Source organism: Amycolatopsis sp. NPDC006131, assembly GCF_040614175.1.
Taxonomy (GTDB): domain Bacteria; phylum Actinomycetota; class Actinomycetes; order Mycobacteriales; family Pseudonocardiaceae; genus Amycolatopsis_E; species Amycolatopsis_E tucumanensis.
Map to the genome: position 1 here is coordinate 1 of NZ_JBEXTX010000057.1, position 49,836 is coordinate 49,836.

Below are 49,836 nucleotides of genomic sequence, written 5' to 3' on the forward strand. Positions count from 1 at the left end.
GCACGCCGCGGGGGTGGCCGTCGTCGTACCCGGACGAACCCGGCGCCGGGCGTGGTGCTCACCACGCGGGTGCGGGGCGAGCGAACCCCCTGCCGGCGGCTATCCTGCTGGACGTGGAGATCCTGTTTACGACGCTGCTGGTGCTCGCCGGCATCGCGATCCTCTGGTTCACCGTGTACGTCGTCTACCGGCTGTACGCCGACCAGCGCTGACCGATGACATCCGGCGATGACGCCGTCGCAGCCGCCGCCGAACGGGCCGAGTCGACGCGCGGGCGCAACCTGCCGCAGTTCGACGACCTGCCGATCCCGGTGGACACCGCGAACCTGCGTGAGGGCGCGAACCTGAACGACGCCTGCCTGGCGCTGCTGCCGCTCGTCGGCGTGTGGCGCGGGGAGGGCGAGGTCAACTACCCGACCATCGAGGGTCCGCGGCGGATCGCGCAGCAGCTCACCATCGCGCACGACGGCCGCCCGTTCCTCTACCACGAGGCCCGGTCCTGGCTGCTCGACGACGACGGCAACGTGGTCCGTGCCGCCGCCCGCGAGGTCGGCTGGTGGCGCCCGCAGGCCGACGACACGATCGAACTGCTGCTGGCCCACAACACCGGCATCATCGAGGTCTTCTACGGCAAGCCGCGCACCCAGACGTCCTGGGAGCTGGGCACCGACGCGGTCGTGCGCACCTCCACGGCCAAGGAGGTCACCGGCGCACAGCGGCTCTACGGCCTGGTCAACAACGGCGACCTCGGTTACGTCGAGGAGCGCGCGATGGTCGGCGAGCCCATGCAGCCGCACGTGTCCCTCTACCTGAAGCGCGTGGTCGGCTGACCTCGTGCGCTGGCTGCGCTACGGCCCGGACGCCGCGCTCGTCGAGTGCGAGTCGCTCGCCGAGATGAGCGCCGTCCGCGCCGCCGTGGTCGCCGCGGGCCTGCCCGATCTGGTCGAGGTCGTGCCGGGGGCGCGCACCGTGCTGATCGCCGCCCGGCCGGGCACACGCGCGCTGGAGCAGGCCCGCAGGCTCGTGGAATCGGCCGGCCTGGACGGCGGGGACGGCGGCGAGCCGCGGGAGATCACCATCGACGTCCGCTACGACGGCGAGGACCTCGACCTGGTCGCACGCACCGCGGGCATCACCGCCGCCGAGGTCGTCGAACTGCACACCGGCGTCACCTACACCGTCGCGTTCACCGGGTTCGCCCCCGGCTTCGGCTACCTCACCGGGCTGCCCGAACCGCTCCGCCAGTCGCGTTTGGACACTCCACGCACGCGCGTCCCGGCCGGGTCGGTCGCCATCGCGGGCGAGTTCACCGGCGTCTACCCGCGCTCGTCGCCCGGCGGGTGGCGGCTGCTCGGGCACACCGACGCCGTCCTGTTCGACAGCCGCGCCGAGCGGCCCGCCCTGCTCGCGCCCGGCGACCGCGTGCGGTTCCGGAGGATCGGGTGAGCCGCGCGCTGGAGGTCGTCGCGACCGGTCCGCTCGCGCTCGTGCAGGACCTCGGCCGCCCCGGGCACGCGCACCTCGGCGTGCCGCCGTCCGGCGCCCTCGACGTCCCGGCGCTGCGGCTGGCGAACCGGCTCGTCGGCAACCCGGAGGGCGCGGCCGGGATCGAGGCGCTGCTCGGCGGGCTCACCGTGACGGCCCGCGCGTCCTGCACGGTCGCGGTCACCGGTCCGCCGGTCGCCGTCGCCGTCGACGGCCGCCCGGCGGGCTCGCACGTGCCGGTCCACCTCGCCGCCGGGCAGACCCTGACCATGGGGCGGCCGGACACCGGCCTGCGCTGCTACCTCGCCGTCTCCGGCGGCATCGACGTCGAACCCGAGCTGGGCAGCCGGTCGCGCGATGTGCTGTCCGAGATCGGGCCGCCGCCGCTGGAGCCGGGTGACGTGGTGCCCCTGGGCGCGCCTGCCGGGATCCCGGACGGCGCGGACACCGTCACCGCCCCGCCGAACCCGCCCGCCCTGGTCGTCCCGGTCGTGCTCGGCCCGCGCGACGACTGGTTCGGCGACGCCGCCCACCAGCTGTCCGTGCCGTGGACCGTGACCAGCGAGTCCAACCGCGTCGGCCTGCGCCTGGACGGTCCCGCGCTCCGGCGCACCGGCGCGCGCGAGGGCGAGGAGCTGCCCAGCGAGGGTGTGATCACCGGCGCGATCCAGGTGCCGCCGAACGGCCTGCCGGTGGTGTTCCTCGCCGACCACCCGACCACCGGCGGCTACCCGGTGATCGCCGTCGTCGTGCCGCGGGCGCTGCCCGCGCTCGCGCAGGCCCGGCCGGGCACGACGATCCGCTTCCGCCCCTACGCGTAGAGGGCTTCGTAGGCCTGCGCCAGCTCGGCGTGGATCGCCGAGGAGTCGCGCAGCGGCTGGTGGTCCAGGGTGTGCACGCGGGTCAGCTTCCGCACCGACGACGCGAGGAACACCCCGTCGGCGGAGTGCAGGTCGGGCGTCCGGATCATCTCGATCTTGGTCGACCAGCCCGCCCGCTCGGCGGCGCGGAACACCGCCGCCTGCGTGGTGCCGGGCAGGATGCCGATGCCGGCCGGCGGGGTGTAGAGCGTGCCGCCGCGCGCCACGATCACGTTCGACGTCGGGCCCTCCAGCACGGAGTTCAAGTCGCTGGCGGTGAAGATCACGTCGTCCGCGCCGCGGCGGGCGGCCTCCCGCACGGCGGCCATGTTGACCGCGTAGGACAGCGACTTCGCGCCCAGCAGCAGCCACGGCGCGCGCTCGGCCAGCCCCGGGTCGATGCCGCGTTCCAGGGTCACCACGGCGACCCCCTCGTCGCGGGCGCGCAACACCTTCGGGTCGATTTCGATCCCGAGCGCGAAGGCCGTCGGCTCCCCCTCGGGGTCGGTGCCGCGGGTGTAGACGAGCTTCAGCGCGAACTCCCGGCCGCCGGCCCAGTTGTCGATCACCGCCTGCGCGGCCCGCTGCCACGCCGCGTCGTCCGGCTCCGGCAGGTCCAGCATGGACGCCGACCGCGCCATCCGGTCCAGGTGCGGGCGCAGCTCGCGTGCCTTCCCGTCGGCTACCAGGACCGTTTCGAAGACGCCGTCGCCGCGCATCAGGCCGAGGTCTTCGACCCGGATGTGCGGTTCGTCCGGATCGGCCAGGTTCCCGTTCAGGAAAGCGAGTACGCGCATGCGGTCACCGTACTCACCTAACATCGGGGTATGCCGCTCGTTTCTCCGCTCCTCGCCGCGCCGGGCGCCATCGCGCCGCCGGACGACCACCCCGAGCAGGGCGTGCCCTGGCACTGGGGCGACCCGTTCGCCGAGCAGCGCACCGCCGCGCGCAGCGTCGCCGTCGTCGACCGATCGCACCGCGAGGTGCTGGAGGTGACCGGCCCGGAGCGGTTGTCCTGGCTGCACCTGGTGATCTCGCAGCACGTCACCGAGCTGGCCGAGGGCACCGGCACCGAGGCGCTGGTGCTGGACAGCCAGGGGCACGTCGACACCCACATGGTCCTCGCGCACGTCGGGGAGGCCGTGTACCTGGACACCGACCCGGGGCCGGAGGCGACCAGCGCGCTGCCCAAGGGCGGCAAGCAGACCCTGCGCGAGTACCTCGAAGCGATGAAGTTCTGGTCCCAGGTGGAGATCAAGGACGTCAGCGACGAGCTGGCGATCCTCACCGTGCTCGGCCCGGAGGCGGGCCGGGTGCTGTCCGCTTTGGACATTGAGCTGGGCGCCGAGCCGTACTCCGTCGTGCCGGTCGGCCGCGGCTTCGCCCGGCGGATGCCCTGGCCCGGACGGTCCAGCGTGGACCTGGCCGTGCCGCGCGACGAGCTGGCCGACTGGTGGCGCCGCATCACCGACGCGGGCGCGCGCCCGGCGGGCACGTGGGCGTTCGACGCGTTGCGGGTCGAGTCGCTGCAGCCGCGGCTGGGTGTGGACACCGACGCGAAGACGATCCCGCACGAGGTGAACTGGATCGGCAGCGCCGCGCACGTCGCCAAGGGCTGCTACCGCGGGCAGGAGACCGTGGCGAAGGTGTTCAACGTCGGCCGCCCGCCGCGCCGGATGGTGCTGCTGCACCTGGACGGCTCGCCGGAGATCTACCCGGAGACCGGGGACCCGGTGAAACTCGGCGAGCGGGTCGTCGGGCGGGTCGGCAGCGTCGCGCAGCACCACGAGCTGGGGCCGATCGCGCTGGCCCTGGTCAAGCGGTCCGCGCCGGTGGACGCCGAGCTGCTCGCCGGGGACGAGGACCGGGTCGTGCAGGCCGCGGTCGACCCCGATTCGGTGCCAGCCGAGGGCGTCGCGCCGGGCCGGGAGGCCGCCGCTCGCCTGCGCGGGTGATAACGCACCCGCCCTGGCGCCGGGGCCCGGCATGGAGCACTATGTCCCGGTGATCGAAGTCCGGCCGGGCGGACGCCGTCGCATCGACCGTGTCCTGGACCCCGCCTACGTGCGGGGTCTCGCCGACCTGTCGCTCGGGCAGCTGCGTGAGCGCCGGGACGAGGCTGCCCAGGAGGAGACCGATCTCTCCTACCTGCGGCGGCTGCTGCACGCGCGGATCGACATCGTGCGGGCCGAGCAGGAGCGGCGGCGCTCCGGCGGCGAGAGCATCGTGGACCAGCTCGCCACGATCCTGTCCGACAACGCGCTGCGCCCGGCGCGCGGCTCGGGGCGGTACCAGCAGCTGGAGCCCTCCCGCGCCGGCGAGTACCGGCGCCAGGCCGAGGCGCTGGTGGGCAACGCCGACCTGACCGACGTGGGCGCGCTCTCGGACGAGAAGCTGGCCGCGACCCTCGACGACTACCGGGGCGAGGAGGCGTCGGTGTCGCAGCGCCGTCGCGAGGTGCAGGCCGTGGTGGACCAGCTGAACGCCGAGATCGCCGCCCGCTACGCGAAGGGCTCGGCCAACGTGGACGACCTGCTGGCCGCCGAGCGGGCGGACGACGCCTGACGATCGCCCTGGTTCACCGGGGCGTCCAGCGGCCGTGGCCCGCAGCGACCACGACGGCGCCGGCAAGGTGGTCGCCGAGATCACCGAGGCCGGTGGCCGCACCGCCGCCTTCGCCGCCGACGTGACTGACCCCCGGGGTCGACCGGCGGCAGATCACCGTGCACACCGTGGGCGACGTCGTCTACCGGGCCGGGGTGCCGCTGGGGCGGCTCAGCGAGCCCGCCGACGTCGCCGCCTGGCTTCCGACGACGTCCGGTTCGTCACCGCGGTGCGGTCGTCCTAGTTGAAGTGCTCCCGGGCCGCCAGCTCGCTCCAGTAGTCACGCAGGTCGGTGAACAGCTCGGCGATCTGCTCGACGTCGCCGGAGCGCAGGGCGTCCATGATGCTGTGCACCTCCTCCGCGCTGGTGTCCGACTCCAGCACCGGGTCGGCGATCAGCTGCACCAGCCCGCCGTAGTCCAGCTCGACCGCCGACGCCGGGTCGAAGTTCGTCAGCCACCGGGCGGTCTCCGCCAGGATCCGCGCCGGGCCGGAGTCGCCGAGGGTCTCCTCCACCAGCTCCCGCGCCTCGGCCACCCGCTGGGTCGCGTCGCCCATCGCCACGCGCCAGGAGACCTCGCGCTCCGGGTCGTCCGGGCCCGAGCCCAGGTTCAGCCTGCGGTGCTTGGGGTCGACCAGCGCGAACCACGGCAGCGGCACGGTCCACGTGGTGGACAGGACGTGCACGGCGGCCTGCGGCAGATCACCGAGCGCCGAGCTGGCCCTGGCCTTCAGCTTCTCCTCGCTCACCCCGGTCGAGTCGATCACCGCGGCGTGCAGCGACGGGTGCGCGTCGCCGAGGAAGCTCACCAGCGCCGCGGCCGAGCGGGCCCGCACCTCCAGGGGGCACACGAGCGGGCCGGGCCCGACCTTCGCGCCGGTGTCGGTGGGCACCTCGGCCGGGTCGAGCACCAGCACGTCGGAGCTCGGCAGCGCCCGCCCGCCGGGCAACTCGCCCGGCAGCAAACGGACGGGACGCGTGGTCTGTGACTTCAGCCACATGAGCTGTTCCCGCTCGGCGGCGGCCGCGCGGCTCAGCTGGGCCTGTTCGACGGCTTTGCGCAGCCCCGCGGGGGGAGGGTCGCCGAACGCGGACAAGGGCTCGTACACCCGGAGGTAGGCCACGAACGGTCGGAGCACCGTTGAATCGTGGCACGTCGCCGCCCGGTCGCGACCACCGACCGGCGCAATCCCCGACACTGTCGTGACAAGCACACGAAGCCACGTCGCATTGGACCCCTCGGACAGGGTACGGTGTCACCAGGAACCAATTGTCGAGACGATGCGGGGCCGCCGATTCCCCCGGCCGCCCCGTTCCCTGTGCGAGGGGGTCGAGCCATGGGGCGCGGCCGGGCCAAGGCCAAGCAGACGAAGGTGGCGCGAGAGCTCAAGTACAGCACTCCCGACACAGATTTCGCTGCGCTTCAGCGCGAGCTGTCAGGACAGTCCTCCAATTCTCATCCTCGTGAAGAGGACGAGAAGTACGAGGACCCGTACGACCCGTACGCCGACGAGTACGACGACTACCGTCGTTGACGTCTGACCAGCACACGAGGGTGGGTCCGGTCGTGACCGGAACCCGCCCTCGTGTGCTGTGTCATGCGTCGTCGGGCGCCGGAACTGGAGAGGTGCGATGGCGGACATCCAGCGAGTAGGCGTGGTCGGAGCCGGTTTGATGGGCTCCGGGATCGCCGAGGTGCACGCGCGTGCGGGTGCGGACGTGACGATCACCGAGGTGAACCAGCCGGCGCTCGACGCCGGTCGCGCGCGCATCGAGAAATCGCTGCAGCGCGCGGTAAAGGCGGGCAAGCTGAGCGCCGAGGACGCCGACGCGGCGCTCGGGCGGCTCACCTTCACCACCGACATCGCCTCCTTCGCCGACCGCGACCTCGTGATCGAGGCCGTGATCGAGCAGGAGCAGGCGAAGGTCGAGGTGTTCCGCTCGCTCGACAAGATCGTCGAGCGGCCGGACGCGGTGTTCGCCTCCAACACCTCATCCATCCCGATCATGAAGCTGGGCATGGCGACGAGCCGTCCGCAGCAGGTGATCGGCATCCACTTCTTCAACCCGGTCCCGGTGCTGCCGCTGGTCGAGCTGGTGCCGTCGCTGCTGACCGGTGAGGACACCGTGAAGCGCGCGGACGAGCACGTCACCGGCTCGCTCGGCAAGACCGTGATCCGGTCGCAGGACCGCGCCGGGTTCATCGTGAACGCGCTGCTCGTGCCGTACCTGCTGTCGGCGATCCGGATGATCGAGTCGGGCTTCGCCTCGGCCGAGGACATCGACCGCGGCATGGAGCTGGGCACCGCGCACCCGATGGGTCCGCTGCGCCTGTCCGACCTGATCGGACTGGACACGATCAAGGCGATCGCGGAGTCGATGTACGAGGAGTTCAAGGAGCCCCTCTACTCGCCGCCGCCGCTGCTGCTGCGCATGGTCGACGCCGGGCTGCTGGGCAAGAAGAGCGGCCGCGGCTTCTACTCCTACTCCTGATCGTGGACGAACCGCTGCGCGTCGGGCTGGTCGGCGCGGGTCCATGGGCCCGCACCGTGCACGCGCCCGGCCTGGCCGACCACCCGTCGACGCGGTTGAGCGCGGTGTTCACGCGCCGCGAGGAGGCGGCCCGGGAGCTGGCGCAGCCGTACGACGCCGAGGTGTGCACCAGCCTGGACGACCTGCTCGGCCAGGTCGACGCCGTCGCCTTCGCGGTGCCGCCGTCGACGCAGGCCGAGCTGGCGGTCGAGGTGGCCAAGGCGGGCAAGCACGTCATCCTGGAGAAGCCGATCGCCGCGGACGTCGCGGGCGCCGAGCGGCTGGCCGACGCCGTGGACGGCGCGGGCGTGGCGAGCCTGGTGATGCTGACCCTGCGCTACGCCACCGCGACGCGGGACTGGCTGGCCGGTCTCGCCGCGGCGGGCGGTTGGAGCGGCGGTGGCGTGCGGTGGTTGTCCGGCGGTCTGCTCGGCGGCGCGTACGCGGCTTCGCCGTGGCGGCAGGCGGACGGCGGCACGCTGGCCGACGTCGGGCCGCACGCCTTCGACCTGCTCGACGCCGCGCTCGGCATGATCGAGCGCGTGCGCTCGGCGCATCGCGGGCCCAGCGACCTGTGGCACGTGGTGTTCGAGCACGCGGGTGGCGCGCTGAGTTCGGCGACGTTGTCGTTGCGGTTGCCGATGCGGCCGACGGTCGTCGAGTTCGCGGTCTACGGCGAGCACGGCTACCGCACGCTGGGCCGCAAGGAGGGCGGCGCCGCCCAGTCCTACACCGCGATGCTGGACGACTTCGCGGCGATGGTCGACACCGGCACCACCTCCCACCCGTGCGACGTGCACCGCGGCCTGCACATCCAGCGGCTGCTGGAAAGCGCCCTGTCACTCGCGCGCTGACACACGATCCCGGACCTGCCGGTTTCCCGTCACGATCATCGCCGGTCCGTCCGCCCTGTTCGCGTGGCGGTTCCTGGCCCGCAGGCGGAGCCGGACCAGGCCGATGTGGGTCGCCGCGGCGCGCTGCGGCTGGATGCGGGATCGCGAGGTGCTCGGGATCCCCGCGCCGTGTCAGTCCACGCCCGGCAAGCGCCCGGTGGGGGTCTGAGGCTCCCCGGCCATCGCGGCGACGCGTTCGGCGAGCCGGGCCGCGGCCTCGCGCAGCTGCGGCGGTTCGAGGATCTCCGCCTCGTAGCCCAGCCGGGCCACGTGCACGGCCAGCCAGTCCAGCTGGTCACCGCCCGCGACGAGCAGGCACCACCCGTCCCGGTCCTCCTCGACGCGCCCGACCTGCGGCGGCACCAGGTCCCGCACCTCCTCGGCGCTGGCCCGCAGCCGCACCTTGGCGAGGTAGCGGTACGGCGCGGCGCTGACCGACCGCTGCACGTACGCCACCGGGTCGGGGTGCTCCCGCGGCCGGAAGCGCCAGGTCGTCGCCGTCACCTCGCGCATCCGGTCCAGCCGGAAGGTGCGCCAGTCGTCGCGGTCGAGGTCCCAGGCCATCAGGTACCAGCGGCGGTTGGTGGCGACCATGCGCACCGGCTCGACCGTGCGCTCCAGGTCCTCGCTGCCCCGGCTGGAGTACCGGAACCGGACCCGCACCGCGTCCCGGCACGCGCGGGCGAGCGTGACCAGCAGTTCCGCGTCGATCTCGATGCCGGCCACCAGCGTTTCGGTGGCGCCGTGCACCGCCCGCACCTCGGCACGCAGCCGGGGCGGCATGACCTGGTCGAGCTTCGCGAGCGCCCGCAGCGCCGCGTCACCTGCCCCGGCGACCGTGCCGCCGGAGGCCAGCCGGAGCGACACGGCGGTCGCGATGGCCTCTTCGTCGTCGAGGAGCAGTGGCGGCAGCCGGGTGCCCGCGCCGAGCTGGTAACCGCCGCCGACACCCGCTGTGGCGTGCACCGGGTAGCCGACCGCGCGCAGCCGCTCCACGTCACGGCGCACCGAGCGATCGGTGACGCCCAGCTCGGCCGCGAGTTCGGCGGCGGTCCAGGACGGCCGCCGCTGCAGCAGCGCCAGCAGCCGCAACACCCGCTCGACGGTGGCTTCCACGCTCATGCCGGAATGGTTCCACAGATCGCGGAAGGAACCTGTCCGCTATTGGTTGCATGCTGTCGCCATGAACCTCAACCGACTGCTCCGCGACCAGATCGACTGGCACTGGACCCACCAGCTGCGTGACCGCCTCGCCGGCCTCACCGACGACGAGTACTTCTGGGAGCCCGCGCCGGACAGCTGGAACGTGCGCCCGCGTGGCACCGGCACCGCGCCGGTGCAGGCCGGGTCCGGGTCGGTGACCATCGACTTCGCGTTCCCGGAACCCGACCCGGCCCCGATCACGACGATCGCCTGGCGCCTCGGGCACGTGATCGTCGGCGTGCTCGCGATGCGCAACGCCGCCCACTTCGGCCGCACCCCCACCGACTACGAGTCGTTCGAGTACGCGCCGACCGCGGCCGAGGCGCTCGCCCAGCTCGACGCCGAGTACGCGATGTGGATGAAGGGTGTGGAGTCGCTCGGCGAAGAGGGCCTCGCGCGCCCGTGCGGCGAGGCCGAGGGGCCGTACGCCGAGTGGCCGATGGCCGCGCTGGTCCTGCACATCAACCGCGAGCTGATCCACCACCTGTCCGAAGTGTCGCTGCTGCGCGACCTGTACCTGCACACCCGGATCCGCCAGGAGGCGAACTGACATGGCCCGCGAAATCCAGGTCACCTTCGACTGCGCCGACCCGGCCGCGGTCTCCGCGTTCTGGGCCGAGGCGCTCGGCTACGAGCTGCAGGCCCCGCCCGCCGGTTTCGACTCGTGGGAACAGGCGCTGGAGGCGATGGGCGTGCCACCGGAGCGGCGCAACGACGCGTCCGCTGTGGTTGACCCGGACGGCAAGGGCCCGCGGCTGTTCTTCCAGAAGGTGCCGGAGGGCAAGACGGTGAAGAACCGGGTGCACCTCGACGTGCGCGCGGCCCCCGGCCTCCAGGGCGACGAGCGGATGGCAGCGCTGGAAGCGGAAGCCGAACGACTGACCACCCACGGCGCGAAGCGGATCCACCGCCACGAGCCGGCGCCGCCGATGGCGTTCGGGCACATCGTCATGGCCGACATCGAGGGCAACGAGTTCTGCCTGGACTGAGTGCTGGACGAGTTCGCCCGGGCAGCGGGTCTCGCGGTCGCCGGGCGCCGGCCGTGACGCGGGACGGGCGAGCCGGACCCTAATACTCGAAGCGGCCGCCGCGGCCGCGCTTGACGTCGCCCCGGCGCTTCTTCTCCGCCAGCCGTCGCTCCTTGGCACCACGCGACGGCTTGGTGGGGCGGCGCGGCGGCGGGGGTGGCGCGGCCGCCGCGCGCAGGACCGCCACCAGCCGCTCACGCGCGGCTTCGCGGTTGGCCAGCTGCGCGCGGTGCTCGCTGGCCGCGATCGTCAGCACCCCGTCGACCAGGCGCGACCGCAACCGCTCCAGCAGCCGCGGCCGCAGATCGTCCGGGATGGACGGCGACCGGGCCACGTCAAACGACAGCTCGACCCGCGAGTCCGTGGTGTTCACGCCCTGACCGCCCGGCCCGGACGAGCGGGAGAACCGTTCGCGCAGCTCGGCGGCCGGGATCACCAGCCGCCGGGAAACCTGCAGGTCAGAACCGGGGGTGGTCACCGGTCAGCACCGCGCGCGGGGCCTCGGTGTCCTCGGTCGTGCGGATCTCGCCCAGCACCCACGCCGGCACGTGCCGCGCGGTCAGCACGGCCAGCGCCCGGTCGACGTCCTCGGACCCGACCACCGCGACCATGCCGACGCCCATGTTGAACGTCTTCTCCATCTCGGCCCGCTCGACCTTGCCGCGCTGCTGGATCAACGCGAACACCGGCGCCGGCGTCCAGGTGCTGCGCTCCAGCTCGGCGCGCAGCCCGGCCGGGATGACCCGCGCCAGGTTGGCCTCCAGCCCGCCGCCGGTGATGTGCGCGAACGTGCGCACGTCGGCCTCGGCGGCCAGCGCCAGGCAGTCCTTCGCGTAGATCCGGGTGGGCTCGAGCATCTCCTCGCCGAGGGTGCGGCCGAACTCCTCAACGTGCCCCTCCAGCGGCATCCGCGCGATCTCCAGCAGCACGTGCCTGGCCAGCGAGTAACCGTTGGAGTGCAGCCCGGACGCGCCCATGCCGATGACCACGTCACCGGGGCGCACCCGCTCCGGCCCGAGCACCTCGGACGCCTCGACCACGCCGACCCCAGTGGCCGAGATGTCGTAGTCGTGCTCGCCCATCAGGCCGGGGTGCTCGGCGGTCTCGCCGCCCAGCAGCGCGCAGCCCGCCTGGACGCAGCCCTCGGCGATGCCCGCGACCAGCGCGGCGATCTTCTCCGGCACGACCCGGCCGACGGCGATGTAGTCCTGCAGGAACAGCGGCTCGGCGCCGGTGACGACCAGGTCGTCCACGACCATCGCGACGAGGTCGATGCCGACCGTGTCGTGCTTGTCGAGCGCCTGCGCGACCGCGATCTTCGTGCCGACGCCGTCGGTGGACGACGCGAGCACCGGCTCCTTCCACCGGTCCAGCTTGAGGGAGAACAACCCGGCGAACCCGCCGACCCCGCCAAGCACCTCGGGCCTGCTCGCGCGCTCCGCGTGCGGTTTCAGCAGCTCGACCGCCTGGTCACCGGCTTCGATGTCGACGCCGGCTGCGGCATAGGTTGCGCTCGTGGACTCGCTCACGGCAAGCGGACTCCTGAACTCGACTGGACTCACGGACGCCGGACGGCATCCTCAGCACCGTACCCGGCCTGGGTGACGGTCCTGGCATCCGCCGGGTCGAGCCCTTCCAGCACGTACTTGCCGATCAGCGCGTCGTCGGGCAGCGGGATCGGGTACTGGCCGTCGAAGCAGGCCGTGCACAGCCGGGTCTTCGGCTGCTCGGACGCGGCGACCAGGCTGTCCAGCGAGACGTAGCCCAGCGAGTCCGCCCCGATGAGGCGGCGGATGCCCTCCAGGTCGGCGCCGTTGGCCACCAGCTCGGCCCGGGAGGCGAAGTCGATGCCGTAGAAGCACGGCCAGCGCACCGGCGGCGACGCGATCCGGACGTGCACCTCGAGCGCGCCGGCCTCGCGCAGCATCCGCACCAGGGCGCGCTGGGTGTTGCCGCGGACGATCGAGTCGTCCACCACGACCAGCCGCTTGCCGCGGATCACATCGCGCAGCGGGTTGAGCTTGAGGCGGATGCCCAGCTGGCGGATGGTCTGCGAGGGCTGGATGAACGTGCGGCCGACGTAGCCGTTCTTGACCAGGCCCTGGCCGTACGGGATGCCGCTGGCCTGCGCGTACCCGATCGCCGCGGGCGTGCCGGACTCCGGCACCGGGATGACCAGGTCGGCCTCGACCGGGTTCTCCGCGGCCAGCCGCTTCCCGATGTCCACGCGGGTGGCGTGCACGCTGCGGCCGGCGATGGAGGTGTCCGGGCGGGCCAGGTAGACGTACTCGAACACGCAGCCCTTGGGCTCCGGGCTCGCGAAGCGCGAGGACCGCAGGCCCTCGGCGTCGATGGCGATCAGCTCGCCCGGCTCGACCTCGCGGACGAACGACGCGCCGACGATGTCCAGCGCCGCGGTCTCGCTCGCGACGACCCAGCCGCGCTCCAGCCTGCCGAGCACCAGCGGGCGCACGCCGTGCGGGTCGCGGGCGGCGTACAGCGTCGACTCGTCGGCGAAGACCAGGCAGAACGCGCCGCGCAGGGTGGGCAGCAGGTCCAGCGCGGCGGCCTCGGTGCCCTTGTCCGCGGCGGCGTCCGCGAGCAGGCCGACGACCAGGTCGGAGTCGCTGGAGGAGCCGGTCAGCTCGCGGTGCGGCTTGAGGCCCGCGGCGCGGGTGCGGTCCCGCAGCTCGGCGGTGTTGACCAGGTTGCCGTTGTGGGCGAAGGAGATGCCGCTGCCGGTCGCCGTGTGGCGGAACATCGGCTGGGCGTTCTCCCAGGTCGAGGACCCGGTGGTGGAGTAGCGGCAGTGGCCGACCGCGATGTGCCCCTGCAGCGAGGAGAGCACCTGCTCGTCGAACACCTGGCTGACCAGTCCGAGGTCCTTGAAGACCACGATCTGCTTGCCGTCCGAGACCGAGATGCCGGCGGCTTCTTGCCCACGGTGCTGGAGCGCGTACAGGCCGTAATAGGCCATCTTCGCGACTTCTTCACCGGGGGCCCAGACGCCGAAGACACCGCACTCTTCTCGCGGTTCGCGCTCGGGCTGGTCGTCGATGTGGTGGGAAACCACGAAAGTGCTCCCTGGAGACGAGGGCAGGCCTACTCAAGTGTAGGTCGTGGACGATCGAAGTGACGCCCAGTGGTCAGTGGCGCTGGCCACTGACCACCGGGCGCCGACTCCCCCTCACGGGAGCGGTTCGCGGGTCAGCTCGCGGCGAGCCAGGTGGAGCGGCCGGTGCCGGTGGGCACCCAGCAGCCGCCGCGACGGGCCGAATCGTCCGGCGGCGCCGCGGCGTCGTCCGGCAGGGCGAGCAGTTCGTCCAGCACCGGAGCGGCCTCGCCCGTGGTGCGCCACAGCACCGTCCGCGGGGCGAGTACGTCGTCCTCGTCGCCGGGGATGCGGGTGGCGACCACGTCGTCCTCGGCGTTGAGGCGGACGACGTCGATCACCGCGTCGTGAGCGCGGACGCCGACCACCGCGATCACGGCGCCCTTCGCGTCGCGCGGGTGCACGAACTGGTATCCGCGGGCGATCAGGTCCTGCAGCAGGTCGTCGACGGACTTGGCCGTGTCAGTTGAGGACATCGTCGAACTCGCCGTCCTTCGCCCCCGCGACGAACGCGGCCCATTCGTCGCGGGTGTAGATGAGCGCGGGGCCTTCGGGGTAGCGGGAGTTTCTGACGGCGTACCGGTCCGTGGACAGCTGGGCGAACTCGACGCAGTTGCCGTTGGCTCCGCTGCGTGCGCTCTTGCGCCAGGACGCGCCGGTGAGGGCGCCGGCGGGCATGCCGTTCACGAACTGCTCAGCCATACTTCCCCAACCTTCCGGGTCAGTGCATCTGCGCGGTGCAAATGCACGTGCACTGGCCTTGTGGCGATCACGCTACCACTGGTTACTGCACGGGTAAATGCACGTGCACGGCCGAGAGTAATCCCAGATCGGAGGGTGAGGAATGGTGCGGGGCGTGTAATTCGATCGGGTGACAAAAACTGGCCTGGATGGCCTCGTTGCGACTACTCGTCGTCACCCATTTCGCCTAAAGCTCTTCCCGCTTCTTCAACAGCATCTGCCGCGTCCGATCGGGTGTTTCCGCGTCGACGGCGAGCCGGTCGAAGGCGCGGCCGTAGACCTCCAGGTCCTCCGGCTTCTCCAGGTACTGCGCGCCGTTGAGGTGCTCGACGTAGGCGATGTTCGGCAGGTCCGGCTCGGCGAACTGCAGCAGCGAGAAGGCGCTTTCCGCGGCGAACCCGCTCATGTCGAACGGGATGACCTGGATGGTCACGTTGGGCAGCTCGATGAGCTCCAGCAGGTGGCTGATCTGCTGCTTCAGGACGCCGGCGCCGCCGAACGGGCGCTCCAGCACGGCCTCGTCGAGCACCGCCCACAGCCGCGGCGGCTTCGGCCCGGTGAGCAGCTTCTGGCGGCGCATCCGCAGGCCCACCTTGCGCTCGACGCCCTCGTCCCGGCTGTCCGGGTCGCCGTGGCTGATCACCGCACGCGCGTAGCGCTCCGTCTGCAGCAGGCCGGGCACGAACATCAGCTCGTACGTGCGGATCCGGGAGGCCGCCTCCTCCAGGCCGATGTAGTTGTCGAACCAGCCGGGCACGAGGTCGTTGTAGGGGTGCCACCAGCCGGGCTGGTTGGACTCCTTGACCATCTTGACGGCCCACTCCCGCTCGGTGGGGTCGTGGACGCCGTACATGGTCAGCAGGTCGGTGACGTCGCGTTCCTTGAAGCCGACGCGGCCCAGCTCCATCCGGCTGATCTTCGACTCGGACGCGCGGATCTCCCACGCCGCCTTGGCGCGTGTGATGCCGGCTTTTTCGCGCAGGCGGCGGAGCTGGGTGCCGAGGATCATCCGCCGAGCCGTCGGGCCGGTGGCCTGTTCGGAGCCGGGGAGGTCGATGGGAGCCATCAAAGACCCTTCCTCGCAGAAATCACCAGTCATCCAACTTACAGCGCGGTGGGCCGCAGTCAAGCGCGGTGTGGATTTACCGGGCGCGGCACGCCCCTTACCCTACGTGGGTCCGACAATTCCATTCACATTCGATACGCCCGGGAGACCGCGATGTCCGGTGCCACCGCTCCCTATCCGAGTGCAGTTCCCGTAGGTGTGGACCCGACCAGGGCGAGCATCGCGCGCGTGTACGACGCCGCGCTCAACGGCAAGGACAACTACGAGATCGACCGGCAGGTGCTGGCGCAGGTCCGCACCGTCGCCCCGCAGGTCAACGACCTGGCCTGGGCCAACCGGGACTTCCTGATCCGCTCCTGCCGGTTCCTGGCCATGCAGGCGGGCATCGACCAGTTCCTCGACCTCGGCTCCGGGCTGCCGACGGCCGAGAACACCCACCAGGTCGTGCAGCGGGTGCACCCGGAGGCGAAGGTCCTCTACGTCGACAACGACCCGGTGGTGCTCGCGCACGGCCGCGCGCTGCTCGAAGAGAACGACCGCACCCACTTCGTCGCCGCGGACATCTTCCAGCCGGAGCAGATCCTGGAGCACCCGGAGATCCGCGAGTTCCTCGACTTCTCCCGGCCGATCGCGCTGCTGCAGATCGGCACCTGGCACCACTACCTCGGCGACGACGGCGGCGAGAAGATGGCCACCTACATCGACGCGCTGGCCCCCGGTTCGTACGTCTCCATCGCCCACTTCTACAACCCGGGCACGCCGGAGCACGCCGAGCTGGCCGCGAAGATGGAGGAGAAGTTCGTCCACAGCCCGATGGGCAGCGGCCGGTTCCGGACCAGGGAGGAGATCCAGGCCCTGTTCCCCGGTCTGGAGATGGTCGAGCCGGGCCTCGTCCTGTGCGACGACTGGTGGCCGGACGGCCCGCGGTTGCAGCCCCTGAACCTCGTCCGCCAGTGCATCGCGGGCGGTGTCGGCCGCAAGCCTTAGAGGCGCACGAGCGGCAGCCAGTGCGAGAGGTCGGCCCGGGTCCCGGACGCGGTGACCCGGCCCTCCCGCACCGCGTCCGTCCATTCGAGACGGCCCGTGGCCAGTTCCAGCCACGTCCGCGGGTCCGTCTCGACCACGTTCGGCGGCGTGCCGCGGGTGTGCCGCAGCCCCTCGACGCACTGCACCGCCGCGAAGGGCGGCACCCGCACCTCGACGCTCTTGCCGGGGGCGTCCTGGGCGAGCGTGCGCAGGCTCAGCCGGACGGCCGCGGCGAGCTCCGGGCGCGCCGGCCGGTCGGCTTCTCCGCTCAACCAAGCCGAAACGACCTGCAGCGCGGCTCTCAACTCAGCGGGGTCAACCGGACGCGGTGCGGGCATGGTCAAACAGTAGAGTGCACAGCAGCAGACGTGAGCAAGGTGACGCGGAAACACGGGGTTCGCACATGGCGCAGCGGGACGAGGCGGATCGCCTTCTACCCAATCCTCAGCCCGAGCACAAGACGGGCAAGCCCAAGATCACCGAGGAGATGCGCGCCAACGCCAGGGCGAATCCGAACAGCTGGCTCTACGTGATCGATGAGGCGTTCGACCCCAACGGGCCGGTGCCGTCGTGGGCCGTCGTCGGCGCGTACCCGGTCAACGGCAGCGGCAACATCGTGGAGGACTTCCACCCCAACGACCGCTACCGGCCGTCGCCCAAGGCGCTCGGGTTCCCGGAGCCGCGCAACGACCTGGAGCGGCTGCTGCAGCTGGTCCGGACCAACCACCGGCCGGCGAGTGACCTGCCGCCGGTGATCCTCGACTCGACGCTGTTCGTCTACGCGCTCGCGCCCATGCAGCGCACCGTCATCGGGTTCCACAACACCGACGGGCGCGTCCTGGTGCCGGCCTACACGTCGAAGTCGCTGGTGCCGCCGGAGTGGCCGCACGCGCGGGCGGTTCTCGGCCGCGACATGGTGCCGCTGCTCGCGGGTCACGCGGTGGCGATCAACCCGCACGACGTGGTGACCGCGGTGGTGCCGGCCGAGCACCTGGTGGCCGCGCTCGAGCAGGAGCAAAAAGACTAAACATTCCGCACGGTTAAGCCAGTCGCATCACGCTTTCGAGCTAAGCCGACTCGCAAAAAGGGCTCCATCGAGGCATGGTGACGACCATCGGAGGATGGGAGTCGCCGTGCAATTCTGGAGTTCGAAACTGCGCCTGGGCACGCTGCTCGTGTCCGTGGCGCTGGGGACGACCGCCGTCTGCGGAGCGGGGTCGTCCGCCGCGTCCACACCGGACTACTCGAAGGCGGAAAGCACTTTCGCCGGTTCGCAGATCGCCGCCGTCGAGGGCAAGGGCGATCCGCCCCGGTACAACGCGGATTCCGGCGCGCTGGGGCACGACGTCAGCGGGCACCAGGGTGACGTGAACTGGCCGAGCGCCTGGGGCGCAGGCGGCCGGTTCGTCTACGTCAAGGCCACCGAGGGCACCGGGTTCATCAACAAGCGTTTCACCCAGCAGTACAACGGTTCCTACAACATCGGGATGATCCGCGGCGCCTACCACTTCGCGCGCCCGGACGTCTCCGGCGGCCGCGAGCAGGCCGAGTACTTCCTCGCCCACGGTGGCGGCTGGACCCCGGACGGGCGGACGCTGCCCGGGGCGCTCGACGTGGAGTACAACCCGTACGGCGAGGCCTGCTACGGCCTCGACCCGAAGCGCATGGGCGAGTGGATCCGGGACTTCTCGGACGCCTACCACGCCCGCACCGGCCGCTTCCCGGTCATCTACACCTCGACGAACTGGTGGAACAAGTGCACCGGGAACAACGCGGGGTTCGGGCAGAACAATCCGTTGTGGATAGCCCGCTACCAGCCGACCGTCGGCCCGCTGCCCGCCGGGTGGTCGCGCCAGTTCATCTGGCAGTTCGCCGACTCGGGGGTGCTGCCGGGCGACCAGAACCTGTTCAACGGGCCGCTGGACCAGGTCAAGGGTTTCGCCACGAACAACTGACGTCGTAATCCGGTCGAGTTACTACGAAAGTCGGTCCGTCGCCGACGACATGCGGGAATCACCCACCTGTCATCCGAAATTCACGGGATTTGGTGACAAAGCGGCAAGTCGTCATCAAGAATCACGGCCTGGACGGTCTCCCTGCAACCAAGACCGTCCTCCGCGAGGGCAATGGAAAGGACTCGGGTATGTCTGCTCCACGCAAGAGATGGTGGCGGTTCGCCACGTCCGCCGCCGCCGCGTCGGTCGCCGTGCTCGTGCTCGGCGCCCTGGCCCCGGCCGGCGCGGCTCCGGCCACCGTCGACGGGATGCCGGTCGACGACTACGTCGCTCGTTACGATCACCCGATGGGTTCGCAGATCGCGCGCGTCGAGGGCGATCACTCGACCGCGGAGACGCAGGCCGCCGCCGCCGGCGACACCGCGGCGGCGGCGACGGTGGAGGGCATCGACGTCAGCGGCCACCAGGGCAACGTCGACTGGGCGAACTACTGGGGCCAGGGCAAGCGGTTCGCCTACGTCAAGGCGACCGAGGGCACGTACTACACCAACCCGTACTTCGCGCAGCAGTACAACGGCTCCTACAACATCGGCATGATCCGCGGCGCCTACCACTTCGCCACCCCGGACACGGCGTCCGGCGCCGCGCAGGCCAACTACTTCGTCGACCACGGCGGGGGCTGGTCGGCGGACGGCAAGACGCTGCCGGGCGCGCTGGACATGGAGTACAACCCGTACGGCTCGACCTGTTACGGGTTGTCGAAGAGCGCGATGACCGCGTGGATCAAGGACTTCAGTGACACCTACCACGCCCGCACCGGGCGGTACCCGGTGATCTACACCAGCACGAACTGGTGGAGCCAGTGCGTCGACGGGGCGTTCGCGGCGACGAACCCGCTGTGGATCGCGCGCTACGCCTCGACGGTGGGAACCCTGCCGCACAACTGGAGTTTCCACACGTTCTGGCAGTACTCGTCGAGCCCGATCGACCAGAACACCTTCAACGGCGCGTACGACCGGCTGCAGGTGCTCGCCACCTCGAAGGGCTGACCGCGAGGGGGCTCCCGCCCGTCCGTGGTGGGAGTCTCCTTCGCTTTTGTCGGAGTCGCCAGGCACAATGCCCGTGATCAGTGCGATGTCCGGGCGTGGGGGAACCAGGTTCGGCGCCGATACGTCCGAGCAGGGCGTAGCGATCCAGGAAGGGCGACGTCGATGACCTACCCACCGCAGCCGGGACAGCCGGATTACGGTCAGCAACCAGATCCGTACGGCCAGCAGCAGGGCGGCTACCCGCAGTCCGGGGGCTTTCCGCAGCAGGGTGGGCAGTACGGCGGCCAGCAGTACCCGGGCCAGCAGCCCTACGGCCAGCCCGAGTACGGCCAGCAGCCCGGTTACGGGCAGCAGCCGGGCTACGGCCAGCAGTACCCGGGCTACGACCCGAACTACCCGCAGACCGCGCAGTTCGGCTACGGCGGCCCGCCGCCCGGTGGTGGGGGCAGCAAGAAAGGCCTGTGGATCGGCCTGTCGGTCGGTCTCGTCGTCGTGCTGGCGGCGCTGGGCATCACCGGGTTCTGGGTGCCGGGCTTCTTCCTCGGCGACAAGGAGGAGGGTCCCCAGACGGTCGCCCAGCAGGTGATCGACGGGATCAAGAACCACGACAAGAACGCGCTCAACGCGTTGAAGTGCGCGGACGCGAGCCGGTCGGTCACCACCGCGATCGAGGACGTCAACGACGTCGACAGCATCACGATGGGCAAGGTCACCGAGAACGGCGACACCGCGACGGTCGAGTTCAGCGCGACCGCGGGCGGCAAGAACGGCACCGGCACCGGTGCGCTGGCCAAGGTCAACGGCAAGTGGTGCTGGAAGGACCTGGAGACCAGGGTGTCCGGCAGCGGCGGCTCGACCCGCACGTCCACCTCGCGCTCGTCGAGCAGCCGGACCCCGACGTCGTCCAGCAGCTCGTCGTCGACCGGGGGCACCGGCGGCAGCAACGGCAAGGCGATGGTCGAGGACTTCCTGGCCAAGATGGCCGCCGGTGACGTCAACGGCGTGACCTCGCTGGTCTGCTCGGACGCCACGCAGGACAACAAGGACGACGCGCGGGAGGCGGCCGAGAAGCGCGCCAACGTGACGCCGACCTACGACAGCGCCACGGACACCATGGTGTCCGGCGACCTGACCGGCACGCAGCAGGGCGAGCAGGTCACCGGCCTGTTCTTCGCAGAGAACTTCGACGGCGAGGGCTTCTGCGTCTCGGTGTTCGGGGTGTTCTAGCCGGATCGGCGGCCGAGGCCGGGGCGCCTCGGCCGCATGATCAGCGCCGCGACGTAGTACGTGCAGGGCGTCGCGGCGTGGTTGGCGTAGGAGAGGGTGACGTCTGCCGGGAGGTAGAGGCTGTCACCCTCTTCCAGTTCCAGGGTGTCCTCGTCGATCGTCAGCGTGAGGACGCCGGACTGCACGTAGATGAACTCGTGCGAGCCCGCCGCGTAGGGCGGGTAGGTGCCGGCCTCGCAGCCGGCGGGCAGCGTCGAGCGGATCCACTCGAAGTTCACCCCCGGCACGACGGGGGTGAGGATGGTCCGCTGCCACCCGCCCGGCTCGTCGACCACGTCCTGGTCCGCGGCCCGGCGCACGATCATCCGCGGCGGCTCGGTGAGCAGGTCCGACAGCGGCAGCCCGAGCCCCTGCGCGATCCGGTCCAGCACCACGACGGTCGGCGCCTTCGAGCCCCGCTCGACCGCGGACAACATGCTGACGCTGACCCCCGATCGGTCGGCGAGCCCCTGCAGGGTCATGCCGCGGCCAGTGCGGGTGGTCTGGATGCGCCTGCCCAGCGCGCCGAGATCCATGTACCCTATAGTAGTGCTTGATTCTCCTATAGTGAAAGCGGCGGGGGTGGCCGACCTACCGGCGATCGCCGCGATCTACGAGGGTTACGTGCGCACCAGCACCGCGACGTTCGAGCTGGAGCCGCCGGACCTGGCCGAGTGGACCCGCCGCTTCACCGCGATCGCCGACGCGGGCCTGCCGTTCCTGGTGGCCGAAGTGGACGGTCGTGTCGCCGGCTACGCGTACTGCTCGCCGTGGAAGACGCGTCCGGCCTACCGTCGCACGGCGGAGAACTCGATCTACCTCGCCCCGTGGTCGACGGGCCGCGGCGTGGGCGGCGCACTGCTGGACGCGCTCCTGTCCCGCTGCCGGGAGAACGGAATCCGCGAGGTGATCGCGGTGATCGCCGACCCGGAGCGCAACCCGGCCTCACCCGCGCTGCACCGCCGCCGCGGCTTCGCCGACGTCGGGGTGCTGCGCAACGTCGGCTACAAGCACGACCGCTGGCTCGACACGCTCCTGCTGCAGAAGAGCCTGATCTAGAGTTCCGGAACGCGGTCTCGCTGGACTTCCGCCGGATCCGCTTCTCGGATCACGTCGACCTCCGGATGGCGGTCGAGAGCGTCTCGCTCTTCAACACCGGAGTCGACCAGGCGCGGGAAGTGCAGCTCCCCGCGGCCTGGTCGCTCGAACCGTTCGTTGGCGGACGCGCCCGGCTCCGCGTCCGAGGCTGAACCGTCAGTCGAACAGCTTCGGGAGCGTGCTCTCGAACGCGTCGCGCAGCTCTTCCATCCCGAAGGTCGCCACGCCCTGGATCTCCAGGCCGCCCGCCTCCGGGTCCACGACGCCCGCCTTGCGCCAGGGGAGCCCGCGGGCCGTGCACATCTCCGTGAACCGCAGCTCCTCGGTCCGCGGCACCGCCACCAGGACCCGCCCGGTGGACTCCGAGAACAGCTGCACGAACGGGTCGGCGTCCTCGTCGAGCAGGGCCCGCGCGCCGCACTGGCCGATCAGCACCATTTCCACCAGGGCCTGCGCCAAGCCGCCGTCGGAGAGGTCGTGTGCGGCCGAGATCATCCCGTCCCGCGAACCGGCGACCAGGATCTCCGCCAGCAGCCGCTCGCGCTCCAGGTCCACCTTCGGCGGCAGCCCGCCCAGGTGCCCGTGGATCACGTGCGCCCACGCCGAACCGCCGAACTCGTCGTGCGTCTCGCCGAGCAGCAGCAGCGTCTCGCCCGCCTCGGCGCCGATCCCGGTCGGGATGCGCCGCCGCACGTCGTCGATCACGCCGAGCACACCGACCACCGGCGTCGGCAGGATCGCCGTCTCACCGGTCTGGTTGTAGAAGCTCACGTTGCCGCCGGTCACCGGGATGCCGAGCTGCGCGCAACCGTCGGCGATGCCGTGCACGGCCTGCTCGAACTGCCACATCACACCCGGGTCCGTGGGCGCGCCGAAGTTCAGGCAGTCCGTCACCGCCAGCGGGGTGGCGCCCGTCGTCGCCACGTTGCGGTACGCCTCGGCCAGCGCGATCTGCGCCCCTGCGTACGGGTCGAGGTACACGAACCGGCTGTTGCAGTCCGTCGACACCGCGACGCCGCGCCCGGTCTCCTCGTCGATGCGGATCATGCCGCCGTCCGACGGCTGCGACAGCACCGTGTTGCCGCGCACGTACCGGTCGTACTGGTCGGTCACCCACTCCTTCGACGCCTGGTTCGGCGACGAGACCACCTTCAGCAGCGTCTCCCGCAGCTCGTCCGGAGTGGACGGACGGTGCAGCTTCTCCGGCGTGTCCGCCTGCAGTTCGTCCTGAGTGGACGGACGGGCGACCGGCCGGTCGTACACCGGGCCCTGGTGCGCCACGGTGCGCGGCGGCACGTCCACCACGGTCTCGCCGTGCCAGGTCACCACCAGGTGGTCACCGTCGGTGACCTCGCCGATGACGGTGGCGATGACGTCCCACTTCGCGCACACCGCGAGGAAGGCGTCCACCTTGGACGGTTCGACGACCGCGCACATCCGCTCCTGCGACTCGCTGGAGAGGATCTCCGCCGGGGTCATGCCCTCGGCGCGCAGCGGCACCTTGTCCAGCTCGACGTGCATGCCGCCGTCGCCGGCCGCGGCCAGCTCCGACGTCGCGCAGGACAGGCCCGCGCCGCCGAGGTCCTGAATACCCACCACGAGCTTCTGCTGGAACAGCTCGAGGCAGCACTCGATGAGCACCTTCTCGGTGAACGGGTCGCCGACCTGGACGCTCGGCAGCTTCTTGCGGCCGCCGGAGTTCTCGTCGCCGGAGAAGGTGTCGCTGGCCAGCACCGACACGCCGCCGATGCCGTCCAGACCGGTCCGCGCGCCGAACAGGATGATCTTGTTGCCGGTGCCCGAAGCGAACGCCAGGTGCAGGTCCTCGGTGCGCATCGCGCCCACGCACAGCGCGTTCACCAGCGGGTTGCCCGCGTAGCTGGCGTCGAAGGCGACCTCGCCGCCGATGTTGGGCAGGCCGAGGCAGTTGCCGTACCCGGCGACGCCGGCCACGACACCCGGCAGCACGCGGCGGGTGTCCGGCGCGTCGGCCGGGCCGAAGCGCAGCGAGTCGGCCACCGCGAGCGGCCGCGCGCCCATCGCCAGGATGTCGCGCACGATGCCGCCGACACCCGTCGCGGCGCCCTGATAAGGCTCCACATAGGACGGATGGTTGTGGCTCTCGACCTTGAAGGTGACCGCCCAGCCGTCACCGATGTCGACGACACCGGCGTTCTCGCCGATCCCGGCGAGCATCTTCGAGCGCATCTCCTCGGTGGTGGTCTCGCCGAAGTAGCGCAGGTGCTTCTTCGACGACTTGTACGAGCAGTGCTCGCTCCACATCACCGAGTACATGGCCAGTTCGGCGTCCGTCGGCCGCCTGCCCAGGATCTCGCGGATGCGCGCGTACTCGTCGTCGGCGAGCCCGAGCTCGCGGTAGGGCTGCGGGAGGTCCGGCGTTTCCGCGGCCCGCTCGGTCGTGTCGATGGCCAGGGTGTCGGTCACGGCCTCCAGGGTACTTGCAGCGCTCTGACCGGCAGAAAATCGGTCGCGTGAGGTGAGCTGGGGCACTTACCGTCTGTTGTCATGCGCCTCCCGTCCCGGCTCACGCCACTGCGATTCCTGGGCGCGCTCCTGCGGGCGCGGCCGTGGCTCGCCGTGTCCGCGTGCGTCCTGGGCGCGCTGTGGCTGCTGCCCGGCGCGCTGCTGCCGCTCGTGATCGGCGGGGTGGTCGAGGACATCCGCGCGGGCGAGGAGCTGCTCGGCGGGGTCGGCCTGGTCGTGTTGCTCGGCGTGGCGCAGGCGGTGTGCGCAGGCGCGCTGATCTTCGCCGTGCACACCATGTGGATCCACGGCGCGGCGATGACGCAGCGTGCGGTCGTCGAGCACACCGCGCGGCTCGGTGCGTCGCTGCGCCCGCAGGCCGGGACCGGTGACGTGATGGCGGTGTCCTCCTCGGACATCAACCACATCGGCAACGTGTTCGAGGTGACCGGCCGGCTGTTCGGCTCGGTGGTGGCCTTCCTCACCGTCAGCCTCGTGCTGATCGGCATGTCGCCGCTGCTGGGCGTGATCGCGCTGGTCGGGGTCCCGCTCGCGACGCTGAGCATGGGCAAGCTGGTCGCGCCGCTGCAGCGCCGCAAGGGCGTGCAGCGCGAGGAGCTGTCCAGCGTGAACGCGCTGGCCGCGGACATCGTGTCGGGCCTGCGGATCCTCCGCGGCGTCGGCGGCGAGCAGCAGTTCCTCGGCCGGTTCCGCGGCGCCAGCCAGCGGGTCCGGCGTGCGGGCGTCGAGGTGGCGCGCAGCGAGTCGTGGCTGGTGGGCGCCGAGGTGCTGCTGCCCGGCCTGGTCACCGTGGCGATCACCTGGGTCGGCGCGCGGTTCGTCGCGGCGGGCACGATCAGCGTCGGCGAGCTGGTGGCGTTCTACTCCTCGTCGGTGTTCCTGGTGGTGCCGGTGAGCACGGCGACCGAGTTCACCGCCGCGTTCTCCTCGGCGATGGTGTCGGCGAAGAAGGTCTGCGGCGTGCTGAGCCTGCGACCGCTGCTGTCCGAGCCGGACGCGCCGGTCGCGCTGCCGGACGGGCCGCTGGAGCTGCACGACACGACCTCCGGTTTCACCGCGGTGGCCGGGAAGCTGACCGTCGTCGACGCCGGGCCGGAGGCCGAGGCGCTGGCCGCGCGGCTGGCCCGGTTCGCCGAGCCGGAGCCCGGCGAGCGGGTGCTCGTGTCCGGCGTGCCCGCCGACCACGTGGCGCTGGCCGAACTCCGGTCGCGCGTGGTCTACGCGCACAACCAGGACCTGTGGTTCTCCGGCATCCTGCGGGACCAGCTGGTCCCGGCCGAGCGGGCGGAGGTCGCGTTGTGGGCCGCCGACGCCGAGGACATCGTCGAAGGCCTGCCGAACGGGCTCGACGAGCTGATCGGCGAGCGGGGCCGCGAGGTGTCCGGCGGTCAGCGGCAGCGGCTGAACCTGGCCCGCGCGCTGGCACTGGACGCCGACACCCTGCTGCTCGACGAACCGACCTCGGCTGTCGACGCGCACACCGAGGCCCGCATCACCGAGCGGGTCACCGAGCTGCGCCGTGGCCGCACGACCGTCGTTTTCACGGAAAGTCCACTGTGGAAAGCGGTGGCGGACGAGGTGATCACATGCGTTTCAAGCTAGTGCTCGCGACCGGCGCCGAGGCCCGGCGCTGGGCGCGGGACCTGCTGCGCGTGAACCGCCGCGAGTTCGGCGTCGTGATCGGGCTGTTCGGCCTGGCCACGATCGCCGGGCTGGCCGGCCCGCAGATCCTCGGGCGCCTGGTGGACCTCGCGGTGGCCGGGGACAGCCGGATCGACCTGCTCGCGCTCGCGTTCGTGGTGATCCTGGTGGTGCAGGCGGTGCTGAAGCGGCTCGCCCGCTTCCGCGCCGGGATGCTCGGCGAGCGCGTGCTGGCCGAGACCCGCGAGGGGTTCGTCGAGCGCGCGCTGCGGCTGCCGCTGGGCACGGTCGAGGCGGCAGGCACCGGTGACCTGATCAGCCGCGCGACCACGGACGCCGACCGGATCGACTTCTCGGTCCGCAACGCGATCCCGGAGATCTCGATCGCGCTGATCACGATCGTGCTGACGGTCGCGGGGATGATCGTCACCTCGCCGCTGCTGTCGCTCGGGCTGCTGGTCGCGGTGCCGATCGTGGTGCTCACGATGCGCTGGTACGTCCGGCGCGCGCCGCGGATCGTCGAGGAGATGCTCGACCAGTGGTCGGAGGTGCAGTCGAGCCTGCACGAGACCACCGAGGGCGCGCGCACGGCGGAGGCGCTCGGGCTGACCGGGCGGCGGATCGCGCTCGGGAACCGCACGCTGGCCGGGGCGATCCGCGGCGAGCAGCGGCTGCGCGGGGTGACCGTCGGTTGGCTCCCGTGGATGCAGATCGCGCAGGTCACGCCGGTGGCGGCGGTGCTGCTGCTCGGCGGCTGGGCGTACGGCGAGGGCTTGGTCGGGCTGGGCACGATCACCACGATGGTGGTGTACGTGCAGGCGCTGGCCGGGCCGCTCGAAGAGGCGATGTGGTGGGTCGAGGACCTGCAGGTCTCGGGTACCGCGCTGCGCCGGGTCCTGGGTGTGGACGCAGCGCGAAGCGCTTCCGTTGAGGGTGGTGGTGGGCGACGGGTGGGAGTTCGCGGTGAGGCTGAGCGGGCCGGCGGACCGGAGCCGCGTGGCCAGGAGATCGTGGTGCGCGACGTGCACTACGGCTACTCGGCAGGCCGCGAGGTGCTGCACGGCATCGACCTGCGGGTGCCGCCGGGGCAGCGGCTGGCGATCGTCGGCCCGTCCGGTGCGGGCAAGTCGACGCTCGGCAGGCTGCTGGCCGGGGTCGCCGCGCCCGGTTCGGGTTCGGTGACGATCGGCGGCGCGGAGGTGTCCGAGCTGGCCGAGGACGTCCTGCGCGGCGAGGTGCTGCTGCTGACCCAGGAACACCACGTGTTCTCCGGGACGCTGCGGGAGAACCTGACGCTGCCGGCGGGGTCGTGGCCGGACGAGGAGCTGGTGCGCGCGCTGGCCGCGGTCGGGCTGCGCGACTGGTTCGGCGGGCTGCCGGACGGCCTGGAGACGAAGCTCGGCTCGGGCGCGCTGGCCGTGCCCGCCGCGACCGCGCAGCAGCTCGCACTGGCGCGGGTCGTGCTGGCCGACCCGCACACGGTGGTGCTCGACGAGGCGACGTCGCTGCTGGACACCTCGTCGGCGCGTCACCTGGAGCGGTCGCTGAGCGGGGTGCTGGACGGCCGGACCGTGATCGCGATCGCGCACCGCCTGCACACCGCGGCGGCGGCCGACCGGGTCGCGGTGCTGGAGGCCGGGCGGATCACCGAGCTGGGCACGCACGCCGAACTGCTCGCCGCGAACGGCCCGTACTCGCGCCTGGTGACGGCCGCCCACGTGGGCTGAGGTTTCCCCGGAGGCGGTCGCCTCCGGGGACCATCAGGCCTTGACGAGGCTGTCGACCAAGCTGAGGAACATCCCCAGCCCGTCGTCGCTGGGGCCGGTGAGCGCGTCGATCGCGTGCTCGGGGTGCGGCATCAGGCCGACGACGCGGCCGTTGGCGCTGCAGATGCCCGCGATGTCGTCACGCGAGCCGTTCGGGTTCTCGCCGACGTAGCGGAACACCACGCGGCCCTCGCCCTCCAGCTCGTCCAGCGTGGACTGGTCGGCGACGTAGCCGCCCTCGCCCGACTTGAGCGGCACCAGGATCTCGGCGCCCGCCTCGTACCGGGTCGTCCACGCCGTGGTGTTGTTCTCCACGCGCAGCCACTGGTCGCGGCACACGAAGTGCAGCTTCTTGTTGCGCACCAGCGCGCCCGGCAGCAGCCCGGCCTCGCACAGGATCTGGAACCCGTTGCAGATGCCGAGCACCGGCATGCCGCCCTTGGCCGCGTCGACGACCGACGACATCACCGGGGCGAACCGGGCGATCGCGCCGCAGCGCAGGTAGTCGCCGTAGGAGAAGCCGCCCGGCACGATCACCGCGTCGACGCCGCGCAGGTCCTCGTCGGCGTGCCACAGGTTGACGGCCTCCGCGTCGGCGTAGCGGGCGGCGCGGACCGCGTCCACGTCGTCCAGCGTGCCGGGGAAGGTGATGACCCCGATCTTCACGAGAGCCTCCGCACGGTCCACTCCTCGATCACCGGGTTGGCGAGGAAGCCCTCGGCGATCTTGGCGAGCGTCTCGTCGTCGACCGAGTCGTCGACCTCGAGCTCGAAGTGCTTGCCCTGGCGCACCGAGGTGACCCCGGTGAAGCCCAGCCGCGGCAGCGCCCCGGCGACGGCTTGACCTTGCGGGTCGAGGATCTCGGGCTTGGGCATGACGTCAACCACCACACGGGCCACGGCGGGTCGCTCCAGTAATCGCAGGTAGGCGGTACTCCCCGAGTCTAGCCGCGGTCGGCGCCACCCCCGCCCAGGGTGGTGGCGGGTGTGACCTGGATACCTTCTGCGGATGGGAATGACACTGGGGTACGTCGAGGTCACGCCGGAGCGGCTGGACGGCGTGATGGGTGACAGCGAGCAGGCCGAAGAGCTGTACGACGAGCTCAGCGACGACGAGACCGTCCGCGACGCCTTCATCGAGAAGGCCTGGGACGGCATCCAGTACCTCCTCGACGAGGCGGGCGTCGGGGTGGAGCTGCGCATGGACGGCGACCCGATCGAACACGACGGCGACGAGTTCAACGGGTTCCGGCCGGAGGTGGTCAAGAGCATCGCCGAGTCGCTGAACGCCGCGCCGTTCGAGCGGCTCGCCGAGCACTACGACCCCGCCGACATGATGACCCGCGGGATCTACCCGCGGATCTGGGACACCCACCCCGCCGAGGAGCTGGAGTACCTCTCGGAGAACTACGCGAAGTTGCGGGAGTTCTTCGACGCGGTCGCCCGCAACGGCAACGCCGCCATCGGCTGCTTCTCCTTCTAACCGGTCAGCACCTTCGCGGTGTCCGCGCGGCGGCGCAGCACCCGGCGCAGCCCGTACGTGCCGAACAGGCCGAGCACGGACACCGCGATCAGGAAGTACAGGCCGGTCGCGGCGGAACCGGTGGCGTCCACGATGGCCGCGATGCCCATCGGGCCGAAGCCGCCGCCGAGGTTGCCGATGCCGTTGATCGCGGCGATGCCCGCGGCCGCGGTCGCCCCGGCGAGGAACTTCGGCACCAGGCCCCACATCACCGGCTGGGCCGCGTAGCCGCCGATCGACGCGACGCACAGCCCGATCATCTGCAGCCACGGGGCGCTCGCGGTCGCGGCGACGACGAACCCGGCGATCGAGAAGCCGAGCATCAACGCGAGCCAGCCGAAGGGCGCCTCGCGCCGGTTGGCCAGTCGCGGCACCACGAGAAGACCAGCCATGACGCACACGTACGGGATGGCCGACACCGCGCCGACGCCGAACCCGGACAGGTCGCCGAAGCCCTTGACGATCGTCGGCAGCCAGAACGCGAGCCCGTAGGTGGCCAGCGGGAAGCACAGGAAGAACAGGGCCATCGCCAGTACCCGGGAGTCCTTGAGCACCGCCCATGGGCTGTGCGGCTGGGCACCGGCGGCCTCGGCCTCGCGGCGCAGTTCGCCGGTCAGCCAGGTGCGCTCGTCGTCGGTCAGCCACTTGGCGGTCTCGGGCGACTTCGGCAGGACCCAGAGCACGATCGGCGTCAGCAGCACGGCGGGGATGCCGGTGGCGACGAAGATCCACTGCCAGCCCTCCAGGCCGAGGACGCCGTGCAGGTCGTTCAGTGCGCCCATCGCCGGGTTGCCGATGATGAACGACACCGGGCCGGCCAGCATGAACAGCCCGATCGCCTTGCTGCGGTGGCTCTCCGGGAACCAGCGGGTCAGGTAGTAGATGACGCCGGGGAAGAACCCGGCCTCGGCCGCGCCGAGCGCGAACCGCGCCAGGTAGAACTGCCAGGTCGTGGACACCAGCGCGGTCGCGACGGTGACCAGGCCCCAGGTGAGCATGATCCGGGCGATCCACCGGTTCGCGCCGTAGCGGTGCAGGGCGAGGTTGCTCGGCACCTCCAGCAGCGCGTAGGCGACGAAGAAGAACACCTGGCCGAGCGTGTAGACGGTCGCCGACAGGCCGAGCTCGGACTGCAGGGTCAGCTTCGCGAACCCGACGTTGGACCGGTCGATGTAGGCGATCACGTACAGCAGCCCGAGGAAGGGCAGCAGGCGCAGGGTGATCTTGCGCAGGATGGCTGGGGGCACGGGTGACTCCGTTGTCTGCTCGTCCGATATCTCGGATGACGTTCGGCCCTCCGAACCTAAAGTCGGGATTCGGGCGATGTCAACCGTCTTGACCGCGGTTCGGCCAGCGCCTAACGTCGTCCGGGACTACGAACCGCATCCGAAATTTCGAACAACGGTGGTGAACCGTGGACAGAACCCGCGACTTCCTGCGCACCCTGGGCCTGCCGCCCGGCGACCCGGGTGAGCTGCCGACGAGCCCCAAGCGGTTCCCGGACGGCGCCCAGTACCGGGTGGAGATCCCGAGCGTCGAGGGACCGGAGGCGCTGGAAGCCGTCTACGCCGAGGCCGACGCGCGCGGGGTCGTGGTGCACCGCGTCTCGCAGGGCAGCGGCGGCATGCTCCTGACGCGGCCGGAACTGGCCGCGATGGCCGACCTCGCGCGGGCGCGCGAGGTCGAGGTGAGCCTGTTCGCCCGCCCGGTCGCCGGGTGGGACACCGGCGCCGCGTCCGTGGCGCCCGGCGGTGGGCCGTTCGCCGCGCAGGCGCGGGGCGCCGAGCAGCTGGTCCACGTGCTGGAGGACATCCGCCGCACCGCCGAGGCCGGGATCCGCAGCGTGCTGGTCACCGACGTCGGCGTGCTGAGCGTCGCCGACCGCATGCGCGCGGCCGGGGAGCTGCCCGTCGACATGCGGTTCAAGGTCAGCGTGCAGATGGGCCTGGCCAACCCGGCGTCCATCCGGCTCGCCGAACAGGCCGGGGCGACCACCTACAACGTGCCGACCGACCTGAGCCTGGCCCAGCTCGCCGCGATCCGCGCGGCCGTCGACCTGCCGCTGGACGTCTACATCGAGGCGCCCGACGACCTCGGCGGGTTCGTCCGGCACTTCGAGATCGCCGAGATCGTGCGGGTCGCCGCGCCGGTCTACCTCAAGTTCGGGCTGCGCAACGCGCCGAACATCTACCCCAGCGGCACGCACCTGACGCCGACCGCGGTCGCGCTGGTGCGCGAGCGGGTGCGTCGTGCTGAGATCGGTCTCGAACTGCTCCACCGGCACGCGCCGGAGGCCGTCGGCTCGGCCCTGCCTGCCGCCGACCTCGCCGTGCCCGCCACCGTCGCGGAGGTGACCCGATGAGCTTGGACGACATCCTCGAAGCGGCCGCCGACGCCGCCCGGTCCTGGGCGCGCGCCGATCGCGCCGCGGCGTTGCGGGAGGTCGCGGACGGCATCGACGCCGCCGCGGACGAGCTCGTGCCGATCGCGCAGGAAGAGACCCACATCCCGGAGGCGCGGCTGCGTGGCGAGGTCGTGCGCACCAGCTTCCAGCTCCGGTTGCTGGCCGAGGAGGTGCAGCCGCGCACGGTCGTCGACGAGGCGGACCCCTCGTGGCCGCCCGCGCCGCGGCCGAAGCTGGTCCTGACCCACCGTCCGATCGGGCCGGTGCTTGTGTTCGCGGCGTCCAACTTCCCGTTCGCGTTCTCGGTCGCGGGCGGGGACACCGCGTCGGCGCTCGCGGCGGGCTGCCCCGTGGTGCTCAAGGCGCACCCCGGTCACCCGCGGCTGTCCGACGCGACCGGCGAGATCGTGCGGTCCGCGCTGCCGGAGGGCGTGTTCGCGTTGATCCACAGCGAGGAGGACGGCCGGGCCGCGCTGACCGATCCCCGCGTCCGCGCGGCGGCCTTCACCGGTTCGCCGACCGCTGGGCGGGCGCTGTACGACCTGGCGGTGTCGCGGCCGGATCCGATCCCGTTCTACGGCGAGCTCGGCAGCGTGAACCCGGTGTTCGTCACGGAGGCGGCGGCGCGGGCGCGTGGCGCGGAGATCGCGGCCGGGTACGTGGACTCGTTCACGATGGGCGCGGGTCAGCTGTGCACGAAGCCCGGGTTGTTCGTGGTCCCGGCCGGGTCCGGGATCGGTGAGGCGGCGGCCGAGCGGGTGCGCCAGGTGGCTGCCGCGCCGCTGCTCAACGAGCGCATCGCGAGCGGTTACGCGGCCGTGCTGGGCCGGCTGGTCGGGCACGCCGAGGTGCGCACGCTGGTCGACGGCGGCGAGGCGCCCACGCTGCTGGCCACGACCGCGAAGGCGCTGCTGGAGCACGGCGAGGCGCTTCGCACCGAGTGCTTCGGGCCGGCCTCGCTGGTGGTGGAGTACTCGACCGAATCCGAAATGCTGGACATCGTCCGGTCCATCGACGGGCAGCTCACCGGAACCGTGCAGGCGGAGGACGACGACCCGGTGGCGGCCGAACTGGTCGACGAGCTGGCCGAGCACGTGGGGCGCGTGGTGTGGAACGGCTGGCCGACCGGGGTGGCCGTGACGCGCGCGATGCACCACGGCGGCCCGTACCCGGCGACCACGGCGCCGCTGCACACCTCGGTCGGCACGGCGGCGGTGGACCGGTTCCGGCGCCCGGTCGCGTTCCAGAACGTGCCGGAGGAGCTGCTGGCCGATCGGATCAGCTAGGCCAGGTGGACTCGTCCCAGTAGTGCAGCCGGTTGTTCTTGGTGAGGTAGATGTCGAAGTCGTAGTAGGTGTTCTCGGCCAAGTTGTAGCCCGGCCAGTCGGCGTCGCGGGTCACGCAGTTGCCGTTGCCCCCGACCCTGATCCGGTAGCTGTCATTGTGGTACGGCCGGGAGACGTAGAGTTCGACCCCGTACCCGTCGGCTTCGATGTCGCAGACCTCGACGCGGTCCCCGTTGGGCTGGAAACGCACGCGACCGCCCGGGTCCCCGTCATCGGTGTGCATCTGGAGCTTCCACCACGCCGCATCCGCGGCCGGGGCCATCACCACGGGAGCGACCGCCGCGGCGGTCACCACGGCCACCGCACTCAACGTCCGGCGAAAACGCATGAAAACCACCCATTTCTCGTAAGGAGGAGGAACGGGTCGTAGTTTCCCGGGTGCCGCCGTGGTTTTCCTGACATGCGCAGCGGCGGTGACCTGCGGGAAGTCCGCGCGCTACGGTGCCGGTGCGGAAACCGGGCGAAACATCAACCCCGCAACGGGGTTCATGTCGTGGGGTCGGGGGCGCGGCCGCCGAGGCGCTGGGAGAGCTCGGCGGCGCCCTCGCGCACGAGTTTTTCCCAGCGGCGCCAGGACTCCTGGTCGTGGCGCGAGGTCGGGATGGAGATGCTCATCGCGGCGACCCATTCGCCGCGCGAGTCCACCACCGGGGCGGCCACGCAGCCGGCGTCCGGATTGGACTCGCTGCGCTCGTGCGCGACGCCGGTCACCCGGACCGCGTCCAGCTGGGCGAGCAGCTCCGGGCGGGACGTGATGCTGTGCTCGGTGAGCGCGGTCAGCCGGTGCCCCTTGAGCCGGCGGCTGACCTCCTCCCTGGACAGCCCGGCGAGCAGGACCTTGCCCACGGCGGTGCAGTTGGCCGGCAGCCTGCGGCCGACCGCGGAGATCAGGCGCACCGAGTGGGTCGAGTCTATTTTGGACACGTAGACGACCTCCAGCCCGTCCAGCACGGCGACGTGTACGGTCTCGTCGCACTGCGCCGCGACCCGCCGGGCCACCGCGTCCGCCTCGACGCCGAACTCCAGCCGCTGCTGGTAGCGCGCACCCAGTTCGAGCAGCTTCGGCCCGAGGCGGTACATGGTCTCCTCGCCGGCCTGGCGGTCCAGGTACTTCCGGGCGACGAGGGTGGTCAGCAGCTCGTGCGTGGTGGAGCGGGGCAGGCCCAGGCGCTCGACGATCTCGGTCGCGGACAGGCGGACGTGTTCGTCGAGGAACAGTTCCAGGATGTCCGCGGCCCGGAGCACGGCCGGTACGAGACGGGGCATGACCGCACGATACCCCGCCTCGTCCGAAATACCGGACTCAGTTCACGACCTCGACCACGTCACCCGTGCGCAGGGTCTGGTAGAAGGCCTTCGCGTCGGCGCGCGAGAGGTGCACGCACCCGTGCGACTGCTCACGCAGGCTGCCCTCGTGGAACGCCACGCCGGTGGTCGTGAAGAACACCGAGTACGGCATCGGAGCGTCGTAGGCCTTGCTGTAGTGGTCGATGTCGCGGTACTGGACCTTGAACGTGCCCACCGGCGTCTCGTAGCCGGGTTTGCCCACGGTGACCGGAACGGGCCCGCGGGTCACCTGACCGTTGTTCGTCAGCCAGGCCTGGTTGGTGTGCAGCTGCAGGCACGCCTTCGCCCGCGGGCTGCACGGTGTTTCCGCTGCGTGCGCGGCGGGAGCGGCGATCCCGATCGAGCCGAGGAGCGCCGCTCCGGCCGCGATACCGATGATCTTTCGCATACGGATGGTTACCCGCTGACGAGAAGTTCACTCATCCTGTTGACAGCTGCCGGTGCGGGTGTTGCGATCGCGGGTTGTTGCGGTGCGTTCAGGCGGCCGGGGTCGCGCAACAGTTCTCCAGCCGCAACACGCCGAGTTCGGAAATGAAGATGGACGTCAGAGGGCTCTTCGTTCCCAGAGAGGGTGTGGCGGATATCCACATGCCCGCCCTCGCTGGACCTGCTCAAAGCAGGCAGTACTGCTGGACGAGCTCCAACTCGTCCTGACGAAGGCCCAGCAGGGCCACGAGGAGAACGATCCATCGGATCTCGCCTCTGGTCCTGCTGTTCCGCCGCCGCGCAGCCTGCACACCGCGCACATGCACGGCGGAGGTGACTTCCCGCGCCGATCTCTCGGCATAGAAAGTTCCTTTCAAGTGCCAGCGCAGCCGCTGTGCGGCTGCCAGTGGCCCCGCGAGCAACTCATGCGTAGCGGCAAGAGAAAAGCCGCGACGCGCGGATAAAACACGACGCGCCTTGGAGGTCCGACTCCAAGGCGCGTCGCGAACATGTCGGCGAGGGCGTCAACGCTTCCGGCCGTACAAGCCCGTGACGAGCTTGCTCACCAGCTTGTCCGTCTTCTCGGTGCGCGCGAAGGTCGTGAGCTTGATCGGCACCGCGAAGCGCTGGCGGGCGACCGCCTTCGGGCGGGCGAACTCGCGCAGGCCCTCCGGGCCGTGGATCCGCCCGAAGCCGGAGTCGCCGACCCCGCCGAACGGCAGCGACGCGGCCCCGGCGAACGAGAACGGCGCGTTGATCGAGATCATCCCGGCCTTGAGCCGCTGGGCCAGTCGTGTGGCGTTGGCGCGGGAGAACACCGTCGAGCCGAGCCCGTAGACCGTCGCGTTGGCCTTTTCGACCGCCTCGTCCATGTCGCGCACCTTGGCGATCGTCATGGTCGGGCCGAACGTCTCCTCCCGCACCGCGGCGGAGTCCTCCGGCACGTCGACCAGGACGGTCGGCTCGACGAACCGGTCGCCGACCGCGTCCGCGCCGCCGGTCAGCGCCCGGCCGCCGCGGGCCAGCGCGTCGGCGATGTGCCTGCGCACCACGTCCAGCTGCGACGGCATGGTCATCGGCCCGTACTGCTGGCCCGGCTTCACCCCGCGGGTCAGCGCGACGACCTTGTCCACGAACTGGTCGTAGACCCGCTCGTGCACGTACACCCGCTCCACGCCGATGCAGGTCTGCCCGGAGTTGGAGAACGCGCCCCACACGGCGGCGTCGGCGGCCGCGTCCAGGTCGGCGTCCGAGTCGACGATCAGCGGGTCCTTGCCGCCGGCCTCGATGACCACCGGCGTGAGGGTCTCGGCGGCCGCGGCCATGATCTTCTTGCCGGTCGCGGTCGAGCCGGTGAACGCGATCTTGTCGACGCCCGCGCCGACGAGCGCCGCGCCGGTCGCGCCGAAGCCGGTGACCAGCTGCAGCACCGGGTACTCGGGCACCACCTCGGCGAAGGTGTCGACCAGCCACTTCCCGACGCCGGGGGTGTACTCGCTCGGCTTGAACACCACGGCGTTCCCGGCCGCGAGGGCGTAGGTGATCGAGCCGAGCGGCGTGTAGACCGGGTAGTTCCACGGCCCGATCACGCCGACCACGCCCAGCGGCTGGTACTCGACGGTCGCGGTGTGGTTGGACAGCAGCAGTCCGGCCGAGCGGCGTTTCCGGCCCAGCACCTTGCGCGCGTTGCGGGCGGCCCAGTGGATGTGCTCGATCGCGAGCACGGCCTCCAGTTGCGCGTCGCCGGCGGGCTTGCCGGTCTCCTTGCTGACGACGTCGCACAGCTCGGCGAGGCGGTGGGTGATGATCCCGTTCCAGCGGCGCAGGCGGTCGGCGCGGCCCTCGAACCCGAGGCCGGCCCACCAGCCGGCGGCGGTCCGCGCGGCGGCGACCGCGGCCTGGACGTCCTCCGCGGTGTGCACCGGGTGGGTCCCGACGACCTCGTCGGTGGCCGGGTTCAGCGAGTCGAACGTGTCCTGGACGGCCGGCTTCGGCTCCACGGCGGTCATCGTTGGCCTCCTAACTACTGTTCAGTAACGCCAGCATGGCACATGCGGTGGCCGAGCTCACTACCCCGAGAGTGGGCGCCAGCGACAACGGCAGCACGCCGACGCTCAGCGACCCGAGCCCGAACCCGGTCGCCTGCACGACGAACGCGGCCGAGAACCCCTCCGCGCGACGGCCTTCCGGCAGCAACCGCTGGAGCCGCACGGACGCGACGGTCAGCAGCGGCCCGGTGCCCGCGCCGATCAGTGCCGCGCCGGTGTGCAGCCCGGCCCACCCGAGGTCCGCGGCCAGCACCGAGCCGCCCACGACGAACCCGCCCAGCGCCATCGCGGCCTGCCGCCGCCCGGCCGGTGGCCGTCGCCACGCGAAGACCGCGCTACCCGCGATGCTGGCCCCGCTCAGCACGACGATCACCACCGCGGCCAGCGCCGGGTCCGCGCCGAGCCGTTGGACCAGCGGTAACGGCGCGACCTCGACGGTCGCGAGCAGATGGCCCAGCGCGAACAGGCACGCGAGCCAGGGCAGCGCGTTCCGGACGGGCAGTTTCGCCGGCCTCGGCGGGGCGGGCGCGACGGCCCGCGGCACGGCCAGCGCCGCGGCGAAGTAGGCCGCGGCCATGGCGGCGAGCGGGGCGAGCGCGCCGGCCGGACTCAGGGCGGCGACCAGCAGCGGCCCGGCGATGAGGACGCCCTCGAAGAGCATCGAGTCGATCGCGACGGCGCGCGGCAGCTGGTCGTCCGGCACGACGGAGCCGAGCAGGGTGCGGAACCCGCCGGACAGCCCGCCGACGACGAGCCCAGGCACCACGACCAGTGCGACCAGCAGCCCGTGTGATCCGGTCCCCGCGGCGACGACGAGCGCCGCCATGGCCGTGCCGGCGGCGAGCAGGAGGAGCACCAGACCGCGGGCCACGCCGATCCGGTCGAGCAGCCGCCCGCACGGCACCGCGCCGGTGATCTCGGCCCCCACGAGCACGGCGACCATCACCCCGCCGAGCCGGTACGACCCGGTGACGACCGTGGCGACGGAGGTGAAGGCGAGCGGCCCCATGGCGATCGGCAGGCGGTACAGCTGAGCGCCCACGGACCAGCGCCAATACGCGCGATTCACCGGCGGACCTCCTCGGCACGCGGTTGACCCGGTATCGGCGCGACGACCAACCCGGCTCGCCGCCCACCTCGACGAAGTGCGTCGTCGCCAGCACCCGGGCGGCGCCCGCCGCCACCCCACCCGTCCGCCTCGATTCGCACCCTTCCGACTGTTCCGCCGCCCCTCCCGCGCCCATACTGATTCGGAGATTCCCGAAAGTCGGCCCGCCATGATCGAGTTGGTCCTCACCGCCGCGAGCCCGGTCCGCTTCGGCATCTCCCCGCTGGAGGAGGCGCTCGGTGCGGTCCAAGTCGGGCTCGGCCTCCGCGCACACCCCGTGCACCCGCCGTGGCTGACCGGCGCCGACCTGCCGATCGCCGAGCTGCGCAGCGTCCTGTCCGGCCGCCGCTACATCACCGACTTCCTCAGCCCGCCACCCGACGGCCCGCACACCACGGCCGAGGCGCAGCTGGACCGCATCCGCCGCACGCCGCCGCGGCAGGTCGCCGCCGAGCTGGCCATGGTCGACGCCGACCTCAGCGGCCTGCCCTCAAACCTGGCGAAGGCGCGCGATCTGCTCGCCGACCAGATGGCACTCGTCTGGTCGGAGCTGGTCGCGCCGCACTGGCCGCGGATGCGGGACGTTCTCGCCGCCGACATCGCCCACCGCTCCCGCCGGCTCGCCGACGGCGGTCTGCCACTCGTCTTCGCGGACCTGCACCGGCGCGTCCGGCTCGTCGACGGCACGGTCCTGGTCGAATCCCGGTCCCGGGAACGGGTCCGCCTCGGCCGGCGCGGGCTGCTCCTGCTGCCCGCCGTCTTCGCCTGGCCCGGCGTCGGCGTGGTCACCGTCCCGCCCTGGCAGCCCGCGCTGCTCTACCCAGCCCGCGGCGTCGCCGGGCTGTGGGGCGGCCGTCCGGACCACGACGCCCGCCTCGCCGCGGTGTTCGGCCGCACCAAGGCCGCCGTCCTGCTCGCCCTCGGTGAACCGCTGTCCACGTCGGCGCTCGCCGGCCGGCTGGGCCTCGCGCCGAGCACCGTGTCCGCGCACGTCACCGCGCTGCGAGACGTGGGGATCCTCACGTCGGCGCGATCCGGACACGAGGTCCGGTACCGCCGAAGCGATCTTGGCGACGCCATTCTGGCGGGCCTAGGCTGGTCCTGAACCCACGCGGAGGAGCACCTGATGCGAATCGTCCATTTCGGACACGCCTGTGTCCTGCTGGAGACGGAAAACGCGCGGATCCTGCTCGACCCCGGCGCGTTCTCGGAGGGCTTCGAGGGCGAGCGCGAGCTGGACGCGGTCCTGATCACCCACCAGCACTTCGACCACATCGACAGCGAACGGCTGCCGGTGCTGCTCGAAGCCAACCCGGACGCGAAGCTGGTCGTCGACCCGGGCTCGGCGGAGACCGTGCAGAAGCTGGGCCTGGAGTTCCAGGTCGTCAACCCGGGCGACGCCTTCGAGGCGGGCGGCGCCGCGGTGAACGTGGTCGGCGGGCAGCACGCCGTGATCCACTCCGACATCCCGGTCATCCCGAACGTCGGCTACATCGTCGACCACGGCGCCTTCTACCACCCCGGCGACTCGTTCTTCGTGCCCGAGCAGAAGATCGACGTGCTCGGCCTGCCGACCGGCGCGCCGTGGCTCAAGGCCGGCGAGGCCGTCGACTACCTGCGGGCGGTCGCGCCGCGCGTCGCCGTGCCGATCCACGAGGCGGTGCTCGCGAACCCGGCGATGCACTACGGCTTGTTCACCAACCTCGCCCCGGAGGGCACCGAGGTGCGCGCGCCGACGCGCGGCGAGGACGTCAAGCTCCCGTAGGTCGTGCCGAAGGCCCGGTTCTCCAGCGCGACGTCGACCGCGTCGAGGAAGGCGTGCCGGAGACCGGGCCGGGCGAGGTCGGCCGCGTCGATCCCGAGGCGCACGAGACCACCACGTCGTGCGGCCCGCGCCGAGGCGAGCACGAGCGCGAACGCGCGCACGGTCTCGGTGCGGTGGTTGTGCGCCGCGAACGACTGGACCCGCGAGCGGTGCACGGTGCGGGTGCGCAGGTCGTGCACGGCGGCGAGGTCGGCGCACAGCGCGAAGTGCTCGCCCGCCGCGGCGAGCGTGCCGGGCGAGGCGAGCCACCGCGGCGGCGCGAACCCGTCCGCGCCGAGGCCAAGCTTCTCCAGCGCGGCCTTGGCGGCGATCATCCGCAGCCGGGCCTCGTGCGCGGGCAGGCCGGCGAACTCGGCCTTGCGGTGCAGGCTGACCGCCCGGTGGCTGGGCGGGATGCGGTGGTCGTAGCCGTGCAGCAGGAGACCGTCGCCGCGGCTGGTGCGCTCGCGGACCCACGCGGTGACGGCCTGCGACCCCTCGGTGCGCGGCGCGAAGAGGAGGGACAGGGGGACGTTTCGGCGGTCCAGCTCGGCCGCGAGTTCGGCGCAGCGGTGCAGCGTCCGCGGACCGATGCCGGACAGCGAGACCAGCAGACGGGCGTCCATGTCACCCACCGCACCAGATCGTCATGACGAACCCCTTACCCGCGGGTGACGGCAACCATGACGGGATCTGACAGGGTTCACCGACACGGTGGACGCATGAGCAACGAACTGAGTGGGAAGGTCGCCCTCGTCGCCGGTGGCACGCGCGGGGCGAGCCGGGCGATCGCGATCGAGCTGGGGCGCCGGGGCGCGTTCGTGTACGTCACCGGGCGGACCTCCGGTGAGCACCGCTCCGAGGTGGGCAGGCCGGAGACGATCGAGGGCACGCTGGAGCGGATCACCGACGCGGGCGGCAAGGGCGCGGCGATCCGCGTCGACCACCTCGACCCGGAGCAGGTGCGGGCGCTGGCCGAGCGGGTCGACCGCGAGCAGGGGCGGCTGGACATCCTGGTCGACGGCATCTGGGGCGGCGACGAGTACATCGGGTGGGGCCAGGCGGTGTGGGACCTGCCGCTGGAGCACGCGCTGCGGTCGATCCGGCTGGGCATCGACGCGCACATCATCACCAGCCATTTCCTGCTGCCGCTGGTGATCCGCAGCCAGGGCGGGCTGGTGGTGGAGATGACCGACGGGACCGAGGAGTACAACTCGCGGTTCCGGGAGGGCACGTCGATCGGGTTCTACGTGGCGAAGGCGGCGTCGCACAGCATCGTCAAGGCGGAAGCGCACGACCTGGCCCCGCACGGCGCGACGGCGGTGGCGATGACGCCGGGCTGGCTGCGGTCGGAGGCGATGCTGGAGCACTACGGCGTGACCGAGGAGAACTGGCGGGACGCGCTCGCGAAGGAGCCGCACTTCTGCATTTCGGAGTCGCCGGTGTTCGTGGGCAGGGCGGTCGCGTCGCTGGCGGCGGACCCCGAGCGGCACCGGTTCCACGGGCAGACGCTGAACAGCGGGCAGCTGGCGAAGATCTACGAGTTCGACGACGTGGACGGCAGCAGGCCGGACGGCTGGCGGTACGTCATGGAGGTCCAGGACGCGGGCAAGCCCGCGGACCCGACCGGCTACCGGTGACGGTCGGCCATCCGCCGTGCGGCGTCGGCGAAGGCGGCGCGCACGGCGGGTGGCTCGACGACCTCGACGTCGGGGCCGAGGCCGAGCAGCATGCTCGCCGCGATGGCCGGTTCTTCCAGGTCGATGGTGACCTCGACCCAGCCTTCGGGGTCGGGTGGCCCGGCCGCGTCGAGGGCGGCGATGGCCAGGTCGGGGTCGAGGACCTGCGGGAGTTGTTGCACGCCCCAGCGGGACAGGCGCAGGCGGACGGGGTGGCGTTGCAGGGAGCGCTCGAACTGGGTGGAGGAGCGCTGCCACCAGCCGGCGAGGTCGAAGTCCGCGGGCCGCTCGAAGCGCTCGTCGGTGAGCTCGACGGCGGTGACCTTGCTGACGCGGTAGGTGCGGATGCTGTGCTCGATGCGGGCGACGAGGTACCAGACGCCGGCCTTGAGGACGAGGCCGAGCGGTTCGAGGAGGCGTTCGACGGTGTGGTCGCCGCGCCGGTAGGTGATCGCGGCGCGGCGCTGCTCCCACACGGACTGGGCGATGGTCGCGAGGTGCTCGGCGTCCTCTTCGGACTTGAACCAGCCGGGCGCGTCGAGGTGGAACCGCTGGGCGAGGTGCTGGGCCTGCTCACGCAGCGGGGCGGGGAGGGTGGCGCTGACCTTGGCGTGGGCGGCGGAGACGGCGGTGCCGAGACCCAGCTCGGCCAGCGCGCGGGGCACGCCCATGGCGAAGATGGCGACGGCTTCGCGGGAGGTGAGCCCGTCCAGCCGGGTGCGCCACCCCTCCACGAGCCGCACGCCGCCGTACCGCCCGGTCTCCGTCCACAGTGGAACCCCGGCGGCCTGCAGGGCGGCGATGTCGCGGTGCATGGTGCGCTCCGAAACGCCGAGTGCGTCGGCCAGCTCGGGGACGGTCGCGCTGCGCCTGCTCTGCAGGGTGAAGAGCAGGGCCACCAGGCGTTCCGCGCGCATGCCCTCGATGATGCCGGAGATGCCGGCGTGGGGTGAGCCGTGGTGGCGGCGGGCGGCACCTGGGTGGGCTGGGGGTGCTTGGGGTGCGCCGATGAATGGACCATTCATCGGGGCGTGAGTGGGCATCTCGCGAGTGCGTGAAGGGGATGAGGTGATAGGCGCGCGAGGTGCGCTGCTGGTGGGGTGATGAACGGACCGTTCTCGGAGGCGCATCGGGTGGTTCCTTCGCCAAGCCGCGAGAGGCGCATCTCGCACCGGATGGATGGTCCATTCACGTGCGCACAGCGCGAGTGGACACCTCGACCCATGCGAGGTGCCCAGCCGCGCAGGCATGAGTGGACCATTCATCGACGAGTCGCGTCAGCGCGACTGCTCAACCACCAACCGCGCGCCCCCGGGAGGTGTCGCCCCCGGGAAGTGTCGCCCCACCGGGAGGTGCAATCCGCTTTCGCGGGGCGCCGCTCGCTTCGCGGGGCGCCGCGCGCCCTCCGGGACGTGTCGCCCTCCGGGAGGTGCCGCTCCACCGGGAGGTGCAATTCGCCGTCGCGGGGCGGCGCTCGCTTCGCGCGGCGCTGCCCCCGGGAGGTGCCGCTCCACCGGGAGGTGCAATCCGCTTTCGCGGGGCGCCGCTCGCTTCGCGGGGCGCCGCCCCGGGAGGTGCCGCCCCTCCGGGAGGTGTCGCCCCCCGGGGAGGTGCAATCCGCTTCGCGAGGCACCGCCCGATGCGAAACGCCACCCGCTCCGTGAGCCCCCACCGGCGCCCCGGACCACACAACCAGCGGTCAGAGGATCGGCTGCGGCACGTACTTCGCGGCCTCCGGGAACCGCGCCAGCACGTCCTCCACCCGCGCCACCACGGCGGCCACCTGCGCCGGCGCCACGCCGGTGAACGAGATCCGGTCGGCGAGCAACTGCTCCAGCCCGGCGCGGTCCAGCGGCAGCCGCGAATCGGCGGCGAGCCGGTCCAGCAGGTCGTTGTCGGCGCCCTTCTCGCGCATCGCCAGCGCCACCCCGACCGCGTGCTCCTTGATCGCCTCGTGCGCGGTCTCCCGGCCCACCCCGGCCCGCACCGACGCCATCAGCACCTTCGTCGTCGCCAGGAACGGGAGGTACCGCTCCAGCTCGCGGGCCACCACGGCCGGGAACGCGCCGAACTCGTCGAGCACCGTGAGGAACGTCTCTAGCAGCCCGTCCAGCGCGAAGAACGCGTCCGGCAACGCCACCCGGCGCACCACCGAATCCGACACGTCCCCCTCGTTCCACTGGTCGCCCGCCAGCTCGCCGATCATCGACAGGTAGCCGCGCAGCACGACCGCCAGGCCGTTGACCCGCTCGCACGACCGCGTGTTCATCTTGTGCGGCATCGCCGACGAGCCGACCTGCCCCGGCTTGAACCCCTCGGTCACCAGCTCGTGCCCGGCCATCAACCGGATCGTCTTCGCCAGGCTCGACGGCGCCGCCGCCAGCTGCACCAGCGCGGACAGCACGTCGAAGTCCAGCGACCGCGGGTACACCTGCCCCACGCTGGTGAACGTCCGCGCGAACCCCAGGTGCGCGGCGATCCGGTTCTCCAGCTCGGCCAGCGTCTCCGCCGAACCCAGCAGGTCCAGCATGTCCTGCGCCGTCCCCACCGGGCCCTTGATCCCCCGCAGCGGGTACCGCCCGATCAGGTCGTCCAGCCGGTCGAACGCCACCAGCAGCTCGTCCGCCGCCGTCGCGAACCGCTTGCCCAGCGTCGTCGCCTGCGCGGCCACGTTGTGCGACCGGCCGGCCATCACCAGCTCCGCGTGTTCGGCCGCCAGCGCCGCCAGCCGGGCCAGCACCGCGGCCACCCGCGAGCGCATCAGCTCCAGCGACCGCCGGACCTGCAGCTGCTCGACGTTCTCCGTCAAGTCCCGCGACGTCATGCCCTTGTGCACGTGCTCGTGCCCGGCCAGCGCGTTGAACTCCTCGATCCGCGCCTTCACGTCGTGCCGGGTGACGCGCTCCCGCTCCGCGATGCTGCCAAGGTCGACCTGGTCCAGCACCCGCTCGTAGTCCTCGACGACCCCGTCCGGCACCTCGACACCCAGGTCGCGCTGGGCGCGCAGCACCGCGATCCACAGCTCGCGCTCGAGCTTCACCTTGTTCTCCGGCGACCACAGCGAGACCAGCTCGGGAGAGGCGTATCGACCGGCGAGGACGTTCGGGATCTGCGGTTTCGTCACGACCCAAGCTTAGATAGCGCGCGAGCGAGCCTCGCCCGCGCCACCGCCCGCGGATCCGGGTCCACCTCGATCAAGGCGTTGACCACGGCGCCGTCGACGAGCGCGATCAGCTCCTCCAGCCGGTCCCGCTCGATCACCAGCCCGGACCGGGCGAAGATCTCCGTCAGCAGCTCCCGCAGCTCCGCGCCGAGCGCCCGCATCAACGGCCGCAGGTAGGGCCGCCGCCCGGTCGCCACCAGCCGCTCGTACCGCAGCAGCACCGCCTCGTAGCCGGGGTCCTCGCCGAGCAGCTGGTCCAGCACCAGTTCCACGACGCTGTCGATGCGGCGGTGCTCGGTCGGCAGCTCGTCCAGCTGCGCGTGTCCCTTCGCCAGCTCGGCGCGGCCGTGGTGCTCGGCGGCGGCGCTGATGAGGTCGTCGAGCGAGTCGAAGTAGTACGTCGTCGACGCCAGCGGCAGCCCGGCCCGCTCGGCGACCGCACGGTGCCGGATCGCGTCGAAACCGCCTTCGACCAGCAGCTCGGCCGCGGCCTCGACGAGGGCCGCCCGCCTGCGCTCACCCTTCGGCGTGCTCGCTCCGGACGTCATGGCCGCCCATCTAACCAGCTAGAACCTCTGGGCGAGCGCGGTGGCGATCTTCGGGACGTCGTCCGCCAGCGGCGCCGCGCTGCCCGGGGCAGGCACGCTCAGCACGATCACCGTCCCGCCGCCCGCGGTCAGCCGCTGGTCGACGACGGCGCCGTCGGCGAGCTTCGCGAGCTGGACGCTGGCCCCCGGCGGCAGCACGGTCGCCGACACCGAACCGGTGCGGCCGTTCTCGGCGACGCCGTACCTCGCCGAGCGGGAACCCGGCGTGCACACGTCGCCCGCGTCCGGCCCGGTGATCCCGGTGGCCGGGAGCTCGCCAGCGAGGGCGGTGGCGAGCTCCCGGTCCACCTTGTCGCACCCGGAGGTGCTGTCGGCCCGCGGGCCGTTCTCCCCGGCGCCCTCTCCTCCCTGCATGGCGGAGGGACCGGAAAGCTGGGGCACGGCGGACGGGAGACGCTCCGGCGCGTTCGCCGGTTGCTCCTGCCCCTGGACTTGAGTCGATTGGGTGGTCCGGGACTGGACGAATCCGGCGATTCCGGCGCCGAACAGGGCGAAGACCACGCAGAGTGACGCCACCGCGAGCGACGTGCGCCGCCGCGCCGTGACCCGCGCCGAGGCCGTCCGCACGTCCCGCACGTCGAACCCGGCCGGAGGCGGCTCACCGGGCGCGGACCGGAACAACTCCGTCAGCTCGTGCTCATCCACCGGCTTCCACCTCCTCGCCCAGCGCGTCGCGCAGGTTCGCCAGTCCCCGCGCGGTCTGGCTCTTCACGTTCCCCTCGCTGCAGCCGAGGACCTTCGCCACGCCGGCCACGTCCAGCCCCTCGAAGTACCGCAGGACCAGCACGGCCCGCTGCTTCGGCGGCACCGCGCGCAGCCCGGCCAGCAGGTCCGCGCGCGTGGCGACCTGGTCGTCCAGCCGGGTGCCCGCGGGCTCGGGCTCGGGCAGCTGCTCCACGTGCCGCTCCCTCCGCCAGGGCCGTCTCGACTCGTCGATCGACGCCCGGACCAGCGTCTTCCGCACGTAGGCGTCGGTCGCGGCGCGATCCCGGATGCGGTTCCACTTCCGGTGCAGCGCCACGAACGCCGTCTGCGCGAGATCGTCCGCGCGGTGCCAGTCGCCGCAGAGCAGGTACGCGGTCCGGCGCACGGAGTCGCGTTTGGCCGCGAAGTACTCCGCGAAGTCCCGCTCGTCACCCTCGTCCACGCGCTAAGGCTCTCCGCTCCGACGTCTCGGCGTAAAGACGGAACTGCGCCGACGGTGGGTTGCACCTTCTTGAAGATCATCTGAACGGTGTGATGTGATCTGACTGTGACCTCAGCAGCCACCCAGTTGATCGACTTCCGCTCTGACACCGTCACCCGTCCGGATGAGCAGATGCGCAGAGCGATGGCGTCCGCTGAGGTCGGCGACAACGTCATCGACGTCGACCCCACGGTCCGCGAGCTCGAGGAGCGCGCGGCCGCGGTCCTCGGCATGCCGGCGGCGCTGTGGACGCCCAGCGGCACGATGGCCAACCTCATCGCCCTGTCCGTCCACCTCAAGCGCGGCGACCGGTTCCTCGCCCCGAACAACGCGCACGTCCTGAACAACGAGCTGGGCTCCGCGGCCTGGCTCGCCGGCGGCATGCCCGAAGCGCTGCCGCACGACGGCGGCCCCGGCCGTCCCAAGCCGGAGACGGTCGCGGCGGCCATCGGCACCCGCAGCGGGCCGTACTACGCGCTGCGCACCACCCTACTGTGCCTGGAGAACACCCACAATGCGGCCGGCGGCGCCGTCATTCCGCCGCACGAACACGCCCAGCTGCTGTCGACCGCGCGGCAGGCCGGGCTGCAGGTCCACCTCGACGGCGCCCGCGTCTGGCACGCGGCCGTCGCGCTCGGCCTGCCGCCCGCCGCGCTGACCGTGGGCGTGGACAGCGTGTCCGCGTGCTTCAGCAAGGGGCTGGGCGCGCCGGCCGGGTCGGTCGTCGCGGGCAGCCGGGAGTTCGTCGAGCGGGCGCGCCGGATGCGGCAGATGCTCGGCGGCGGCATGCGGCAGATCGGGGTGCTCGCCGCGGCCTGCCTGGTCGCGCTGGACCGGGTCCCGGACCTCGCCGCGGAGCACGAGAAGGCCCGGCGGCTGGCCGACGGGCTGCGTGAGCTGGGCTGGCAGGCCGACGCCCCGGAGACCAACATCGTGCTCGCGCCGGTCGCCGACATCGCGGTGACGCTGGAGTCGCTGCAGGCCCAGGGTGTGCTGGCGCTGCCGATGGCGGGCAAGGTGCGGTTCGTGCTGCACCGGGACGTCTCCCCGGCCGACGTGGACGAGGCGCTGCGCCGCATCAAGGCCGGTGGTCACCCGTGACCGGTTGGGTGGTGTTCGACTACGGCGAGGTGATCTGCGGCCGGACGACCGCGCTGCCGGACCTCGCGGCCACGCTCGGGGTGTCGCCGGCGGAGTTCGAGCCGCACTACTGGCGGCTGCGGGACGCCTACGACCGCGGCAGCTCCGACCTGGAGTACTGGGGCGGGGTCGGCGAGGCGCTCGGCGTGCCCGTCGACGAGTCCACATCGGACCGGCTGACCGAGATCGACATCCGCGGCTGGTCGGACGTGCGGGAGTCGTCGCTGGAGCTGCTGGCCGGGCTGAGCGAGGCCGGGGTGCCGCTGGCGCTGCTGTCCAACGCGCCGTCCTCGTTCGCCCGGTTCGCCGAGCGGCAGGACTGGATGCGGCACTTCCGCGTCCGGGTGTTCTCCGGCGACGTCGGTGTGGCCAAGCCGGACGCGGAGATCTTCGAACTGCTCGTCGCCCGCCTTGGCGTGCGGGCGGGCGACTGCGTCTTCTTCGACGACCGCCAGTCCAATGTGGATGGAGCGCGGGCGGCAGGCCTGCGCGCGCACGTGTGGGACGGGGCCGACGCGGCGCGCGCTCTGCTCTAGGGGCGGATCTGCTTGCGCTCCTTGTTGTTCTTGATCGCGTTGTAGGCCGCGGCACCGAGGAAGCCGACGCCGCCGATCACGGCGATCCACAGGATCGCCTTGAAGACGAACCCGATCACCGAGCCGATCACCATGAACGCGAGCCAGGCGACGAGCAGCGCACCGACGATCTTCCAGAACATGGCATTCCCCTCCGGTTGTGCCACGCGGGCTCGTTCGGCCCGCTACGTGCAGCCTGGCACGGTTTCGTGCCGGGACGCCCGCGTTCTGGTCAACGTTCAGGGAAAACTGGGGGTTCCCCCGGAGAGCCACCGGCCAAGGCGCGCGACCCCCTCGGTGACGTCGGACTCGGAGCCGGCGAACGAGAACCGGACGAACTTCCCGCCGTCCACGGGGTCGAAGTCGATGCCCGGCGTGATCGCGACGCCGGTGTCGGCGAGCAGCCGCTGGCACCAGCTCAGGCTGTCGGTGGTGTGCTCGGAGACGTCGACGTAGGCGTAGAACGCGCCGTCGACCGGGGCGACGCGGGTCAGCCCGATGCCCGCGAGGCCGTCCAGCAGCAGGTCGCGGTTGCGCCGGTAGTGCGCGACGTGCCCGTCCAGCTCGGCGTAGGAGTCGGGCTCGAACGCGGCGACGGCCGCGTGCTGGGCGAGCGCCGGTGCGCAGATGTTGAGGTTGCCGGTGAGCACGTCGACCGCGCGGTGCAGGCGCTTCGGGGCGAGCATCCAGCCCAGCCGCCATCCGGTCATGGCGAAGTACTTGGAGAACGAGCCGAGCACGATCGATTCGGTGGTGGACTGCCAGGCGCAGCCGAGCTCGGTGCCGTAGGAGATGCCGTGGTAGATCTCGTCGCTGATCAGCTGCACCCCGCGGGACGAACACCAGCCCGCGATGGCGGCAAGCTCGCCCGGCGGCAGCGCGGTCCCGGCCGGGTTGGTCGGGCTCGCCACGATCAGCCCGTCGAGCGGGCCGAGCTCGTCGAGCAGGTCGACGGTCGGCTGGAAGCGGGTGCTCTCGTCGGTGGCGAACTCGACGACCTCGCAGCCGAGGGCGGACAGCAGGTTGCGGTAGGCCGGGTAGCCGGGCCGGGCCATGGCGACGCGGGCGCCCGCGTCGAAGGCGGACAGGAACGACAACATGAAGCCGCCCGAGGAGCCCGTGGTGACGATGACGTCCTCCGGGCTGACGGTCATCCCGTAGCGGCGGTCGTAGTGCCCGGCGATGGCTTCGCGCAGCTCGGGGATGCCGAGCTGGACGGTGTACCCGAGGTTCTGGTCCCGTAGGGCGCGCGCGGCCGCCTCCAGGACCGGCTTGGGCGCGCCCGCGCTGGGCTGCCCCGCGGCGAGGCTGACGACGTCCCCATGGGTCCGCTGCCGGGCGGCGGCCGCGGAGAGCACCTCCATGACGTGAAAGGGCGCGACGTCCGCCCGCTTGGCCGGACCGGGGAACGAGGCTGAGGCGACCATGGGTTTCAGGGTAAGTCGGGCATCGTGGAAGCGGATCTCGTGGTGGCCGACGGCGCGCCTCACCCGCGCCAAGCGCCGCCCGGCAACGCAACAGCACCGACCAACCGCAAGCCGGCAACGCAAAGCAGCCGACTACCCCAACCAGACCTCCCCCGCCCCCGATCCACAGCCGATCTTTAGTCGCCGACCAGCCGTGTCAAGGCACGCTTTCCCGCCTTGACAC

General features: G+C 71.8%; 55 protein-coding genes. 27 read left to right on the forward strand and 28 right to left on the reverse strand.

The genetic code is table 11. The features are described 5' to 3' along the window. The 4 genes from ABZ215_RS26020 to ABZ215_RS26035 all read left to right on the forward strand — a co-directional run. The coding region (locus tag ABZ215_RS26020) for a hypothetical protein (RefSeq protein ID WP_354952337.1) at positions 1–212 on the forward strand (212 nt) is incomplete at its 5' end. 3 nt (positions 213–215) lie between these two features. Then, a complete protein-coding gene (locus tag ABZ215_RS26025; protein WP_020421433.1) occupies positions 216–830 on the forward strand; it encodes an FABP family protein in 615 nt (204 codons plus the stop codon). Positions 831–834: 4 nt separating this feature from the next. Continuing rightward, positions 835–1,446: a 5-oxoprolinase subunit PxpB gene (gene pxpB / locus ABZ215_RS26030; protein ID WP_354952339.1), complete on the forward strand. Its 612-nt coding sequence runs from the start codon at positions 835–837 to the stop codon at positions 1,444–1,446. Beyond that, positions 1,443–2,306 carry a biotin-dependent carboxyltransferase family protein gene (locus ABZ215_RS26035; RefSeq protein WP_354952341.1) on the forward strand — a complete coding sequence of 288 codons (864 nt, stop codon included), beginning with the start codon at positions 1,443–1,445 and terminating at the stop codon, positions 2,304–2,306. The genes pxpB and ABZ215_RS26035 overlap by 4 nt, the downstream gene beginning before the upstream one ends. Here ABZ215_RS26035 and ABZ215_RS26040 read toward each other — a convergent pair. Further along, positions 2,297–3,142, reverse strand: coding sequence for an aminodeoxychorismate lyase (locus tag ABZ215_RS26040; RefSeq protein WP_354952343.1), 846 nt, complete (start codon positions 3,140–3,142; stop codon positions 2,297–2,299). The genes ABZ215_RS26035 and ABZ215_RS26040 overlap by 10 nt on opposite strands. A gap of 30 nt (positions 3,143–3,172) precedes the next feature. On the opposite strand from ABZ215_RS26040, the gene ABZ215_RS26045 reads away from it, so the two are divergent. Then, entirely contained in the window at positions 3,173–4,300 is a 1,128-nt protein-coding gene (locus ABZ215_RS26045; RefSeq protein ID WP_354952345.1) for a folate-binding protein, read from the forward strand. 49 nt (positions 4,301–4,349) lie between these two features. Next, the gene (locus ABZ215_RS26050; RefSeq protein WP_027936357.1) at positions 4,350–4,910 is read left to right on the forward strand and encodes a hypothetical protein; all 561 of its coding nucleotides are present in this window, start codon (positions 4,350–4,352) and stop codon (positions 4,908–4,910) included. 279 nt (positions 4,911–5,189) lie between these two features. Here the strand turns inward: ABZ215_RS26050 and ABZ215_RS26055 are convergent, their stop codons facing one another. Further along, positions 5,190–6,089, reverse strand: coding sequence for a hypothetical protein (locus ABZ215_RS26055; RefSeq protein ID WP_354952347.1), 900 nt, complete (start codon positions 6,087–6,089; stop codon positions 5,190–5,192). A gap of 198 nt (positions 6,090–6,287) precedes the next feature. On the opposite strand from ABZ215_RS26055, the gene ABZ215_RS26060 reads away from it, so the two are divergent. The 3 genes from ABZ215_RS26060 to ABZ215_RS26070 all read left to right on the forward strand — a co-directional run bounded on the left by ABZ215_RS26060 (position 6,288) and on the right by ABZ215_RS26070 (position 8,336). After that, positions 6,288–6,485 carry a DUF3073 domain-containing protein gene (locus ABZ215_RS26060; protein ID WP_017985773.1) on the forward strand — a complete coding sequence of 66 codons (198 nt, stop codon included), beginning with the start codon at positions 6,288–6,290 and terminating at the stop codon, positions 6,483–6,485. Positions 6,486–6,582: 97 nt separating this feature from the next. Next, positions 6,583–7,443, forward strand: coding sequence for a 3-hydroxybutyryl-CoA dehydrogenase (locus ABZ215_RS26065; RefSeq protein WP_084022707.1), 861 nt, complete (start codon positions 6,583–6,585; stop codon positions 7,441–7,443). A gap of 2 nt (positions 7,444–7,445) precedes the next feature. Continuing rightward, positions 7,446–8,336 (forward strand): Gfo/Idh/MocA family oxidoreductase, encoded by an 891-nt coding sequence (locus tag ABZ215_RS26070; RefSeq protein WP_354952349.1) that lies wholly within the window; start codon positions 7,446–7,448, stop codon positions 8,334–8,336. Positions 8,337–8,507: 171 nt separating this feature from the next. Here the strand turns inward: ABZ215_RS26070 and ABZ215_RS26075 are convergent, their stop codons facing one another. Then, entirely contained in the window at positions 8,508–9,497 is a 990-nt protein-coding gene (locus tag ABZ215_RS26075; RefSeq protein ID WP_354952351.1) for a YafY family protein, read from the reverse strand. A 61-nt stretch (positions 9,498–9,558) separates the two neighbouring features. Between ABZ215_RS26075 and ABZ215_RS26080 the strand changes: the two genes are divergently transcribed. Continuing rightward, positions 9,559–10,128: a DinB family protein gene (locus ABZ215_RS26080; protein WP_354952353.1), complete on the forward strand. Its 570-nt coding sequence runs from the start codon at positions 9,559–9,561 to the stop codon at positions 10,126–10,128. Position 10,129: 1 nt separating this feature from the next. Next, positions 10,130–10,567: a VOC family protein gene (locus ABZ215_RS26085; RefSeq protein WP_237338873.1), complete on the forward strand. Its 438-nt coding sequence runs from the start codon at positions 10,130–10,132 to the stop codon at positions 10,565–10,567. Between the two features lie 79 nt (positions 10,568–10,646). Here the strand turns inward: ABZ215_RS26085 and arfB are convergent, their stop codons facing one another. The 6 genes from arfB to ABZ215_RS26115 form a co-directional block, all read right to left on the reverse strand. After that, positions 10,647–11,084 carry an alternative ribosome rescue aminoacyl-tRNA hydrolase ArfB gene (gene arfB, locus ABZ215_RS26090; RefSeq protein ID WP_354952355.1) on the reverse strand — a complete coding sequence of 146 codons (438 nt, stop codon included), beginning with the start codon at positions 11,082–11,084 and terminating at the stop codon, positions 10,647–10,649. Beyond that, a complete protein-coding gene (gene purM / locus ABZ215_RS26095; protein ID WP_017985765.1) occupies positions 11,065–12,135 on the reverse strand; it encodes a phosphoribosylformylglycinamidine cyclo-ligase in 1,071 nt (356 codons plus the stop codon). Before purM ends, arfB begins: the two co-directional genes overlap by 20 nt. A gap of 29 nt (positions 12,136–12,164) precedes the next feature. Continuing rightward, on the reverse strand, positions 12,165–13,679 hold the full coding sequence (gene purF, locus ABZ215_RS26100) for an amidophosphoribosyltransferase (protein ID WP_020421419.1): 1,515 nt from the start codon (positions 13,677–13,679) through the stop codon (positions 12,165–12,167). A gap of 134 nt (positions 13,680–13,813) precedes the next feature. Beyond that, a complete protein-coding gene (locus ABZ215_RS26105) occupies positions 13,814–14,194 on the reverse strand; it encodes a hypothetical protein (protein ID WP_354952357.1) in 381 nt (126 codons plus the stop codon). After that, positions 14,181–14,420 carry a DUF397 domain-containing protein gene (locus tag ABZ215_RS26110; RefSeq protein ID WP_020421417.1) on the reverse strand — a complete coding sequence of 80 codons (240 nt, stop codon included), beginning with the start codon at positions 14,418–14,420 and terminating at the stop codon, positions 14,181–14,183. The genes ABZ215_RS26105 and ABZ215_RS26110 overlap by 14 nt, the downstream gene beginning before the upstream one ends. A gap of 226 nt (positions 14,421–14,646) precedes the next feature. Beyond that, positions 14,647–15,525 (reverse strand): helix-turn-helix transcriptional regulator, encoded by an 879-nt coding sequence (locus ABZ215_RS26115; protein WP_020421416.1) that lies wholly within the window; start codon positions 15,523–15,525, stop codon positions 14,647–14,649. A 153-nt stretch (positions 15,526–15,678) separates the two neighbouring features. Here ABZ215_RS26115 and ABZ215_RS26120 point away from each other — a divergent pair, with 153 nt between their 5' ends. Beyond that, the gene (locus tag ABZ215_RS26120; protein ID WP_027936356.1) at positions 15,679–16,512 is read left to right on the forward strand and encodes an SAM-dependent methyltransferase; all 834 of its coding nucleotides are present in this window, start codon (positions 15,679–15,681) and stop codon (positions 16,510–16,512) included. Here ABZ215_RS26120 and ABZ215_RS26125 read toward each other — a convergent pair. Next, positions 16,509–16,889: a sterol carrier family protein gene (locus ABZ215_RS26125; RefSeq protein WP_039791850.1), complete on the reverse strand. Its 381-nt coding sequence runs from the start codon at positions 16,887–16,889 to the stop codon at positions 16,509–16,511. The two genes, ABZ215_RS26120 and ABZ215_RS26125, sit on opposite strands and share 4 nt — an antisense overlap. Before the next feature lie 65 nt (positions 16,890–16,954). Between ABZ215_RS26125 and ABZ215_RS26130 the strand changes: the two genes are divergently transcribed. From ABZ215_RS26130 to ABZ215_RS26145, 4 genes are all read left to right on the forward strand, one after another. Continuing rightward, on the forward strand, positions 16,955–17,578 hold the full coding sequence (locus tag ABZ215_RS26130; protein ID WP_020421413.1) for a type VII secretion system-associated protein: 624 nt from the start codon (positions 16,955–16,957) through the stop codon (positions 17,576–17,578). Between the two features lie 94 nt (positions 17,579–17,672). Next, a complete protein-coding gene (locus tag ABZ215_RS26135; protein ID WP_354709685.1) occupies positions 17,673–18,506 on the forward strand; it encodes a lysozyme in 834 nt (277 codons plus the stop codon). 188 nt (positions 18,507–18,694) lie between these two features. Next, the gene (locus ABZ215_RS26140; protein WP_020421411.1) at positions 18,695–19,555 is read left to right on the forward strand and encodes a lysozyme; all 861 of its coding nucleotides are present in this window, start codon (positions 18,695–18,697) and stop codon (positions 19,553–19,555) included. 162 nt (positions 19,556–19,717) lie between these two features. Next, complete coding sequence (locus ABZ215_RS26145; protein ID WP_354952359.1) at positions 19,718–20,782, forward strand: hypothetical protein; 1,065 nt, start codon at positions 19,718–19,720, stop codon at positions 20,780–20,782. Here the strand turns inward: ABZ215_RS26145 and ABZ215_RS26150 are convergent. Then, entirely contained in the window at positions 20,779–21,357 is a 579-nt protein-coding gene (locus tag ABZ215_RS26150) for an XRE family transcriptional regulator (protein ID WP_237338878.1), read from the reverse strand. The two genes, ABZ215_RS26145 and ABZ215_RS26150, sit on opposite strands and share 4 nt — an antisense overlap. A 46-nt stretch (positions 21,358–21,403) precedes the next feature. On the opposite strand from ABZ215_RS26150, the gene ABZ215_RS26155 reads away from it, so the two are divergent. Further along, positions 21,404–21,880, forward strand: coding sequence for an N-acetyltransferase family protein (locus ABZ215_RS26155; protein WP_354952361.1), 477 nt, complete (start codon positions 21,404–21,406; stop codon positions 21,878–21,880). Between the two features lie 195 nt (positions 21,881–22,075). On the opposite strand, the gene purL is transcribed toward ABZ215_RS26155, so the two are convergent. Then, on the reverse strand, positions 22,076–24,364 hold the full coding sequence (gene purL / locus ABZ215_RS26160; RefSeq protein WP_020421406.1) for a phosphoribosylformylglycinamidine synthase subunit PurL: 2,289 nt from the start codon (positions 24,362–24,364) through the stop codon (positions 22,076–22,078). 81 nt (positions 24,365–24,445) lie between these two features. Here purL and ABZ215_RS26165 point away from each other — a divergent pair, with 81 nt between their 5' ends. Continuing rightward, the gene (locus ABZ215_RS26165; protein ID WP_354952363.1) at positions 24,446–26,026 is read left to right on the forward strand and encodes an ABC transporter ATP-binding protein; all 1,581 of its coding nucleotides are present in this window, start codon (positions 24,446–24,448) and stop codon (positions 26,024–26,026) included. Next, complete coding sequence (locus ABZ215_RS26170; protein WP_354952365.1) at positions 26,011–27,792, forward strand: ABC transporter ATP-binding protein; 1,782 nt, start codon at positions 26,011–26,013, stop codon at positions 27,790–27,792. Before ABZ215_RS26165 ends, ABZ215_RS26170 begins: the two co-directional genes overlap by 16 nt. Before the next feature lie 33 nt (positions 27,793–27,825). Here the strand turns inward: ABZ215_RS26170 and purQ are convergent, their stop codons facing one another. Next, positions 27,826–28,497, reverse strand: coding sequence for a phosphoribosylformylglycinamidine synthase subunit PurQ (purQ, locus tag ABZ215_RS26175; protein WP_020421403.1), 672 nt, complete (start codon positions 28,495–28,497; stop codon positions 27,826–27,828). Then, complete coding sequence (gene purS / locus ABZ215_RS26180) at positions 28,494–28,730, reverse strand: phosphoribosylformylglycinamidine synthase subunit PurS (protein WP_020421402.1); 237 nt, start codon at positions 28,728–28,730, stop codon at positions 28,494–28,496. The genes purQ and purS overlap by 4 nt, the downstream gene beginning before the upstream one ends. Before the next feature lie 109 nt (positions 28,731–28,839). On the opposite strand from purS, the gene ABZ215_RS26185 reads away from it, so the two are divergent. Continuing rightward, on the forward strand, positions 28,840–29,313 hold the full coding sequence (locus ABZ215_RS26185; protein ID WP_354952367.1) for a YfbM family protein: 474 nt from the start codon (positions 28,840–28,842) through the stop codon (positions 29,311–29,313). On the opposite strand, the gene ABZ215_RS26190 is transcribed toward ABZ215_RS26185, so the two are convergent. Further along, complete coding sequence (locus ABZ215_RS26190; RefSeq protein ID WP_354952369.1) at positions 29,310–30,599, reverse strand: MFS transporter; 1,290 nt, start codon at positions 30,597–30,599, stop codon at positions 29,310–29,312. The two genes, ABZ215_RS26185 and ABZ215_RS26190, sit on opposite strands and share 4 nt — an antisense overlap. Positions 30,600–30,766: 167 nt before the next feature. Here ABZ215_RS26190 and ABZ215_RS26195 point away from each other — a divergent pair, with 167 nt between their 5' ends. Together ABZ215_RS26195 and ABZ215_RS26200 are read left to right on the forward strand one after the other, a co-directional pair. After that, a complete protein-coding gene (locus tag ABZ215_RS26195; protein ID WP_354952371.1) occupies positions 30,767–31,714 on the forward strand; it encodes a U32 family peptidase in 948 nt (315 codons plus the stop codon). Further along, a complete protein-coding gene (locus tag ABZ215_RS26200; RefSeq protein ID WP_354952373.1) occupies positions 31,711–33,042 on the forward strand; it encodes an aldehyde dehydrogenase (NADP(+)) in 1,332 nt (443 codons plus the stop codon). The genes ABZ215_RS26195 and ABZ215_RS26200 overlap by 4 nt, the downstream gene beginning before the upstream one ends. Here ABZ215_RS26200 and ABZ215_RS26205 read toward each other — a convergent pair. The 5 genes from ABZ215_RS26205 to ABZ215_RS26225 all read right to left on the reverse strand — a co-directional run bounded on the left by ABZ215_RS26205 (position 33,035) and on the right by ABZ215_RS26225 (position 37,932). After that, positions 33,035–33,430 carry a hypothetical protein gene (locus ABZ215_RS26205; protein ID WP_354952375.1) on the reverse strand — a complete coding sequence of 132 codons (396 nt, stop codon included), beginning with the start codon at positions 33,428–33,430 and terminating at the stop codon, positions 33,035–33,037. The two genes, ABZ215_RS26200 and ABZ215_RS26205, sit on opposite strands and share 8 nt — an antisense overlap. A gap of 158 nt (positions 33,431–33,588) precedes the next feature. After that, entirely contained in the window at positions 33,589–34,368 is a 780-nt protein-coding gene (locus ABZ215_RS26210) for an IclR family transcriptional regulator (protein WP_354952377.1), read from the reverse strand. Positions 34,369–34,405: 37 nt separating this feature from the next. Next, positions 34,406–34,837 carry a L,D-transpeptidase gene (locus tag ABZ215_RS26215; RefSeq protein ID WP_020421396.1) on the reverse strand — a complete coding sequence of 144 codons (432 nt, stop codon included), beginning with the start codon at positions 34,835–34,837 and terminating at the stop codon, positions 34,406–34,408. 562 nt (positions 34,838–35,399) lie between these two features. Next, the gene (locus tag ABZ215_RS26220; protein WP_020421394.1) at positions 35,400–36,884 is read right to left on the reverse strand and encodes an aldehyde dehydrogenase family protein; all 1,485 of its coding nucleotides are present in this window, start codon (positions 36,882–36,884) and stop codon (positions 35,400–35,402) included. A gap of 10 nt (positions 36,885–36,894) precedes the next feature. Further along, entirely contained in the window at positions 36,895–37,932 is a 1,038-nt protein-coding gene (locus tag ABZ215_RS26225; RefSeq protein ID WP_354952387.1) for an MFS transporter, read from the reverse strand. A gap of 268 nt (positions 37,933–38,200) precedes the next feature. Here ABZ215_RS26225 and ABZ215_RS26230 point away from each other — a divergent pair, with 268 nt between their 5' ends. Both ABZ215_RS26230 and ABZ215_RS26235 read left to right on the forward strand, forming a co-directional pair. Further along, positions 38,201–39,136: a DUF5937 family protein gene (locus tag ABZ215_RS26230; RefSeq protein WP_354952379.1), complete on the forward strand. Its 936-nt coding sequence runs from the start codon at positions 38,201–38,203 to the stop codon at positions 39,134–39,136. A gap of 21 nt (positions 39,137–39,157) precedes the next feature. Next, positions 39,158–39,796, forward strand: coding sequence for an MBL fold metallo-hydrolase (locus ABZ215_RS26235; protein ID WP_020421391.1), 639 nt, complete (start codon positions 39,158–39,160; stop codon positions 39,794–39,796). Here the strand turns inward: ABZ215_RS26235 and ABZ215_RS26240 are convergent. After that, positions 39,715–40,461 (reverse strand): DUF2334 domain-containing protein, encoded by a 747-nt coding sequence (locus tag ABZ215_RS26240; protein ID WP_020421390.1) that lies wholly within the window; start codon positions 40,459–40,461, stop codon positions 39,715–39,717. The two genes, ABZ215_RS26235 and ABZ215_RS26240, sit on opposite strands and share 82 nt — an antisense overlap. Before the next feature lie 96 nt (positions 40,462–40,557). Here ABZ215_RS26240 and ABZ215_RS26245 point away from each other — a divergent pair, with 96 nt between their 5' ends. After that, the gene (locus tag ABZ215_RS26245; protein WP_354952381.1) at positions 40,558–41,475 is read left to right on the forward strand and encodes an SDR family oxidoreductase; all 918 of its coding nucleotides are present in this window, start codon (positions 40,558–40,560) and stop codon (positions 41,473–41,475) included. Here the strand turns inward: ABZ215_RS26245 and ABZ215_RS26250 are convergent. From ABZ215_RS26250 to ABZ215_RS26270, 5 genes are all read right to left on the reverse strand, one after another. Then, entirely contained in the window at positions 41,466–42,431 is a 966-nt protein-coding gene (locus ABZ215_RS26250; protein WP_354709672.1) for a YafY family protein, read from the reverse strand. The genes ABZ215_RS26245 and ABZ215_RS26250 overlap by 10 nt on opposite strands. 782 nt (positions 42,432–43,213) lie before the next feature. Next, entirely contained in the window at positions 43,214–44,638 is a 1,425-nt protein-coding gene (gene purB, locus ABZ215_RS26255; protein ID WP_020421386.1) for an adenylosuccinate lyase, read from the reverse strand. Beyond that, complete coding sequence (locus tag ABZ215_RS26260; protein WP_237338888.1) at positions 44,635–45,225, reverse strand: TetR family transcriptional regulator; 591 nt, start codon at positions 45,223–45,225, stop codon at positions 44,635–44,637. Before ABZ215_RS26260 ends, purB begins: the two co-directional genes overlap by 4 nt. Before the next feature lie 18 nt (positions 45,226–45,243). Further along, on the reverse strand, positions 45,244–45,930 hold the full coding sequence (locus ABZ215_RS26265) for a hypothetical protein (RefSeq protein WP_354952383.1): 687 nt from the start codon (positions 45,928–45,930) through the stop codon (positions 45,244–45,246). Continuing rightward, positions 45,923–46,432 (reverse strand): SigE family RNA polymerase sigma factor, encoded by a 510-nt coding sequence (locus ABZ215_RS26270; RefSeq protein WP_020421383.1) that lies wholly within the window; start codon positions 46,430–46,432, stop codon positions 45,923–45,925. The genes ABZ215_RS26265 and ABZ215_RS26270 overlap by 8 nt, the downstream gene beginning before the upstream one ends. Before the next feature lie 126 nt (positions 46,433–46,558). On the opposite strand from ABZ215_RS26270, the gene ABZ215_RS26275 reads away from it, so the two are divergent. Both ABZ215_RS26275 and ABZ215_RS26280 read left to right on the forward strand, forming a co-directional pair. Continuing rightward, entirely contained in the window at positions 46,559–47,572 is a 1,014-nt protein-coding gene (locus tag ABZ215_RS26275) for a GntG family PLP-dependent aldolase (protein WP_354952389.1), read from the forward strand. After that, a complete protein-coding gene (locus ABZ215_RS26280; protein ID WP_354952385.1) occupies positions 47,569–48,147 on the forward strand; it encodes an HAD family phosphatase in 579 nt (192 codons plus the stop codon). Before ABZ215_RS26275 ends, ABZ215_RS26280 begins: the two co-directional genes overlap by 4 nt. On the opposite strand, the gene ABZ215_RS26285 is transcribed toward ABZ215_RS26280, so the two are convergent. Both ABZ215_RS26285 and ABZ215_RS26290 read right to left on the reverse strand, forming a co-directional pair. Continuing rightward, positions 48,144–48,329, reverse strand: coding sequence for a hypothetical protein (locus ABZ215_RS26285; RefSeq protein WP_017985728.1), 186 nt, complete (start codon positions 48,327–48,329; stop codon positions 48,144–48,146). The genes ABZ215_RS26280 and ABZ215_RS26285 overlap by 4 nt on opposite strands. A gap of 96 nt (positions 48,330–48,425) precedes the next feature. Further along, positions 48,426–49,613, reverse strand: coding sequence for a pyridoxal phosphate-dependent aminotransferase (locus tag ABZ215_RS26290; protein ID WP_354709669.1), 1,188 nt, complete (start codon positions 49,611–49,613; stop codon positions 48,426–48,428). Positions 49,614–49,836: the final 223 nt, after the last annotated feature.

Bases quoted from the DNA above. Each gene is read 5' to 3' on its own strand.
- ABZ215_RS26170 (WP_354952365.1), top strand. From the start codon at position 26,011: ATGCGTTTCAAGCTAGTGCTCGCGACCGGCGCCGAGGCCCGGCGCTGG.
- ABZ215_RS26130 (WP_020421413.1), top strand. From the start codon at position 16,955: ATGGCGCAGCGGGACGAGGCGGATCGCCTTCTACCCAATCCTCAGCCC.
- ABZ215_RS26235 (WP_020421391.1), top strand. From the start codon at position 39,158: ATGCGAATCGTCCATTTCGGACACGCCTGTGTCCTGCTGGAGACGGAA.
- ABZ215_RS26065 (WP_084022707.1), top strand. From the start codon at position 6,583: ATGGCGGACATCCAGCGAGTAGGCGTGGTCGGAGCCGGTTTGATGGGC.
- ABZ215_RS26225 (WP_354952387.1), bottom strand. From the start codon at position 37,932: ATGGGGCCGCTCGCCTTCACCTCCGTCGCCACGGTCGTCACCGGGTCG.
- ABZ215_RS26040 (WP_354952343.1), bottom strand. From the start codon at position 3,142: ATGCGCGTACTCGCTTTCCTGAACGGGAACCTGGCCGATCCGGACGAA.
- ABZ215_RS26215 (WP_020421396.1), bottom strand. From the start codon at position 34,837: ATGCGAAAGATCATCGGTATCGCGGCCGGAGCGGCGCTCCTCGGCTCG.
- ABZ215_RS26205 (WP_354952375.1), bottom strand. From the start codon at position 33,430: ATGCGTTTTCGCCGGACGTTGAGTGCGGTGGCCGTGGTGACCGCCGCG.
- ABZ215_RS26230 (WP_354952379.1), top strand. From the start codon at position 38,201: ATGATCGAGTTGGTCCTCACCGCCGCGAGCCCGGTCCGCTTCGGCATC.
- ABZ215_RS26120 (WP_027936356.1), top strand. From the start codon at position 15,679: ATGTCCGGTGCCACCGCTCCCTATCCGAGTGCAGTTCCCGTAGGTGTG.
- ABZ215_RS26110 (WP_020421417.1), bottom strand. From the start codon at position 14,420: ATGGCTGAGCAGTTCGTGAACGGCATGCCCGCCGGCGCCCTCACCGGC.
- ABZ215_RS26075 (WP_354952351.1), bottom strand. From the start codon at position 9,497: ATGAGCGTGGAAGCCACCGTCGAGCGGGTGTTGCGGCTGCTGGCGCTG.
- ABZ215_RS26290 (WP_354709669.1), bottom strand. From the start codon at position 49,613: ATGGTCGCCTCAGCCTCGTTCCCCGGTCCGGCCAAGCGGGCGGACGTC.
- ABZ215_RS26125 (WP_039791850.1), bottom strand. From the start codon at position 16,889: ATGCCCGCACCGCGTCCGGTTGACCCCGCTGAGTTGAGAGCCGCGCTG.
- ABZ215_RS26245 (WP_354952381.1), top strand. From the start codon at position 40,558: ATGAGCAACGAACTGAGTGGGAAGGTCGCCCTCGTCGCCGGTGGCACG.
- ABZ215_RS26060 (WP_017985773.1), top strand. From the start codon at position 6,288: ATGGGGCGCGGCCGGGCCAAGGCCAAGCAGACGAAGGTGGCGCGAGAG.
- ABZ215_RS26185 (WP_354952367.1), top strand. From the start codon at position 28,840: ATGGGAATGACACTGGGGTACGTCGAGGTCACGCCGGAGCGGCTGGAC.
- ABZ215_RS26135 (WP_354709685.1), top strand. From the start codon at position 17,673: ATGGGAGTCGCCGTGCAATTCTGGAGTTCGAAACTGCGCCTGGGCACG.
- ABZ215_RS26145 (WP_354952359.1), top strand. From the start codon at position 19,718: ATGACCTACCCACCGCAGCCGGGACAGCCGGATTACGGTCAGCAACCA.
- ABZ215_RS26240 (WP_020421390.1), bottom strand. From the start codon at position 40,461: ATGGACGCCCGTCTGCTGGTCTCGCTGTCCGGCATCGGTCCGCGGACG.
- ABZ215_RS26045 (WP_354952345.1), top strand. From the start codon at position 3,173: ATGCCGCTCGTTTCTCCGCTCCTCGCCGCGCCGGGCGCCATCGCGCCG.
- ABZ215_RS26220 (WP_020421394.1), bottom strand. From the start codon at position 36,884: ATGACCGCCGTGGAGCCGAAGCCGGCCGTCCAGGACACGTTCGACTCG.
- ABZ215_RS26140 (WP_020421411.1), top strand. From the start codon at position 18,695: ATGTCTGCTCCACGCAAGAGATGGTGGCGGTTCGCCACGTCCGCCGCC.
- ABZ215_RS26105 (WP_354952357.1), bottom strand. From the start codon at position 14,194: ATGTCCTCAACTGACACGGCCAAGTCCGTCGACGACCTGCTGCAGGAC.
- ABZ215_RS26150 (WP_237338878.1), bottom strand. From the start codon at position 21,357: ATGGATCTCGGCGCGCTGGGCAGGCGCATCCAGACCACCCGCACTGGC.
- ABZ215_RS26250 (WP_354709672.1), bottom strand. From the start codon at position 42,431: ATGCGCGCGGAACGCCTGGTGGCCCTGCTCTTCACCCTGCAGAGCAGG.
- ABZ215_RS26085 (WP_237338873.1), top strand. From the start codon at position 10,130: ATGGCCCGCGAAATCCAGGTCACCTTCGACTGCGCCGACCCGGCCGCG.
- ABZ215_RS26115 (WP_020421416.1), bottom strand. From the start codon at position 15,525: ATGGCTCCCATCGACCTCCCCGGCTCCGAACAGGCCACCGGCCCGACG.
- ABZ215_RS26200 (WP_354952373.1), top strand. From the start codon at position 31,711: ATGAGCTTGGACGACATCCTCGAAGCGGCCGCCGACGCCGCCCGGTCC.
- ABZ215_RS26025 (WP_020421433.1), top strand. From the start codon at position 216: ATGACATCCGGCGATGACGCCGTCGCAGCCGCCGCCGAACGGGCCGAG.
- ABZ215_RS26080 (WP_354952353.1), top strand. From the start codon at position 9,559: ATGAACCTCAACCGACTGCTCCGCGACCAGATCGACTGGCACTGGACC.
- ABZ215_RS26210 (WP_354952377.1), bottom strand. From the start codon at position 34,368: ATGCCCCGTCTCGTACCGGCCGTGCTCCGGGCCGCGGACATCCTGGAA.
- ABZ215_RS26165 (WP_354952363.1), top strand. From the start codon at position 24,446: ATGCGCCTCCCGTCCCGGCTCACGCCACTGCGATTCCTGGGCGCGCTC.
- ABZ215_RS26260 (WP_237338888.1), bottom strand. From the start codon at position 45,225: ATGACGTCCGGAGCGAGCACGCCGAAGGGTGAGCGCAGGCGGGCGGCC.
- ABZ215_RS26285 (WP_017985728.1), bottom strand. From the start codon at position 48,329: ATGTTCTGGAAGATCGTCGGTGCGCTGCTCGTCGCCTGGCTCGCGTTC.